This window comes from Luteimonas sp. 9C (assembly GCF_902506295.1).
In the GTDB taxonomy this organism is placed as follows: Bacteria; Pseudomonadota; Gammaproteobacteria; order Xanthomonadales; family Xanthomonadaceae; genus Luteimonas.
The window spans coordinates 829,503-887,173 of record NZ_LR733312.1 but is presented as its reverse complement, the minus strand read 5'-3'; the positions used below and the strand labels follow the sequence as shown (position 1 = coordinate 887,173).

The 57,671-nt window shown below is 69.2% G+C and carries 42 protein-coding genes and 1 pseudogene (1 of these 43 only partly in view); 22 read left to right on the top strand and 21 right to left on the bottom strand.

Going from position 1 to position 57,671, the window contains the following annotated elements:
• Positions 1-115, bottom strand: the 5' portion of a protein-coding gene (gene ugpC / locus CURTO8I2_RS03850; protein WP_159678817.1) for a sn-glycerol-3-phosphate ABC transporter ATP-binding protein UgpC. It extends 983 nt beyond the left edge of the window; the window shows 115 of its 1,098 coding nt (coding positions 1-115); its start codon is at positions 113-115; the stop codon falls past the left edge of the window.
• Between the two features lie 311 nt (positions 116-426).
• Here ugpC and zwf point away from each other — a divergent pair, with 311 nt between their 5' ends.
• The 6 genes from zwf (at position 427) to CURTO8I2_RS03820 (ending at position 9,581) form a co-directional block, all read left to right on the top strand.
• Positions 427-1,848: a glucose-6-phosphate dehydrogenase gene (gene zwf / locus CURTO8I2_RS03845; protein ID WP_159678815.1), complete on the top strand. Its 1,422-nt coding sequence runs from the start codon at positions 427-429 to the stop codon at positions 1,846-1,848.
• Positions 1,845-2,843, top strand: coding sequence for a glucokinase (gene glk, locus CURTO8I2_RS03840; RefSeq protein ID WP_159678813.1), 999 nt, complete (start codon positions 1,845-1,847; stop codon positions 2,841-2,843). Before zwf ends, glk begins: the two co-directional genes overlap by 4 nt.
• Before the next feature lie 56 nt (positions 2,844-2,899).
• Positions 2,900-3,592 carry a 6-phosphogluconolactonase gene (pgl, locus tag CURTO8I2_RS03835; protein ID WP_159678810.1) on the top strand — a complete coding sequence of 231 codons (693 nt, stop codon included), beginning with the start codon at positions 2,900-2,902 and terminating at the stop codon, positions 3,590-3,592.
• Positions 3,593-3,680: 88 nt separating this feature from the next.
• The gene (edd, locus tag CURTO8I2_RS03830) at positions 3,681-5,597 is read left to right on the top strand and encodes a phosphogluconate dehydratase (RefSeq protein WP_159678808.1); all 1,917 of its coding nucleotides are present in this window, start codon (positions 3,681-3,683) and stop codon (positions 5,595-5,597) included.
• Positions 5,597-6,265, top strand: coding sequence for a bifunctional 4-hydroxy-2-oxoglutarate aldolase/2-dehydro-3-deoxy-phosphogluconate aldolase (locus tag CURTO8I2_RS03825; RefSeq protein ID WP_159678805.1), 669 nt, complete (start codon positions 5,597-5,599; stop codon positions 6,263-6,265). Before edd ends, CURTO8I2_RS03825 begins: the two co-directional genes overlap by 1 nt.
• Positions 6,266-6,401: 136 nt before the next feature.
• Positions 6,402-9,581, top strand: a complete 3,180-nt coding sequence (locus CURTO8I2_RS03820; RefSeq protein ID WP_159678802.1) for a discoidin domain-containing protein — start codon at positions 6,402-6,404, stop codon at positions 9,579-9,581.
• A gap of 21 nt (positions 9,582-9,602) precedes the next feature.
• Here the strand turns inward: CURTO8I2_RS03820 and CURTO8I2_RS03815 are convergent, their stop codons facing one another.
• The 9 genes from CURTO8I2_RS03815 to CURTO8I2_RS03775 form a co-directional block, all read right to left on the bottom strand.
• Positions 9,603-11,789, bottom strand: coding sequence for a glycoside hydrolase family 3 protein (locus CURTO8I2_RS03815; RefSeq protein ID WP_201295525.1), 2,187 nt, complete (start codon positions 11,787-11,789; stop codon positions 9,603-9,605).
• Positions 11,790-11,960: 171 nt separating this feature from the next.
• Positions 11,961-15,218, bottom strand: coding sequence for a discoidin domain-containing protein (locus tag CURTO8I2_RS03810; protein WP_236550994.1), 3,258 nt, complete (start codon positions 15,216-15,218; stop codon positions 11,961-11,963).
• A 222-nt stretch (positions 15,219-15,440) separates the two neighbouring features.
• A complete protein-coding gene (locus CURTO8I2_RS03805; RefSeq protein ID WP_159678798.1) occupies positions 15,441-16,292 on the bottom strand; it encodes a carbohydrate ABC transporter permease in 852 nt (283 codons plus the stop codon).
• Entirely contained in the window at positions 16,289-17,167 is an 879-nt protein-coding gene (locus tag CURTO8I2_RS03800; RefSeq protein WP_159678796.1) for a sugar ABC transporter permease, read from the bottom strand. Before CURTO8I2_RS03800 ends, CURTO8I2_RS03805 begins: the two co-directional genes overlap by 4 nt.
• The gene (locus CURTO8I2_RS03795; RefSeq protein WP_236551114.1) at positions 17,157-18,464 is read right to left on the bottom strand and encodes a sugar ABC transporter substrate-binding protein; all 1,308 of its coding nucleotides are present in this window, start codon (positions 18,462-18,464) and stop codon (positions 17,157-17,159) included. Before CURTO8I2_RS03795 ends, CURTO8I2_RS03800 begins: the two co-directional genes overlap by 11 nt.
• 67 nt (positions 18,465-18,531) lie before the next feature.
• The gene (locus CURTO8I2_RS03790) at positions 18,532-20,196 is read right to left on the bottom strand and encodes a glucoamylase family protein (RefSeq protein ID WP_159678794.1); all 1,665 of its coding nucleotides are present in this window, start codon (positions 20,194-20,196) and stop codon (positions 18,532-18,534) included.
• An 87-nt stretch (positions 20,197-20,283) separates the two neighbouring features.
• A complete protein-coding gene (locus tag CURTO8I2_RS03785) occupies positions 20,284-23,319 on the bottom strand; it encodes a TonB-dependent receptor (RefSeq protein WP_159678792.1) in 3,036 nt (1,011 codons plus the stop codon).
• Positions 23,320-23,535: 216 nt separating this feature from the next.
• Positions 23,536-24,573, bottom strand: coding sequence for a LacI family DNA-binding transcriptional regulator (locus CURTO8I2_RS03780; protein ID WP_159678790.1), 1,038 nt, complete (start codon positions 24,571-24,573; stop codon positions 23,536-23,538).
• A 141-nt stretch (positions 24,574-24,714) separates the two neighbouring features.
• Positions 24,715-25,014, bottom strand: coding sequence for a YciI family protein (locus CURTO8I2_RS03775; protein ID WP_159678788.1), 300 nt, complete (start codon positions 25,012-25,014; stop codon positions 24,715-24,717).
• Between the two features lie 390 nt (positions 25,015-25,404).
• On the opposite strand from CURTO8I2_RS03775, the gene CURTO8I2_RS03770 reads away from it, so the two are divergent.
• The 4 genes and pseudogenes from CURTO8I2_RS03770 to CURTO8I2_RS03755 all read left to right on the top strand — a co-directional run bounded on the left by CURTO8I2_RS03770 (position 25,405) and on the right by CURTO8I2_RS03755 (position 30,270).
• Positions 25,405-26,310 carry a ScpA family protein gene (locus CURTO8I2_RS03770; protein WP_159678786.1) on the top strand — a complete coding sequence of 302 codons (906 nt, stop codon included), beginning with the start codon at positions 25,405-25,407 and terminating at the stop codon, positions 26,308-26,310.
• 28 nt (positions 26,311-26,338) lie between these two features.
• Positions 26,339-26,884 (top strand): annotated as a pseudogene (gene scpB / locus CURTO8I2_RS03765) (SMC-Scp complex subunit ScpB); the annotation flags it as partial.
• Between the two features lie 341 nt (positions 26,885-27,225).
• Positions 27,226-28,833, top strand: a complete 1,608-nt coding sequence (locus CURTO8I2_RS03760) for a pseudouridine synthase (RefSeq protein ID WP_159678784.1) — start codon at positions 27,226-27,228, stop codon at positions 28,831-28,833.
• Positions 28,834-29,157: 324 nt separating this feature from the next.
• The gene (locus CURTO8I2_RS03755; protein WP_236550993.1) at positions 29,158-30,270 is read left to right on the top strand and encodes an NAD(P)/FAD-dependent oxidoreductase; all 1,113 of its coding nucleotides are present in this window, start codon (positions 29,158-29,160) and stop codon (positions 30,268-30,270) included.
• A gap of 89 nt (positions 30,271-30,359) precedes the next feature.
• On the opposite strand, the gene CURTO8I2_RS03750 is transcribed toward CURTO8I2_RS03755, so the two are convergent.
• Both CURTO8I2_RS03750 and CURTO8I2_RS03745 read right to left on the bottom strand, forming a co-directional pair.
• Positions 30,360-31,493, bottom strand: coding sequence for an acyl-CoA desaturase (locus CURTO8I2_RS03750; RefSeq protein ID WP_159678780.1), 1,134 nt, complete (start codon positions 31,491-31,493; stop codon positions 30,360-30,362).
• A 44-nt stretch (positions 31,494-31,537) separates the two neighbouring features.
• On the bottom strand, positions 31,538-32,644 hold the full coding sequence (locus tag CURTO8I2_RS03745) for a ferredoxin reductase (protein WP_159678778.1): 1,107 nt from the start codon (positions 32,642-32,644) through the stop codon (positions 31,538-31,540).
• 175 nt (positions 32,645-32,819) lie between these two features.
• Between CURTO8I2_RS03745 and fabR the strand changes: the two genes are divergently transcribed.
• Positions 32,820-33,416 (top strand): HTH-type transcriptional repressor FabR, encoded by a 597-nt coding sequence (gene fabR / locus CURTO8I2_RS03740; RefSeq protein ID WP_236551113.1) that lies wholly within the window; start codon positions 32,820-32,822, stop codon positions 33,414-33,416.
• Positions 33,417-33,473: 57 nt separating this feature from the next.
• On the opposite strand, the gene CURTO8I2_RS03735 is transcribed toward fabR, so the two are convergent.
• Positions 33,474-34,271 carry an amidohydrolase gene (locus CURTO8I2_RS03735; protein ID WP_159678774.1) on the bottom strand — a complete coding sequence of 266 codons (798 nt, stop codon included), beginning with the start codon at positions 34,269-34,271 and terminating at the stop codon, positions 33,474-33,476.
• A 157-nt stretch (positions 34,272-34,428) separates the two neighbouring features.
• Between CURTO8I2_RS03735 and CURTO8I2_RS03730 the strand changes: the two genes are divergently transcribed.
• Positions 34,429-34,887, top strand: coding sequence for a hemerythrin domain-containing protein (locus tag CURTO8I2_RS03730; protein WP_159678772.1), 459 nt, complete (start codon positions 34,429-34,431; stop codon positions 34,885-34,887).
• A 96-nt stretch (positions 34,888-34,983) separates the two neighbouring features.
• On the opposite strand, the gene CURTO8I2_RS03725 is transcribed toward CURTO8I2_RS03730, so the two are convergent.
• Positions 34,984-36,756 (bottom strand): DUF885 family protein, encoded by a 1,773-nt coding sequence (locus tag CURTO8I2_RS03725; RefSeq protein ID WP_159681537.1) that lies wholly within the window; start codon positions 36,754-36,756, stop codon positions 34,984-34,986.
• 343 nt (positions 36,757-37,099) lie between these two features.
• On the opposite strand from CURTO8I2_RS03725, the gene CURTO8I2_RS03720 reads away from it, so the two are divergent.
• From CURTO8I2_RS03720 to paoC, 4 genes are all read left to right on the top strand, one after another.
• Positions 37,100-38,131, top strand: a complete 1,032-nt coding sequence (locus CURTO8I2_RS03720) for an XdhC/CoxI family protein (RefSeq protein WP_159678770.1) — start codon at positions 37,100-37,102, stop codon at positions 38,129-38,131.
• 108 nt (positions 38,132-38,239) lie between these two features.
• Positions 38,240-38,884 (top strand): aldehyde dehydrogenase iron-sulfur subunit PaoA, encoded by a 645-nt coding sequence (gene paoA / locus CURTO8I2_RS03715; RefSeq protein ID WP_236550992.1) that lies wholly within the window; start codon positions 38,240-38,242, stop codon positions 38,882-38,884.
• A complete protein-coding gene (locus CURTO8I2_RS03710; RefSeq protein WP_159678766.1) occupies positions 38,881-39,840 on the top strand; it encodes a xanthine dehydrogenase family protein subunit M in 960 nt (319 codons plus the stop codon). Before paoA ends, CURTO8I2_RS03710 begins: the two co-directional genes overlap by 4 nt.
• On the top strand, positions 39,837-42,038 hold the full coding sequence (gene paoC, locus CURTO8I2_RS03705; protein WP_159678764.1) for an aldehyde oxidoreductase molybdenum-binding subunit PaoC: 2,202 nt from the start codon (positions 39,837-39,839) through the stop codon (positions 42,036-42,038). Before CURTO8I2_RS03710 ends, paoC begins: the two co-directional genes overlap by 4 nt.
• Positions 42,039-42,113: 75 nt before the next feature.
• Here paoC and CURTO8I2_RS03700 read toward each other — a convergent pair whose 3' ends face one another.
• A complete protein-coding gene (locus tag CURTO8I2_RS03700) occupies positions 42,114-43,061 on the bottom strand; it encodes a LysR family transcriptional regulator (RefSeq protein ID WP_159678762.1) in 948 nt (315 codons plus the stop codon).
• Positions 43,062-43,194: 133 nt separating this feature from the next.
• Here CURTO8I2_RS03700 and CURTO8I2_RS03695 point away from each other — a divergent pair, with 133 nt between their 5' ends.
• On the top strand, positions 43,195-43,599 hold the full coding sequence (locus CURTO8I2_RS03695) for a RidA family protein (protein ID WP_159678760.1): 405 nt from the start codon (positions 43,195-43,197) through the stop codon (positions 43,597-43,599).
• A 151-nt stretch (positions 43,600-43,750) separates the two neighbouring features.
• On the opposite strand, the gene CURTO8I2_RS03690 is transcribed toward CURTO8I2_RS03695, so the two are convergent.
• Complete coding sequence (locus tag CURTO8I2_RS03690; RefSeq protein WP_159681536.1) at positions 43,751-45,115, bottom strand: sorbosone dehydrogenase family protein; 1,365 nt, start codon at positions 45,113-45,115, stop codon at positions 43,751-43,753.
• A 35-nt stretch (positions 45,116-45,150) separates the two neighbouring features.
• On the bottom strand, positions 45,151-45,591 hold the full coding sequence (locus tag CURTO8I2_RS03685; RefSeq protein ID WP_159678758.1) for a DUF2231 domain-containing protein: 441 nt from the start codon (positions 45,589-45,591) through the stop codon (positions 45,151-45,153).
• A gap of 279 nt (positions 45,592-45,870) precedes the next feature.
• Here CURTO8I2_RS03685 and CURTO8I2_RS03680 point away from each other — a divergent pair, with 279 nt between their 5' ends.
• From CURTO8I2_RS03680 to CURTO8I2_RS03670, 3 genes are read left to right on the top strand one after another with little or no spacing between them, the layout of a single operon-like run.
• Complete coding sequence (locus CURTO8I2_RS03680; protein ID WP_159678756.1) at positions 45,871-46,500, top strand: hypothetical protein; 630 nt, start codon at positions 45,871-45,873, stop codon at positions 46,498-46,500.
• An 8-nt stretch (positions 46,501-46,508) separates the two neighbouring features.
• Positions 46,509-47,117: a hypothetical protein gene (locus CURTO8I2_RS03675; protein ID WP_159678754.1), complete on the top strand. Its 609-nt coding sequence runs from the start codon at positions 46,509-46,511 to the stop codon at positions 47,115-47,117.
• Complete coding sequence (locus tag CURTO8I2_RS03670; protein ID WP_159678752.1) at positions 47,114-47,749, top strand: hypothetical protein; 636 nt, start codon at positions 47,114-47,116, stop codon at positions 47,747-47,749. The genes CURTO8I2_RS03675 and CURTO8I2_RS03670 overlap by 4 nt, the downstream gene beginning before the upstream one ends.
• Positions 47,750-47,755: 6 nt before the next feature.
• Here the strand turns inward: CURTO8I2_RS03670 and CURTO8I2_RS03665 are convergent, their stop codons facing one another.
• Positions 47,756-48,991 carry a hypothetical protein gene (locus CURTO8I2_RS03665; RefSeq protein ID WP_159678750.1) on the bottom strand — a complete coding sequence of 412 codons (1,236 nt, stop codon included), beginning with the start codon at positions 48,989-48,991 and terminating at the stop codon, positions 47,756-47,758.
• 322 nt (positions 48,992-49,313) lie between these two features.
• Between CURTO8I2_RS03665 and CURTO8I2_RS03660 the strand changes: the two genes are divergently transcribed.
• Positions 49,314-49,721 (top strand): DUF2946 family protein, encoded by a 408-nt coding sequence (locus CURTO8I2_RS03660; RefSeq protein WP_159678748.1) that lies wholly within the window; start codon positions 49,314-49,316, stop codon positions 49,719-49,721.
• 247 nt (positions 49,722-49,968) lie between these two features.
• Entirely contained in the window at positions 49,969-52,146 is a 2,178-nt protein-coding gene (locus CURTO8I2_RS03655; RefSeq protein WP_159678746.1) for a TonB-dependent receptor, read from the top strand.
• Positions 52,147-52,444: 298 nt separating this feature from the next.
• Here the strand turns inward: CURTO8I2_RS03655 and CURTO8I2_RS03650 are convergent, their stop codons facing one another.
• The 3 genes from CURTO8I2_RS03650 to CURTO8I2_RS03640 all read right to left on the bottom strand — a co-directional run bounded on the left by CURTO8I2_RS03650 (position 52,445) and on the right by CURTO8I2_RS03640 (position 57,455).
• The gene (locus tag CURTO8I2_RS03650; RefSeq protein ID WP_159678745.1) at positions 52,445-53,692 is read right to left on the bottom strand and encodes a cation:proton antiporter; all 1,248 of its coding nucleotides are present in this window, start codon (positions 53,690-53,692) and stop codon (positions 52,445-52,447) included.
• 192 nt (positions 53,693-53,884) lie between these two features.
• On the bottom strand, positions 53,885-55,948 hold the full coding sequence (locus CURTO8I2_RS03645) for a bifunctional diguanylate cyclase/phosphodiesterase (protein ID WP_236550991.1): 2,064 nt from the start codon (positions 55,946-55,948) through the stop codon (positions 53,885-53,887).
• 214 nt (positions 55,949-56,162) lie between these two features.
• Positions 56,163-57,455 carry an adenylosuccinate synthase gene (locus CURTO8I2_RS03640; protein WP_159678743.1) on the bottom strand — a complete coding sequence of 431 codons (1,293 nt, stop codon included), beginning with the start codon at positions 57,453-57,455 and terminating at the stop codon, positions 56,163-56,165.
• Positions 57,456-57,671: the final 216 nt, after the last annotated feature.

Sequence of the window (57,671 nt, the reverse complement as noted above, 5' to 3'; positions counted from 1 at the left end):
ACGGGCCCACCAGCACCAGCAGCTCGCCATCGGCCACCTCGAACGTCGCGCCGGCCACGCCGACGAATCCGTTGGGGTAGACCTTCCGTACCGCGTCGAACCGCACCTGTGCCATGCACGCTCCCGTGTGTGTCGCAAACCGTCGTGGACCGCATCGTGCCGTCGCCCGCGTGAACCGCGCGCTGTGATGCGATTGCGCTATTCTGGCATGTAATCGTTTCCATTCCAGCCGGCGGATGTGTGGGAGGCACAGCGTGGCGCAACGAACGACCGCATCCATCCAAGCGCGCATCGCGCGCCGCACGTCGACTGACAGCGCTGGACATGTTCCACTCGACGCATCGGTCTCCGGGCGTTGCGATCCGCACGTCTCCGGCGACACACTCCGTGATTCCCTTTCCTGAACCCGAGACGGTCCCGGCGCCCATGCACGACTCCCTGCTGTTGTTCGGCGCCACAGGCGACCTGGCGCAACGCTATCTATTCCCGTCCCTGCTGCACCTGCAGCGCGACCGCTTGCTGCCGGACACCTTCCGCGTGATCGCGATCGCGCGCAGCGAGCACGACGACGCCAGCTTCCGCGACTGGCTGCGCGAGCGCCTGGGCGACGAGTACGACAGTGCGCTGGTCGACGAGTTGCTGCGCCGCATCCAGTACGTGGCGGTGGACCTCGGCGATGCCGATGGGATGGCGGCGGCCCTGTCGCGCTTCGCGGACCGGCCGGCGGTGAGCTACCTGTCGACGCCGCCGAACCTGTTCGCATCCGCCTGCCGCGGGCTCAAGGCCGCGGGACTGCTGGAAGCGCCGTCGCGGCTGGTGCTCGAGAAGCCGATCGGCCACGACCTGGCCAGTGCGCAGGAAATCGACGCCACGTTGAAGTCGGCGCTCGACGAATCGCGGATCTTCCGCATCGACCACTACCTGGGCAAGGCGCCGGTGCAGAACCTGCTCGCGCTGCGCCTGGGCAACACGCTGTTCGAGGCGACGTGGGAACGGCGCTGGATCGAGTCGGTCGACATCATCGTCGCCGAGACCGCCGGCGTGGACGGCCGCGAAGGCTATTACGCCGACTACGGCGCGCTGCGCGACATGGTGCAGAACCACATGCTGCAGCTGCTGGCGCTGATAGCGATGGAGCCGCCGGCGGCGATGGATACCGACAGCATCCGCGAAGAGAAGAAGAAGGTGCTGCGCGCACTGCGGCCGATGTCGCCCGCCGATGCCGCGGCCGACAGCGTGCGCGGCCGCTATGCGCCCGGCGTCGTCGACGGCCAGGCCGTGCAGGGCTTCAAGCACGGCGGTCATGACGACGTGGAAACCTTCGTCGGCCTGCGCGCATGGATCGACAACTGGCGCTGGGCCGGCGTGCCGTTCCGGCTGGTCACCGGCAAGCGCATGCCCTCGCGCACGACCGAGGTCGTGGTGACGTTCAAGCCGGTCACGCATTGGCTCTTCGGGCCGGGCGAGCGCAAGCGCGCGCGTGCCAACCAACTGCGCGTGCGCCTGCAGCCGGAAGAGACGATCGAACTCGGCCTGATGGGCAGCTTGGCCGCGTCCGAATGGGCGGCCAACGAACTGCAGCCGATGTCGCTGGATCTGGCGATGCTGCCACCCAAGCGCCGCATCGCCTACGAACGCCTGATGATCGACGCGCTCAAGGGTGACCAGACGCTGTTCGTGCGCGATGACGAGGTCGAGGCCGCCTGGCGCTGGATCGACAGCGTCAGCGCCGCGTGGCGCGAAGCCGGCACGCCGGTGCGCGACTACCCGGCCGGCAGCTGGGGGCCGGTCGAAGCGCAGCCGTTCCTGCCGCGCACGCTGACCACCCACAACGGACGCAAATCGTGACGGCTGCGCTCGCCCTGCTCGCCGACATCGGCGGGACCAACGCGCGTTTCGCACTCGCCGATACCGCCAGCCCGACGCCGCTGCAGCTCGACACGATCCAGGTCTTCCCGGTCGCCGACTTTCCGTCACTGGCAGACGCGGCCCTGCACTATCTCCAGCAGACCGGTCACGACGGCAAGGCCGCGCTGCCGCGCGCCGTACTCGCGGTCGCCGGTCGCGTCGAGGGCGACAACGCACGCATCACCAATCATCCCTGGGTGATCTCGCGCACGCGCACCCAGCAGCGGCTCGGCATCGAGGACGTCGTGCTGACCAACGATTTCGCCGCCCAGGCGATGGCGATTCCCCTGCTGCAGCCCGGCGATTACAGCGCCATCGGCGGCGTGCCGTGGTCGGTGCCGAAGGATCCGGCCGGCCCGTGCACGTATGCGGTCATCGGGCCCGGCACCGGTCTGGGCGTCGGTGGCCTCGTGATCCGCGACGGCAGGCACTACCCGCTGGAGACCGAAGGCGGCCACGTCAGCTTTCCGCCCGGCACGCCGGAAGAAACCGCCATCCTCGAACGCCTGTCGGCGCAGTTCGGACGCGTGTCCAACGAACGCCTGATCTGCGGTCCCGGTCTGGTCAACATCCACCGCGCGCTGAGCGAAATCGCTGGGGTCGACCCGGGCCCGATGCAGCCTGCCGACATCACCGCGCGGGCAAGGGACGGCGACGCCCGCTGCGCACGTGCGGTGGACGTGTTCTGCGCGGTGTTCGGCGCGATCGCGGGCGATCTGGTGCTGACGCTCGGCGCCTGGGACGGCGTGTTCCTGACCGGTGGCCTGGTGCCCAAGATGCTCGACTCGATCCGCCATTCGGGCTTCCGCCAGCGCTTCGAGCACAAGGGCCGCTTCTCGCCGAACATGGGCCGCGTGCCTTCCGTCGCGGTGCTGCATCCGCATGCCGGCCTGCTCGGCGCGGCTGCGATCGCCACGCGCAGGGCAGCGGCATGACGCCGACCGGCGCCCCGGCCTTTGGCATCGCAGGCGGAATCGGCGACGATGGACGCATGCAGCTGCACGCCTACGAATCGGCGACCCAGTGGACCTGGGGCGCCGCGATCGCGATTTCCTCCGCCATCGCGCGCGACCTGGAGCTCAAGCCGCGCGCGCGCGTGCTGCTCTCGGGTGGCAAGACGCCGGGACCGGTGTATGCGGCGCTGTCGAAATCGCCGCTCGCCTGGGACCGCGTCGATGTCGCGCTGGTCGACGAGCGCTGGCTGCTGCCCGACGATCCCGACAGCAATGCGCGCCTGCTGCGCGAGACGCTGATCCAGAACAAGGCGCAGAAGGCGCGGCTGGAAACCCTCACCCGCGCCGGCCGCCCGTTCGACGAAGCGGTCTCCACCGCCAATCTGCACGCGCGCCAGCCCGCGGGTGTCGTCGTGCTGGGCATGGGCGACGATGGCCATACCGCCTCGCTGTTCCCCGGCATGGTCGATCTCGACGCCGCGCTCGCCGCCACCTCGCCCTATGTCGGCGTCGATGCCGGCGGCAGCCCCGGCGCCGGCACCTGGCAGCGTCGCATCAGTCTGACGCCCGCCGGCCTGACACCTGCGCACACCCGCATCCTGCTGATCCGCGGCGAGAAGAAGCGCGCCCTGCTCGATCGCCTGCTGCAGAGCGACGACGCGACCGAGTTTCCGGCGCGCATCGCCTTCACCACGCCGGGCGCCGCGCTGCACGTCCACTGGTGTCCGTGAGACGCACCCCGTTCGACCGTTGCGCGCAGTGCGATCCGCGCGTCCCCGCCCCGTCCCGGGGCGCCCGTTTCTCACATCGCCGCCGCCCATGAGCCTGCATCCCGCCGTCCAGTCCATCACCGAACGCATCCGCAAGCGCAGCGCGCCCTCGCGCCAGGCGTATCTCGCAGGCATCGCGCGCATGCGCGACGAAGGTCCGCTGCGCGGTCACCTGAGCTGCGCCAACCTCGCGCACGGCTTCGCCGCCTGCGGGCCGGTCGACAAGTCCCGGCTGCGCAACGGGCCGACGGCCAACCTCGGCATCGTCACCGCGTACAACGACATGCTGTCGGCGCATCAGCCCTACGAGCCGTACCCGGAATTCATCCGCGAGACCGCGCGCAGCCTCGGCCACACCGCGCAGGTCGCGGGCGGTGTCCCGGCCATGTGCGACGGCGTGACCCAAGGCCGCGCGGGCATGGAGCTGTCGCTGTTCTCGCGCGACGTCATCGCCCAGGCCACCGCGATCGCGCTGTCGCACGACATGTTCGACAGCAGCGTGTATCTGGGCATCTGCGACAAGATCGTGCCCGGCCTGCTGATCGGCGCACTGGCCTACGGCCATCTGCCGGCGATCTTCATTCCCGGCGGGCCGATGACGCCCGGCGTGCCGAACAAGACCAAGGCCGAGGTGCGCGAGCGCTACGCCGCCGGCGAGGCCACGCGCGAGGAGCTGCTGGAGGTCGAATCGGCGTCCTATCACGGCCCCGGCACCTGCACCTTCTACGGCACCGCGAACTCCAACCAGACCCTGCTCGAGGCAATGGGCGTGCAGTTGCCGAGTGCGGCCTTCATCAATCCCGGCACGCCGCTGCGCGAAGCCTTCACCCGCGAAGCGGTGGAGCGTGCGCTGTCGATCACCGCGCTCGGCGACGACTACCGCCCCCTGGGCCAGTTGATCGACGAACGCGCGATCGTCAACGCGGTCGCGATGCTCATGGCCACCGGCGGTTCCACCAACCACACGATCCACTGGATCGCGGTCGCGCGCGCGGCCGGCATCGTGCTGACCTGGGACGACATGGACGCGCTGTCGCAGGTCGTGCCGCTGCTGGCGCGCGTGTATCCGAACGGCGAAGCCGACGTGAACCGCTATCACGCCGCCGGCGGCAACGCCTATGTGTTCCGTGAACTGCTCGACGCCGGCCTGATGCACGGCGACCTGCCGACGATCGTCGAGGGCGGCATGGCCCGCTACGGCGAGGAGCCCAAGCTCGAGGGCGACCGGATCCGCTACGAGCCGGGCCCGACGGTCAGCGGCGATGCCGGCGTGCTGCGCCCGGTGTCGGCGCCGTTCGAAGCCCAGGGCGGCCTGCGCCTGCTGCGCGGCAACCTCGGCCGCTCGCTGATCAAGCTGTCGGCGGTGAAGCCCGAATTCCGCAGCATCGAGGCGCCGGCCGTCGTCGTCGATGCGCCGCAGGTGCTCAACCGGCTGCACGCCGCCGGCGCCCTGCCGCAGGACTTCGTCGCCGTGGTGCGCTACCAGGGACCGAAGGCCAACGGCATGCCGGAACTGCATTCGCTGGCGCCGCTGCTGGGCATGCTGCAGAACCAGGGCCGTCGCGTCGCGCTGGTCACCGACGGTCGCCTGTCGGGCGCGTCGGGCAAGATTCCGGCCGCGATCCACATGACCCCGGAAGCCGCACGCGGCGGCGCGCTGGCCTACGTGCGCGAAGGCGACATGATCCGCCTCGACGGCGAGGCCGGCACGCTCGAAGTGCTGGTCGATCCGGCCGAGTGGCAGGCGCGCACTGCGGCGGCGGACACCGCGCCCGCGCCCACCGACCACGGCCGCAACCTGTTCGGCTTCAACCGCGCGAACGTGTCGCCCGCCGACCAGGGCGCGCTCTCGATCGCCTGCGGCCCGGCCACCATAGACGGCAGTGCGTGGGAGTACGACGCCGAGTACGACCTCGGCGCGGACCCCGCCGCGCTGCACGCACCACACGACTCCAAGGACGCCTGATGGCCACTGCTTCCACCATGTCCGAGCGCCAGCAGCGCGCAGCCGAGCTCCTGCGTGCTGCCGGCGTGCTGCCGGTGATCACCGTGCACGCGCTCGACGAAGCCCGCGCGATCGCCGATGCGCTGCTCGAAGGCGGTCTGCACACGCTCGAGCTCACGCTGCGCACGCCGGTCGCGATCGACGCGCTGGCGATGCTCAAGCGCGAGCGCCCGGACATCGTGATCGGCGCCGGCACCGTGCTCGATGCCGACCACATCCGCGCGTCGATCGACGCCGGTGCGGATTTCCTGGTCACGCCCGGCACGCCGCCGGCACTGGCCGACGCCCTGGCCGAGGCCGACATCCCCGTCGTGCCGGGCGCTGCGACGCCGACCGAATTCATGGCCCTGCGCGCGCGTGGCTTCCGCAACTGCAAGCTGTTTCCGGCCAGTGCGGTCGGTGGCCTGGCGATGCTCAAGGGTCTCGCCGGACCGCTGCACGACATGCGCTTCTGCCCCACCGGCGGCATCTCGGAATCCAACGCCGCCGAATTCCTGGCCCAGCCCAACGTGCTGTGCATCGGCGGCTCGTGGATGCTCGACAAGGGCTGGCTGGACGCCGGCGACTATGGCCGGGTGCGCGAGACCGCAGCGCGTGCGGCGCAGATCGTGCGCGACGCGCGCGGCTGAGACGGCGCTCCGCCCGGCACAGGGCAGACGCGCGGTGCACGACCGTCGGCCAGGTGGGTGCGTTACACCGCAACGCAGCATGTAACCGGTTCCAGCCGGTGGTAGCGTCCGCTCTCCCTTCGCCTACCCTGCCTGCATGACCCTCCGATCCGGGTGCCACGACTCGCTCGTCCCGACCGCTCGCACCGGCCGCCACACACTGGGCCGGCTGCTGCTCGCCCTGCTCGGCGGCGCAAGCGCTGCCACTGCGGCGGCGTCCCTGCCGCCACGCGCCGACTGGACCGCCTCGGCATCCTCCACCCAGGTCGATGCACTCGCCCCGCAGCACGCCATCGACGGCGACCGCACGACGCGCTGGGGTGGTTCCTTCCTGCCCGGACACTGGTTCCAGGTGGATCTGGGGCAACCGGCCGACGTCGGCGGCGTCGCGATCCTCTGGGACAGCGGCTTTCCGGTGCGCTGGACGCTCGAGACCTCGCTCGACGGCACGCAGTGGGACGTGGCGTACACCAGCACCGATTCGCGCGGCGACACCGACACCCTCGTGTTTCCCGCGCGCGAGGCCCGCTACGTCCGCATCGCCAGCCCGTCGAAATCCTCCGACTGGGCGACGTCGATCTTCGAGTTCGAGCCGCTCGCCGCGGACGCGGCGCCGCGCCTGTCCGGGCTCGCACCCGGCGTGGACGGCGCGACGCTGTTCGCCGTCGACGCGGCGCCGGCCACCGTCGAGGCCGCGGGCGCTGCGCCCGGCACCCGCCAGCTCGAGGTCGCGCTGCCGCGCGCCGACTCTATCGCCGGGCTCGAAGTCTGGTGGGACGGTCCCCGCAACGGCGCGACGCTCGAAGTGCGCGATGCCGACGGTCGCTGGACCGTGCTGGCCGAGGACCCGGGCGGCGACGGCACGCGGTCGTGGCTCGCGGGCGAAGCGCCGCTGGCGCCGACCGCCTTGCGCCTGGTCGTCGGCGAGGTCGAAGGACGTGCGCCGGGCATCGCGCGGCTGCGCCTGCTCGGCCCGAAACAGCTGCTGACACCGACCCGGCGCTACGAGATCGTCGCCTCGCGCACGCACGGCGCGCTGTTCCCCTCGTCGCTGCACCAGCAACAGGTCTACTGGACCGCGCTCGGCATTCCCGCCGGGCGGCAGAAATCGCTGCTCGACGCATCCGGCAACCTCGAGCCCTTCAAGGGCGGCCCGATGCTGCAGGCGGTCTGGCGCGGCAGCGACGGCCGGGCGCGCGTCGCCGACAACGATCCGCAGCGTCGCCATGCCCTGCGCGACCGATGGATGCCGATGCCCTCGGTCGAGTGGCAGGGCCAGCGCGATCTGACGATCCGCAACGAGGCCTTCGCGCTGGAACAGAACGGGCAGCCGGTGACGCTGATGCGCTACCGCCTGCACAACACCGGCCGGCGGCCCGTCGAGGGCACGCTGTCGCTGCTGGTGCGTCCGCTGCAGGTCAATCCGCCGTGGCAGCACGGCGGCTGGTCGCCGATCCGGCAGATCGCGATCGATGAGACCGCCGACCACACCCGCGTGCGTGTCGACGGCCGCACCCTGCTGACCTCGATGACGCCGGTCGGCGCCGCCGGCACCGCGCCGTTCGGTGCGCACGGCGAGACCGAGATCACCGCCGATGCGGCGCGCGGCACACCGCCCGCCGCGCGCGAAGCATCGGACGCCGCCGGGCTCGCTGCCGGCATGCTCGCGTATCCGGTGCGGGTGGCGCCGGGCGCCACGCAGGACATCGTGATCGCATTGCCGCTGGGGAACACGGCGCTCGACCCGTCCAAGGGCGAACTGACGGAACCGCCGGCGCTCGATCTCGCCGCGCTCACCGGCGATGCCGCGACGCCCTCGGAGGCTTTCGACACGCATGCCGCGCGGATCGCCGCCGGCTGGGCGGATCGCTTCAACAGCTTCGACATCCGCCTGCCCGACCAGGACCTCGTCGACATGCTGCGCGCGCAGGCGGCATACATGCTGGTCAACCAGACCGGCCCGGCGATGCAGCCCGGCCCGCGCAACTACAACCGCTCGTTCCTGCGCGACGGCGCGGCGACCGCCACGGCGCTGCTGCGCCTGGGCCAGCCGAAGATCGCGCGCGACTACCTGCGCTGGTACACCGACCACGCGCTCAACCCCAACGGCATGATCTCGCCGATCCTCAACGAGGACGGCAGCATCAACCGCGGCTTCGGCTCGGACATCGAACACGACAGCCAGGGCCAGTACATCCAGCTGGTCGCCGACGTGGCGCGTCTCGATGGCGGGCCGGACACCGTCCGCGAGTACCTGCCGGCGGTGACCGCAGCGATGCGGTTCCTACAGGAATTGCGCGAACGCACGCTGGTGGCGGGTTACATGGGCACGCATCCCTCGCCCGAACGCTTTCGCGGCATCCTCGCGCCGTCGATCAGCCACGAAGGCTATTCCACGCCGACGCACAGCTACTGGGACGATTTCTACGGCATCAAGGGCTGGCACGACGGGGCCTGGCTGGCCGACGCACTCGGCGACGCGGAGACGGCGGCCTGGGCGCGCGAACAGGGACGGTTGCTGTCGGACGCGGTCGCCGCGTCGCTGCGCGCGACCATCGCGTGGAAGGGCATCGACTTCATTCCGTCATCGGCCGATCTGGGTGACAGCGACCCCACCAGCGTGTCGATCGCGCTCGATCCCACCGGCGCGCGGCACGTCTTGCCCGAGCGCGAACTGCGCACCACCTTCGACCGCTACCTGGCCCGGCAGTTCGGCGACCGCACCGCGCCCGATGCGCTGTGGGCCTACACGCCCTACGAACTGCGCAACGTGCTGACCTTCGTGCATCTGGACCGGCCCGGCGACGCGCAGACCGTGCTCGACGGGCTGCTGGCCGACCGCCGCCCGCTGGCGTGGCAGATGTGGCCCGAGGTCGTGCATTCGCGTCCGCGCTATCCCGGTTACATCGGCGACATGCCGCATACGTGGATCGGTGCCGAGTACGTCCGCACGCTGGTCGGCCTGCTGCTGCACGAAGGCGACGACGATCTGCAGCTGTTGCCCGGCGCGCCGCAGGCCTGGCTCGACGGCGACGGCCTGTCGGTGCGGGCGCTGCCGACCGCTTACGGACCGCTGACGATGGCGGCGAAACAGTCCGGCACGCGGCTCGAGATCACGCTCGCGGACGGGCTGCAGGACGCGCTGCCGGTCCAGGTGATCTGGCCGAGCCGCACGCGGCCGAGCGTGGTCATGGTCGATGGCCGCGCGGTGGACGACTTCGACGCGCGTGGCGTGCGCCTGTCGAAGCCGTTCCGGCGCCTCGAAGCGCGCTGGTAGGCCAGCGCGCTTCGCGCGTCGTCAATCCAGACGCCGCGCCGGCAACGTCAGCGCGGCGCGTACGCCGGCATCGGTGGCGGACTGTCCGAGCACGACCGTGTAGTCACCGGCGGCGATCCGCCAGCTGCGGTCGTCCGGGTGGTAATCCGCGAACAGGCGCGGCGCCAGCGCGACGTCCACCTCACGCGTTTCGCCCGGCTGCAGTTCCACGCGCTCCCAGCCGGCCAGGCGCAGCGGCGTGGCGTGGCCCCGCGGCAGATGCACGTAGAGCTGCGGCACGACGGCGCCGGCACGGTCGCCAGTGTTGCGCACGCTGAAGCGCGCCGTGATGCGCGCCCCGTCCGCGCGGACCTGCAGGCCCGACATCGCGAACGTCGTGTACGACAGACCGTGGCCGAACGCATAGCGCGGCGTAAGACCTCTGGCCGCGAACCAGCGGTAGCCGACGTTGGCGCCCTCGATGTCGTAGTCGATGGTGTCTTCGGGCTTGTCCGCCGGATTGAAGCCGAGCCCGGGAATCGTGGGCCGCGGCAATTGCGAGACGTCGACCGGCCAGGTCACTGGCAGATGTCCGGACGGATTCGCCGTGCCGGTCAGCAGCCGCGCGATGGCTTCGCCACCACGGATGCCGGGATACCAGGCCTGCAGCACGCCGGGCACGGCATCGAGCCACGGCAGCTCGACCGGGCCATTGGTCTGCAGCACGACCACGCTGCGCGGGTTGGCCGCGGCGACGGCGGCGATCAACGCGTCCTGTCCGTCGGGCAGCCGCATGTCCGGCAGATCGACCGACTCGGCGGCCCACTGCGTCGCGAACACGATGGCGACATCGGCCTCGCGTGCGAGCCGCGCGGCAGCCGCGCGGTCGCGACCGTCGACGTAGTCGATGCGCGCATCCGGCAGCGCGTCGCGCAACGCGCGCAGCGGCGAGGACGGCTGGAACATCACCGGGCCCGGCCAGGTCGTCGGCTGCAGGCCGGTGACGGCACTGGTGCCGCGCGAGGTCCAGCCGACCATCGACGAACCGCCGCCGGCGATCACGCCCTTGTCGGCATGTCCGCCGATCACCGCGATGCGGCGCACACCGGGCGCGAGCGGCAGCACGCCGTTCTCGTTGCGCAACAGCACCGCGCCGGCTTCGGCCGTGCGCTGGGCGACATCGAAGCCGATTGCATCGAGCGCGGCATCCACCGGCTGGCGCTGCGGCGGATGTTCGAACGCGCCGACCGCGATGAAGCTGCGCAGGATGCGGTGGACCATGTCGTCGAGCCGCGCCTGCGGCACCACGCCAGCGCCGACCGCCATGCGCAGTGGCACGTCGAAATACACCGCCTTGTCGAACACCTCGCCGGCCGACTGCTGGTCGAGACCGGCGTTCGCCGCCTTCGAGGCGCTGTGCACGCCACCCCAGTCCGACATCACGTAGCCGGGGTAGCGCCAGTTGCGCTTGAGCACGTTGTTGAGCAGTTCGTCGTGCTCGCAGCCGTAGGTGCCGTTGATGCGGTTGTAGCTGCACATGACCGCGCCGGGCTGTCCCGTCTCGATCGCGACATGGAATGCGAGCAGGTCGGATTCGTGCATCGCACGGTCGCCGATCTGGGCGCTGTGGAAGTTGCGCGCGGTCTCCATGTCGTTGAGCGCGTAGTGCTTCATCGTCGACAGCACGTGCTGCGACTGCACGCCGCGGATCGATTCGCCGACCAGGGTGCCGGCGAGCAACGGGTCTTCGCCGGCGTATTCGAAATTGCGGCCGTTACGCGGATCGCGCTGCAGGTTGACGCTGCCGGCCAGCAGCACGTTGAAGCCCTGGCGCCAGGCCTCGCGCCCCATGGTCTCGCCGCCCTTGAAGGCGATGTCGCGGCTCCAGGTCGACGCGGTCATCGGGCCCGACGGCATCGCCGTCGCGTGGTCGCCTGCGCGCGCGCCGCCGGGATTGGTCACCCCGAGGCCGGCATCGACCAGGCCCTGCGCCGGAATGCCCAGACGCGGAATCGGCGCCACGTAACCGGCGGCGGTGAGCGCCTCGTCCGGCTTCTTCTCGCCGATCGCGAAGCGGCTGCGGATCAGCGCGAACTTCTCGTCCTGGGTCATCGCCGCGACCAGCAGCGCGGCGCGCGCATCCGGTGATTTGCCGGGGTCCATCCACGGCTGCGCAACCGCCGCGTCCTGCGCGAACGCGGGCGCGGCCACCAGCAACGCGCACACCAGCGTGCGCGTCGACGTCCGGGTCTTCATCGAACTCCCCTCCCCTCGAATGTGGTGCAGGCGCGGCCCATGCGCGCGACGGGTCCAGCGTGGACGAACCGTCGCAGCCATGCACCGCGCCTGCGGATCAATCCGTTGCGGGTGCGCTCGTGTGCACCCGCAGCGTGTCGTGCCTCAGCCCGCGCCCGCGATCCGCACCTTCGCGCCGGCGCGCGTGATGCGCAGTTCGTTGCCGTCCCACTTCGCGGCCTGGCCGTCGATCGTCGTCGCGCCCGGCACGCTCTCGTACGGCCACTGCAGCACCAGACCGCCCGCGGGCAAGCCGCTGCCGGCCGCGATGTCGAGCAGCAGCGCATCGCCGTCACGGCGCAGCGAGTAACCGACGGTGCCTTGCGGTGTCCGCATGCCGCGCAGCGCGACGCCCTCGTTCAACCAGTCGGCGGGCACGCCCGCCGCCAGCACCAGGCTGTCGTCGACTTCGCGTACGTAGGCGAACATGTCGAGCGCCGAGCGCACGAAGTCCGAGCCCACCCAGGCATGCGGCAGATCGCCGAGGAAGAACGGCGTGCGCGGCGTCGGCGTGACGACTTCGCCCCACTGGTTCCACGGCTGCGGCGCCCGGTGGCCGAAGAACCACTCGCGCACCTCGTTCGCACGTGCGCGCCAGCCCAGGCGCACGAACGCGGCGACATTGCGCCACTCGTAGGGCGTGTAGTCCTTCCACGGCTCGCGACCGTCGCGGCGATCGGTGAACTTGGTCCAGTAGCGCTCGAAGGTATTGGTCAGCAGCGGCTCGGGCAGACGGCCCTGTTCGCCGCCGGGGGCCAGCGCGATGGTCGTCGAGGTCGCATCGAAATCGCCGAGCTCGGCGGCGCCGGGCAGGAAGTCGATGCCGTGCTGCTCGGCGGCGTTGCGCAGCGAGGCATCGAGGTCGACGCGGAACTCGTCGCGCGCGGCCGCCATGCGCCTGGCGTCGTCCGGCTTGCCCAGCGCTTCGGCGATCTCCACCGCGTCCTTGTAGCCGCGCAGCGCCCAGAAGTTGTCCCAGTACGAATGCATCGGCTTGGCCGAATAGCCTTCGTGGCTGATCGAGGCCGGCATCATCCCGTAGAAGGCCGCGTTGAGTTTGCGGTTCTCCTCCGTGCGCTCGCTGGCGCGCAGCTCTTCCATGTAAGTGTACGCGCCGAGCACGTGCGGCCACATCGTCTGCAGGAAGGCGTCGTCGCCGGTGTAGCGCCAGTACTCGGCAATGTTGAAGATCAACTCGCCGTGGCTGTCGTTCTCCGGCACGGGGTCGCTACCGCGATCGTCGACGCAGCACGGCACCTTGCCGTTGTCGAACTGGTAAGGCGCATAGAACTCGACGTATTCCTTGACGACTTCCGGACGGCCCATGCGCAGCAGACCCTCGGAGATCATCGCGCCGTCGCGGATCCAGCTGCGCGCGTACGAGCGCGTGCCCGGCTGCAGACGCGGCCCGATGCGCGAGATCAGCATGTGCGCCAGCGACGTGCGCAGCGTGTCGGCCAGATCCTTGCCGGCGGCCGGCACGTCGAAACCCACTTCGTCGAGCTTGTCGCGCCACTCGCCCGCGATCGCGTCCTGCATCGACTGCGGGTTCCAGTCCGCCGGCGCGCGCGCCATGTCGCCGGTCATCGGGATCAGCAGATCGAACTCGCGCGACTCGCCCGGCGCCAGACGCACGGTGTAGACCATCGCGCCCGAGGCGAACGCCTGCGGATCCTCCACCTCGGTCGTCGCCGGCCAGATGCCGGTCGCCAGATGCTCGACGTCCATGCCGGCATCGAACGTGGTCGCAAAGGCGGCCTGCGCAGGCTGACGCGCGAACACGCGCGGCTTGCCGTCGACGCGCACGCCGTCAGTGGTCACGGCCAACTGGCGCAACGGGCTCACGCCGCCGGTGATGTTGAGGAACTGGGTCGGCGGATTGACCTGCATGGGCCGTACTGCGAGTGCGAGCTGGTAATCACGCGCCTCGCCGCCCGGATTGCTGAGCCGGTAGCGCGCGACCAGCTGCGAATCCTCCGGCGTGCCGCGGGCGAATCCGGTCACGCGCAAGCCCAGCGCATCGTGGGTCCAGTCAACGCTCGGGATCGGCAGGTAGTCGTCCTGCAGGGTCTGCGCGATCTTCGCGTCCGCCCAGGTCACCAGCGTGTCGCCCACGCGCACGAAGGGTTCGATCGAGAAGCCGGCGGCAGCGACTTCGATCGCGCCGTCCTCGCCGATCAGGCCCTGCTGCAGGCCGCCGTCGAGACCGAGGATCGTCCAGTAGGCCTGCTCGCCACTGAAGCCCCGCGGGAACTGTCCCCTGGGCCGGTCGGCCGCGACGGCTTCGAGCACGTCGTTCGGATGTTCGGACATGCCCAGCGGCTGCACCGCGACTTCGGACAGCGCGAAACCGTCGGCCGGGCCATCGCGCAGATCGAGGCCGATGTAGCGCGCCTCCGCTTCCGGCAGCGCCAGCCAGTCGACGCCGCCATTGCCCTGCGTCACCTCGCGGACCTGCGTCCACGCCTCGCCGTCTTCGGACAGCGACACCGCATAACTGGACGCATGACGGCCCGGCTGCCACTGCAGGCGCAGGCCACCGAATTCGCGCAGCGTGCCCAGATCGAGCACCACGTTCTGCGGCGCCGTGGCCGTGGTCCACGCGCTTTCCGCGTTGCCGTCGACGACGTTGTCGACGCCGTCGGGCGTGGTGGTCGACGCGGCGCTGGCGGTCAGTGGCGAGGTGTCGTCGGGCGGCAGTGCCTCGAACGTGAGCTGGTCGAAACAGACCGTGCCCTTGCCGCCGGCGTTGTTGTAGATCGTGAACTCGAGCTTCTCGCTCGCGCGCAGCGTCTTGTCCGGATCCGGTCCCCAGGCCTTGTCGATGTGCCGCTTGCGGTAGCGGATGTCGGTCCAATCGGTCGGGAAATCGTACTTCGGCCGGTTGACCCACCACACGTTGTCGCCGCTGGCGTCGACGACCTTGAATTGCAGGTCGTTGGCCGGCGACTCGCCGCGCATCCGGAACGCGAACCGGTAGTTCTCCGGATACGTCATCTTCAGATCGCGCTGGAGCCCGACATGACCGGACACGCCGTTGTAGTCGTAGTCCAGGCACAGCGCCTTGCCGCCGTCGACATCGACCTGGCGCAGGGTGCCGGTGACCTGGTTCGAGGTCACGACGGTCCACGTCGACGGATCGTCGAAATCGTCGAGGATGCGGATGCCCTCACCTGCGTCAGGCGCGGCGCCGTCGTCGCTGGGACTCGGCGAGACGTTGCAGGCCGCGAGCGCGGTGCTCAGCGCGGCGAGGCCGGCGACGCGCGCGATTCGGGCACGGCCGGAAACTGCGATGGCGACGTCAGTCCGCGTCATGTCGGTGTCGGCAGGCGCGCGAACGGCGCGGGTGTCGAGGATCTTCATGCGGTGCGGTGGCTCCGTGGTTCGATTCGGGTGGTGCGGTTGGACTGTTGCTGCGCATTCGCGCGATGGGGTGGTGCTCGAAATCGTTTCTGAAAGCGATTCACACACGACGATTCCGCTGCCGTCCATGGCGGAACTGCACAGGCGCCGGATGGTCCGGCCATGCCATCCGTGGCCTGGCGTTCGCAAGCCCGCGGACCCGTGGTCCGCAAGCGGGCTTGCTCACCCCTTCACGCTGCCGAGCAGCAAGCCCTGGATGTAGTAGCGCTGCAGCGCGAGGAACAGCAGCAGCACCGGGATGACCGTGACGACGGCGCCGGCCATCATCATCTCGACGTCCTGGATGTGCTCGCGCGACAAAGCGGCCAGCGCGACCGGCAGCGTGTAATTGGTCTGGTCGGTCAGCACGATCAGCGGCCACATGAAGTCGTTCCACGCGGCCATGAAGGTGAAGATGGTCAGCGTCACCAGCACCGGCTTGAGCATCGGCAGCACGATCTGGAAGAAGATCCGCATCTCGCCTGCGCCGTCGATGCGCGCGGCTTCGAGCAGTTCGTCAGGGATAGAACGCGCGTACTGGCGCACCAGGAAGATCCCGAACACGGTCGCCAGACCCGGAATGACGACCGCGCCGAAACTGTTGACCAGGCCCATGCCCTTCATCATCAGGAACAGCGGCAACATCGCGACCTGCGCGGGAATCACCAGCGCGGCGAGCAGGATCTGGAAGATCCGCTCGCGTCCCTTGAAGCGCAGCTTGGCGAAGGCGTAGCCGGCCATGGTGTTGATCAGCAACGCGCCGACGGTGATCGCGGCCGAGATCATCAGACTGTTGGCGAAGTAGCGCCCCATGCCCGCACGCGCGAACAGCTCGTGGTAGTTGTCGAACGACAATGCCGACGGCAGCAGCGGCGGCGGGAACCCGCTCGCCTCGCCGGTCGGCATGAACGAGACCGACAGCATCCACAGCAGCGGCGCGAGCGCGACGACCGCCAGCGCGACCAGCGCGCCATTGACCGCCCAGGCCGACCAGCGCGTCGCGCCGACTTCGTGATACGCCGCGATCCGGCTCATACCAGCTCCCGCTTGCGCCCGAAGCGCAGCAGCAATGTGGTGACGCCGAGGATGATCAGGAACAGCAGGAACGCCACCGCCGACGCGCGGCCCAGGTTCCACCACATGAAGCCTTCCTCGTACATGAAGTACAGCACGCTGACGGTGCTCTGCAGCGGGTCGCCCCGCGTCATCACATAGGGCTCGGCGAACAGCTGGAAATAACCGGACACGGTGATCACCGCGACCACCAGCAGCACCGGTCCGAGCATCGGCAGCGTGACGTGCACGAACTGTTTCCAGCGCGAGGCGCCGTCGATCCGCGCGGCCTCGTAGAGATCTTCGGGAATCGCGGCCAAGCCGGCGATGAAGATCACCATGTTGTAGCCGAAGTTCTTCCACACGGCGAACAGGATGATCGTCGGCATCGCCCACGTCGGATCGCCCAGCCAGTCGACCGGCGCGATGCCGATGTGGCCGAGTGCCCAGTTCACCAGGCCGTAGCTGGTGTGGAACAGATAGCGCCAGATCACCGCAACCGCGACCAGCGTGGTCACCACCGGCGCGAACAGCGCCGTGCGGAACAGGCCTTTGAACCGCGCAACCTTCGCGTTGAGCAGCAGCGCGGCGCCGAGCGACACACCGATCGACAGCGGCACGCCGATGACGACGAAATACGCGGTGTTGCCGAGCGACTTCCAGAACAGCGGCGTCTGCAGCAGATCGACGTAATTCCCCAGCGCGACGAAGCGCAGGTTCGACATGTCCGACAGGGCGTAGAGATCGAAGTCGGTCAGGCTCAGCAGCAGCGCCGACGCGACCGGGATGCCGAAGAAGATGCCGAGCACGATCAGCGCCGGCCCGGCGAAGATCCAGCCGGCGGTACTAGCGCGCATGGGCAGCTCCCTGGTCCGCGGCGTGCGGCGCACTGGCCGCACCGATGCCCTCGCCTTCTTCCATCTCGCGCGCACGCACCCAGCGGCGCTTCTCGAGCAGCGTGTCCACGCGTGCGTCGAGCGCCTGCAGCGCTTCGTCCTGCGCCATGCCACCGCGCACCACGCGTTCGCTCATCAGGCGCATCTCCTGCACGATGCGCTCCCACTCCAGCACCTTCGGCGTCGGCTCGACGCGCTCGAGCTGGTCGCGGAACGCCTGCGCGTACGGGTCTTCGCGCAGCTGCGGGAATTCCCAGGTGCTGCGACGCGGCGGCAGGTTGCCGATCATCGCGTGAAAACGCTGCTGGATCTCGGGGCGCGACAGGAACTCCATCAGCTGCCAACTCGCGTCCTTGTTGGGCGAATCGCGGAACATCACCAGCGACGTGCCACCGGCGATGCCCGCACCCGGACCGTCCGGTCCCGGCAGCGGCGCGGTGCCCCACTGGTCCTGCAATTCGGCCGGCAGGCGATTGCGGAACTCGCGGATGTTCCACGGGCCCGACACGTAGAAGGAAAAGAAGCCGCGGCCGAATTCGTCCCAGACGTTGGAGATCTGGGTCTCCGACATCCGCGGCGCCCAGCCCTGCTCGAACATGTTGGTGTAGAAGCCCAGCGCGCGGGTAAACCCCGGGCTGGTGAAGTTGCCGCGACTGTCGTCGTCGCGCAGCAGTGGATCGCGCTGCTGCAGTCCGAACGACAGCAGCTGCTCGAACTCGTTGAGCGGCAGCATCACCGCGAAGCGATCCGGGCCGACGTGCGTCTTGACCGCCGCCATCGCGGTTTCCCATTCCTGCCACGTGCGCGGCAGTGCCGCGACGCCGGCCGCGGCGAGGATGTCCTTGCGATAGAAGATCAGGCGCGTGTCGACATACCAGGGCACACCGAGCAGGGTGTCGTCGACGACGTTGGTGCGCCAGATGCCGGGAAAGTAGTCGGCTTCCTCGATGACAGCCGAGGCATCCACCCGCGACTGCAACGGCTCCAGCGCACCGAGCACCGCGAACTCGGGCACCCAGGTGTTGCCGAGCTGGCAGATGTCGGGCAGCGCATCGGCCGCGAACGCGGTCAGCAGTTTCTCGTGCGCCGACGTCCAGGGAATCTGCTGGATCTCGACCCGGATGTCCGGGTGCTCGCGTTCGAAATCGCGCACCAGTTCCGAGACCACCTCGGCCTCGCGGCCCATCGCCCAGAAGCGGACGACGGTCTGCTCGTCGCGCTTCGCGCAGGCCGCGAGCAACGCGAGCGCGAACAGCAGGCAGACGCCACGCGCCGCCGCAATGAAGCGGCGGGCGCCGGGCACGCGTCGGAATGCGCGCAAGGTCCTACTCCGCCGGAACCGGATCGGACGCGCGTGCCGGCGCCGGTGCGGGTGCACGACCGTCGCGCTCGGCCGGCTGGTTGGCGGCGCGCGATTCGGCGATGCCCATCGAGCGCGCCATGGCGGCGTCGGCGTCCGGCGGGCCGGAATCCTTGGGCTCGTCCTCGCCGGCGAGCCAGCCGCCGGTGAAGCCCGCGCGCTCGAGACCGGCGCGGATGTAGGGGTTCTTCTTCATCACGTTCCAGACGAAGTCGTTCCGGTAGTTCGCGATCATCGCCAGGATCGGGCCCTGGTCGATCGCGATGTAGTCGCTGGCCACCCAGCCCTTGCCCGGCACGATGCGACCCGTCTTCAACGGCACGTCTTCGTAGGTGAAGCTGGGGTTGAACGAGTCGAGGAAGCCGTAGCTCGAGTACAGGTAATCGCCGTAGCGGCGGTGCATCTCCTCGGTCGCCGGGATCACGATTTCGGGCGCGAAGGCGATCGACGCGACGGCTGCAGTGGGTGCGAGCGTCCCGTCGTCGAATGCGACGTCGAGACCGGCGCCACGTGCGCTGTAGTGACGGAACTCGCGCTGCTCGCCGTTGAAATCCTGGTCGGTGCGCTGCGGACCGTCGCTGGCGGTCAGACCCCAGACGTTCTCGCCGTACTCCTTCCAGCCCATGGGGTTGTCGATCGCGTACTGGCGCTGCGCATACGTCGCGCGTCGGCTGTTCTCGAAGTAGTCGATGCCGCGGCGGCGCATGTAGTCGTCACGGATGCCGCGGAAATCCACCCAGACGTGCGTGTACTGGTGGCCGAAGTGCGGCGCGAAACTGAGATATTCCTGGCCGCGGAAGACGCCCCAAGACTTGTCGTAGGTGCGCGTCCAGACTTCCCACGCTTCCGGGCCGACCGGATGCGTCGGCGAACCCAGGGCGAGGATGTAGACCAGCATCGCCTCGTCGTAGCCGGTCCAGTCGTGCTCGATGAAGCCGCTTTCCGGATACCAGCCCATCGAGATCAGCGGTGCGCGCTGCTGCAGAAACGGCCAGCGCACGTTGCGGTAGAGCTGGTCGGCGAGCTTGCGGATCTCGGCCTCGCGCGGATCGTCACGGTCGTAGTACGACTGCGCGAACAGCACGCCCATCATCATCAGGCCCGTATCGACGCTCGACAGCTCCACCCACGGCTCGAACCGGTGGCCGTCCTGCATGTCGATGAAGTGATAGAAGAAGCCCTGATGACCACCGGTGCCGGTCGCCTGCGGGCCCATCTTGACGTTGCTGAAGAACTTCAGCGTCGTGAGCGTGCGGTCCACCGCCTGCGTCCGGCTCACCCAGCCACGTTCGATGCCGATTGGATAGGCCGTCAGCGCGTATCCCACCGCGGCAACGCTGGAGAACGGACGCGACGGGAAGCGATCCGGCGTCAGACCGTTGACCTCGTTGGTCGTATCCCAGAAGTACTGGAACGTGCGGCGCTCGATGTCGGCGAACAGCGGCGGCAGCTCCGGTGGTCCCTTCGCTTCTTCCACGGGCGCCACCACCTCCGGCACCTGCTCGATGGGGCCGGGTTTCGGCGGCGGCACATCCGGCTCGGCGGGCGCCTGATTGCCGCAGCCGGCCAGGAACAACGCGGCGAGCGCGACGGAGATCAGGAGTTGGAACGCACGGTGACGGGATTGCATCGTGAAGGAAACCTCGCGCTGAAATCGTTTACAGGGGCCAGTATAAAACTGCCGGTACCCCGAAGGGGACCGGCAGTAGGGGTTACCTTAAAAGTCGATACCGAAGGAGAGCTTGAACGTCCGCGTCGGCAGCAGGATCTCGTTGCCGCTACGCGAACCGAAGTTCTCGTTGACGGTGAGTTGCGCGTCGTCGATGCCCCATCCACCGCGGTTCAGGTCGTACTGGTTCCAGTTCCGCCAATTGAACGCATTGAGCACGTCGGCGCGCACCTTGAACGACAGATCCGTGCCGGTGTCCCAGCGGCGCTCGAGCGAGAAATCGAACTGCTTGAAACCGAATGTGCCGTCGGGCGTATAGGGATCGTAGAAGCAGTACGGATTGCCCGGCGCCGGATCGGCGATGCAATTGGTCGCGTTGCGCGGCCTCGGGCTCGAGACGATCAGCTTGGCACTGAAGGTCGTCTCCCAGGGCAGCTCGTAGATGCCGGAAAGCACGAGACGATGTCGGGCCAGACCGGTCGAGCGGTAGAAGCGCTGGTCGACGCGCGACCCGTCGAAATAGAACGACTCGCCGTTCGATGCGTCCGAACGGTTCTCTTCGGCATCGCTGAACGTGTAGGCCACATTGAAACCCCAGCCCGAATCTTCGGTGTAGGGCTTGTCGAACGACAGCAGCAGGGAGTTGAGGTTGTACTCGATGCCGTTGTCACCCAGGATCAGATTGCCGTAACCGGGGATGGGCTGGTTGAACGGCACGCCGCCCCACGTCGCGTCCGGAGCACCCGGAATCCGATGGAAGCTGCCGTCCTCGTAGCGGTTGCCGAGACGGAAGTAGATGCCGTCGCGACTGCGGATATGCGCGACGGTCGCCGACGTGCTCCAGTTGTGGCCCATCACCTCCCACTGGCTGCGGATACCGAGGCTGAACTGGTCGGAGTACGGCGTTTTCAGATCGTTGTTGAGCGCATACACCTCACCGCCGGAGCGGGGGTTGGCGGCGGTGTAGGCATCGATGCCTTCCTGCGTCAGCAATGCCGGATCGAAAGGCACGCAGTTCGACGCCACTGCCGAGTCGCAGGGATGCAGCGGCGTGTCGAAGCGGATCTCGTAGCCCGTGAACGCGCCGCCGTAGTACTCGCGTGCCATCTGGTCGAAAATGTTGCGGTCGTAGGCACGACCCGCGCCGCCGAACAGCACGTGGGTCTCGTCACCACTCAGGTCGTAGGAGAAGCCGAGGCGAGGCTGCCATGCGTTCTTCTGGTTCTTGCGGTTCCGGCCGTTGCTGATGAAGTCTTCGCGGTTGTAATCGGCGTTGTCCAGATTGCTCCAGCCGCGTATCGCCGCCGCAATGCCGGGATCCATCACGTTGTCGGTGTAGCTGGGATTGTCCTCGTAGTCCCAGCGCAGGCCGAGGTTGAGCGTCAGGCGATCCGTGACGTCCCAGTCGTCCTGGATGTAGATGCCGAACTGCTTGTTGCTCGACTCCACGTTCGGATTGCGGCCTTCGAGCGGCGCGGAGAACGTGATGCGATAGGGCTGCGTCAGGCTTTCGTTGACATCGAAGAAGTACTGCGGAAATGGCGGATTCTGCTGGAACGCGTTGAGGTCCACCTGCTTGTACTTCACGCCCATCTTGACGGTGTGTCCCTCCCATCCGAAGAACGTCAGGTCATTCTGGAAACCGACGCCACGCTGCCCCTTGTCCTGGAACGTCGGACCACCACCGATGTTGAGCACGCCCAGATCCAGAACCGCGGGATTGTTGGGATCGACGATCGTGTAGCGACGCCCGGGCGCCGCAGTCACCGGCACCGGGTTGTAGGCAGCTTCTTCGAATGTGATGTGGGCATCGTTCAACCAGTTCGTGCTGCTGAACTGGTAGCGCAGGTCCGCGCGCGTTTCGTCGTTGGTGAAGTTGGTCGCGAACGACGGCGTGCTGATGTCGTTGCCGGGACTGATGGAATCCTCTTCCCGATAGCGCAGCGACAGTTCGATCAGATGGGCTTCCGCGAGCTGCAGGCTGAGCTTGCCGAAATAGAGATCCTGATTGAACGGCACGCTGTAGCCGCCGTAGAGGCCCGCAAGGTCGGCCGGGAGCAACGACGGGTCGAATACCGTCGGCGGACGCGTGTCCTTCGGCACCACGAAGTCCTTGGCATCGTAGGCAAAGAAGAAATGCAGGCGATCCTGGATGATCGGCCCGCCGAAGGTCACGCCGTACTGCTCGGTCACCTGCTTCTGCTGCACACCATCCTGGATCTCGCGCGGTGTCCTGGCGCTCCATTCGTCCGCGGTACGGTCCCAGAAGAAGCTGCCGCTGAAGTCGTTGGTGCCGGACTTGGTCACTGCCGTCACCGCCGCGCTGCTGATCTGGTCGTACTCGGCCTTGTAGTTCGAGGTGATGACCTTGTACTCGCCGATCGCCGACTGCGGGAACGGGTTGCCGCGGCTGTCGTCCTGCCCGGTGATGCCGCCCGGCGTCACGTAGTTCTTCTGGCCGACACCATCGATGAAGACATTGATGTTGCTCGATCCCTGCGCACCGCTGCGCAGCTGCGACTCGGTGCCGTTGGGCGAGTTGACGAACTGCATGCCCGGTACGGTGTCGGCGAAGGCGAGAAAGTTGCGCGAGTTCTGCGGCAGCGACTCGATCTGCTTCTGCGAGACGTAGGTCGCGATTTCCGATGTCTTGGTTTCCACCAGCACGTCGGCGGTGACGGTCACCGCGTCCAGGTCGGTCGCCTCGCCCGCGGGCGCCGCTTCGGCGACGCCACCCACCCCCAGGTTGAGGGTGGCGGTCTGGCCGATCGCGACGGTCACCGTCTGCGACGTGCTCTGCCCGTTCGCTTCGACCTGCAGCCGGTACGTGCCCGGCGGCAGACCCGCCAGGTTGTAGTTGCCGTTCGCGGTCACGCCCACGCTGCGGCTCAGACCGGTGGCGGTATTCACGGCCGTGATGCGCGCGTCGGTCGCCGGCGACGAGTCCACCATCACCTGGCCACGGATGGTGGCGGACGTCGACTGCGCCATCAGCGCGGGCGCCGCCATCGCCAGGCAACCGCCCAGCGCGAGACTGAGGAGAGAGCGCGAGAAGGCGCGCGGCCGGGTGTCGGGGTGTGTCATGTCGTCGGTCTCTATCTTCAGGGGATGTCGGGACGGAAGGCGGTGCCCTCGTCCTGTGTGCTGCCGGGCAGCGGTGTCACCTCGAACGTCCGTCGGACAGGCCCACGACACACACGCCCACGTGCGACGCCACCCATGTGCCCCTGCACACACGGTGATCCATCGGTATCGGACTTGATGTCATGCGTCCCCTCCCAAGGCGCTGACGTCGACCGGTCAAGACCGGTTCGACGGCTCTCCACTGGACGATGGGTCGGTGGCCGTGCCACTCGAATCGCGGATCACGAGACCGGGTTCGAGCAGGGCGATAGCCGCCCCCCTGCCTGCCTCCGGTTCCTCGATCTCCAGCAACGCTTTCAACGCGCGCGCACCCAGTTCAGCGATGTCGACGCGCATCGTCGTTAGCGATGGGTGAACGTAGCGTGCAAGCGGAATATCGTCGAAGCCCACGACCGCGATGTCTGCCGGCGTGCGCACGCCGCCGCGACCGAGCGCATACAGACACCCGATCGCCATCATGTCGTTGGCCGCGAAGACCGCATCGGGCCGCGCCTCGAGTGCGAGCAGGGCCTGCCCCGCACGATGTCCCGAATCCTCGTCGAACTGCCCGGGCAGTTCCCACGGCGTGTAGCCGGCGCCCGCGGCGGCCAGGGCGTCGCGATATCCGCGCTTGCGCTCGCGGGCATCGTCGTTGTCTTCGGGACCATCGATGAAGGCGATGCGCCGGTATCCGGCGTCGAGCAGGTGCGCGACCATGGTCCGCGCGCCGCCGTAGTTGTCGATGCCGACCGAGCGCTGCGCGCGACCCTGCGCCGCGTTGATCAGCACCATCGGCAGACTGGCATCGACGTTGCGCTCGAGGAAATCCACGTCGTGCGCATAGGGCGACATCAGCAGCAGACCATCGACCCGACCACGCATCGCACGCAGGGCGGCGCCCTGCTCTTCCGGGTTGCCGTGGTAACTCGACACCAGCAGATGCTGGCCGCGGGTCCGCGCCACCTGGTCGATGCCGCGCATCAGTTCGGAGAAGAACTCGCCATGCAGGTCGGGCAGTACGACGCCGACAGTCTGCGTGCGTCGGCTGCTGAGGCTGCGTGCGGCGTGGTGCGGGCTGTAGCGCAGGTCACCGGCAACGGCGAGCACCCGCTCGCGCACGGCGTCGGCCACGTTCTGATGACCGTTGAGCGCGCGCGACACCGTCGCCACGGAGACACCGGCCGCCTTGGCCACATCCTTGATCGTCACGCTCAAACCGCACTCCCGCTTCCGCGATGGGCCGGACTGTAAGCGTTTCCACAATGCCGTGTAAACCGGATGTAACGAACAATCGATGCTGCACTGCACTATATCTGCAGCGAACTACGGCCTATTCCGTCGATCGTGCATGCCCGTTCACGGCAGGACGCGACGGAAGGGACGCACATCGACACGCGTGTAGACACCCGCCTCCACATAGGGGTCGGCGTCGGCCCAGGCGCGCGCATCGGCCAGCGACTCGAATTCCGCGATCACGATGCTGCCGCTGAATCCGGCCGGGCCAGGATCTTCGGCGTCGATCGCCGGGCACGGACCCGCCAGCAGCAGACGCCCCGTATCGCGCAGTGCGGTCAGTCGCGCCAGGTGCGCCGGACGTGCCTCGATCCGGCGTGCGAGCACGTCCGCGCCGTCGTAGCCTTCGATCGCGTACCACATGGCGCATCCTGTCCGTTCGTGAGGCGCGCAGTGTAGCGAGCGCAGCCGCTGGACAGTGCCGGCAGGCACCGCGTACTCTGTGCACCAGCATCCGGCCAGTTCGCCGCCCGTCACGTCCAAGGACGCTGCCGCACGCGGTCGCCCCACCGGCCCGGTCCAACGCCCTTCCGATCGCCGCGCCTGCCCCGCATGCAGACGCGCTTCGCGCTTGGCGACGACCGACCCAGACGAAGATGTTCCGCAGCACCGTTGTCCCCGCGCTGGCCCGAGCCGCGCAACCGACCGGATCCGCGCATTGCGGCCCGCCGAGCCGACGCCCCGCCCTGCAAGCGATCCATTGCCCGTGATCCACATTCCGCGCCCGAGCGCCCTGCCGCTGTTGCCTATCGAATGACACAGCCCGCATCCGACGCCAGGGCGTCCGCCCAAGCCGCCCAGCCGCAGCAGCAGGAATTTCCGCTGGCGCTGGTGCACGGCCAGCCGGTGCTGCAGATCCCGCAGGACCTGTACATCCCGCCGGATGCGCTGGAAGTCATCCTCGACGCGTTCGAAGGCCCGCTCGACCTGTTGCTGTACCTGATCCGCCGCCAGAATCTCGACATCCTCGACATCCCGGTCGCCGACATCACCAAGCAGTACGTCGCCTACATCGGCGTGATGCAGGAGCTGCGTTTCGAACTGGCCGCCGAGTACCTGGTGATGGCCGCGATCCTCGCCGAGATCAAGTCGCGGATGCTGCTGCCGCGGCCGCCGGTGGAAGAAGGCGATGAGGGCGACCCGCGCGCGGAGCTGGTGCGCCGGTTGCAGGAGTACGAACGTTTCAAGCAGGCGGCCGAAGACATCGATCGCCTGCCGCGCCAGGACCGCGACACCGCGCCGGCGCATGCGGAACTGCCCGAGCGCACGATCAACCGTGATCCGCCGCCGGTCGATCTGCGCGAGATGCTGCTGGCGCTGCACGACGTGCTCAAGCGCGCCGAGCTGTTCACCGGCCATGCGATCCGTCGCGATGCGCTGAGCGTGCGCCAGCGCATGGGCGAAGTGCTGACCCGGCTCACCGGCGGGCATTTCCACCGCTTCGAGTCGCTGTTCGAACCCGAGGAGGGCCGGCTGGGCGTCGTGGTGACGTTCCTGTCCATCCTCGAGCTCACCAAGGAACGGCTGCTCGACATCGTGCAGGAGGCGCCGCTGGCGCCGATCTACATCAAGTCGCTCGCCGATGCCGACGGCGCCGCGCCGCCGACCGAATTCTCCAGCGAGTTCGATGACGATGTCCCCGAACCCGCCCAGTCCTGACCACCGACCGGATCTCCAGAACGTCCCGATGGACCAGACCTTCATCAACCGCATCGTCGAAGCGGCCCTGCTCGCGTCCTCGCAGCCGCTGACCGTGGCGCAGCTGGAAACGCTGTTCACGCTCGACGAACCCGCGCCCGAGGGCAGCCTCAGGCAGGCGCTCGCAGACCTGCAGGCCGCCTGCGCCGAGCGTGGCGTGGAACTCGTGGAGCTCGCCTCGGGCTGGCGCTACCAGGTGCGCGGCGACGTGCACGGCTGGGTGTCCCGGTTGTGGACCGAGCGCCAGACCAAGTACACGCGCGCCACGCTGGAGACCCTGGCGCTGATCGCCTATCGCCAGCCGATCACCCGCGGCGAGATCGAGCAGGTGCGTGGCGTGGCGACCAACAGCAACATCATCAAGGCGCTCGAGGAACGCGAGTGGATCCGCGTCGTCGGCCATCGCGACATGCCCGGCCGCCCGGAACTGCTCGGCACGACCAAGGGTTTTCTCGACTACTTCGGCCTGCGGCGTCTCGACGACCTGCCGCCGCTGTCCGAACTCAAGGATTTCGCCGAGCTCGATCCGCAGTTGCGCTTCGCCGGCACCGATTCCACGGACCGCACGGTCGGTGGTGTTGCCTCGGGGGACGACGACGCCGCGAACGATGGCGATGGCGAAGTCGATCCGGACGACGCCGACGACACCACACGCGACGCGGCACACGGCACTGCCGTCGCCGCGACTGATGACGACGCCCCGCACGACGTGCAGGACGCCGGAGCAGCACCCGGAGACGACGACGGCGACAGCGCCGGCGACGCATCCGATGACGACACCCAGACCCCGTCGGACATTCCGTCCGACGACGACACCGCAACACCCAACGCACAAGACGCCCTCGCCGCAGACGGCGACAGCGACCGGAGCCATTCATGACGCAACATCGCAACACCGACAAACCCGCCCGTTCCCCGCTGTCGCTCAAGCGCGGCGAAGCCCCGGCCGCGGATGCCGCGCCCAAGCTCGAAGAGCGCCTGCACAAGGTGCTGGCCCAGGCCGGCCTCGGCTCGCGCCGCGCGCTCGAGCAGCGCATCGCCGACGGCCTGGTCAAGGTCAACGGCGAAGTCGCCCAGACCGGCATGTCGATCAAGGGCAGCGACCGCATCGAGCTCGACGGCAAGGTGTTCGTCGCCAGCGCGCTGACCGAACCGGCGCGCGTGCTGATCTACAACAAGCCCGAAGGCGAAGTCACCACGCGCGAGGATCCCGAAGGTCGTCCGACGATCTTCGAGGCCCTGCCCGCGCTCAAGGGTGCGCGCTGGATCGCGATCGGTCGCCTCGACATCAACACCACCGGCCTGCTGCTGCTGACCACCGACGGCGAACTCGCGAACGCGATGATGCATCCGTCGTACGAAGTCGAACGCGAGTACGTGTGCCGCGTGCGCGCGCCGGAAGGCGAAGAGACCGTGTCCGACAAGCTCGTCGATCGCCTCAAGCGCGGCGTCGCGCTGGAAGACGGTCCGGCCAAGTTCGACGAGATCGAGCGCATCGGCGGCACCGATTCGCACGACTGGTTCCAGGTGCTGCTCAAGGAAGGCCGCAACCGCGAAGTGCGCCGCCTGTGGGAATCGCAGGGCTGCCAGGTCAGTCGGCTCAAGCGCGTGCGCTACGGCCAGGTCACGCTGCCGCAGCCGCTGCTGCGCGGCCAGTCGCAGGAACTGCCGGACGTGCAGGTCGAAGCCCTGCGCAAGGAACTCAAGCTCGAGGAAGGGCCGCCGCCGGCGTTGACGCTGCAGCCGGTCATCGGCCAGCGCAAGGCCACCAAGTCGACCGTGCACCTGGGCAAGGGCGGCGCCGGCAAGGCCTATGTCAACGGCCACAACAGTGGCGCGGACGAAGGCCGCGAGCTGCGCCGCTTCGACAACGTGCGCGAAGACCGCGGTCGTGGCCGCGGCGGCCCGCGCAAGCCGCACGGGGGCCTGACGGTCAGCGGCGACGCCGCGGCCAAGCAGTCGCAGAAGCCGTTCAAGCAGCGCGCCGACAAGGGCTCGCGCGCCCTGCCCGAGGGCAATCCCGCCGCATTCCGCAGCTGGTACGTGCCCGACGGCGTGGAAACCGGTCCGACCGGTCACCGCAATGCCGACGGCCGGGGGCCGAAGAAGCCCTACGGCGGCGCCGGCGGCCCGAAGAAGCGTGGTCCTGGCGGGCCGGGCGGCGGCGCACAGGGTCCGCGCGGTGCGAGTGGCGGTGGACAGGGCCCGTGGGCATCGCGTCCTGCCGGTGGCGGTGGCGGCCCCGGACGCCCACGCGCGCCCTATGGTCATCCCGACAGCGCGCCGAGTTTTCCGTCCGATCACGCCAATCCGGGCAGCTTCAATCCCAATGCCGGTCCGCGCGGGCCGCGCCCGGGCGGCAACCGTGGGCCGAAGGGCCCGGGAGGTCGGGGTCCCGGTGGTCCCGGCGGCGGCAACCGCGGTCCGGGCGGACGTCCGCCGGGCGGCGGCAATCGCGGCCCACGCGGTGGTGGCGGTCGCTGATCGCAGACACATCGTGATGTGTTGACGCACGGGGCCTTCGGGCCCCGTGTTGCTGTGTGGCTGCGCAGACGCCGGGAGACGGCGCCTGCGACGTGCCGGCAGACGGGCGCTCCGACGCGAACGCCGCCTCCCGGGCGTACCGACGCTGCCGTCGACGGACGACTCGGTGCGGTTGCAAGCGAACCGGGCTGTCGCGCCGTCGCACTGATGCACCACGCGCAGGCCCGCGCAGCGCCCGACTTCATTCCCGCTTCACCGCGCCGCCTCCGGCGCACCACGTGCGCGATCCACAGTCACGTCTCCCGCCTGGATGGAGACCGCAGCTTGGATGGATATGCGCAATTCGATTTCGACGTCGTCGTCGTGGGCGCGAGCTTCGCCGGCGCCGCATGCGCCCTCGCCGCGCGCGAGGCGGGCCTGCGGGTCTGCGTGCTCGAGCGCAAGCACGATCCCGGCATCCGGCTACACACGACCGGCATCATCGTCGCCGAAGCGTTCTCGCAGACGCGGCTCGGTCGCATGCCACCGTCGCTCTACCGCGAGGTGCCGCGCGTCCGGCTGTATGCCCCGAGTCTGGACAGTCTGCAGCTGCAGGCCGACGACTATGCGTTCCTGACCACCGACACGCCGAACGTGCTGCGCTGGCTGGCCGAGGAAATGCGCAACGCCGGTGTCGATCTGCGATTGATGCAGTCGTTCACCGATGCGCAGCGGGACGGCGCGGGGTGGCGGATTACCGGACTCGGCAGCACACGCTGGCTGATCGGCGCCGACGGGGCGAAATCACGCGTCGCGCAACGCGCCGGCCTCGGTCTGGTCGACGCGTTCCTGTACGGCGTCGAGCACGAATTCCATGGCGCCGCGCTTGCGGAACCTGATGCGCTGCATTGCTTCATCAGCCGCACGCTCGCACCCGGTTACATCGGCTGGGCGGCACAATCGCCGACGGGGGTGCAGCTCGGGCTCGCGTTCCGGCATCGCCCGGACCGCCACGGCGTGCCGGACATCGACGGCTTCCGGGCGCGCATCGGCGCGGCGCTGGGGGTGCCGTCGACACTGCAGCCGGACGCCACGCGTGCCGGCCTGATTCCCTGCGGCGGACCGGTCGAGCGCCTCGCCGCGCCGGGCGTGATCCTCACCGGCGATGCGGCGGGCATCGTGTCGCCGCTGACCGCGGGCGGCATCCACTCGGCCTGGGCGCATGGCGACGCGATCGGCCGCGCGATCGCCCAGCACCGGCTCGGCGCCGATGTCACGCCCGAACGGATCGCGGAGCGCGCTGCCCCCCGGTTCCGCGTCAAACGCGGCCTGCGCTGGGCGTTCGACCACCTGCAGCTGGATTGGCCGGTGAACCTGCTGCTGCATTCGCCCCTGCTGCGTCGCGCGGCCGAGCAGGTCTATTTCCATCGCCGCGGCCGACACCGCGCAGATGCCTGATCCGACAGGAACACATACAAAAACGCGCCCGCCGGAGCGGACGCGTCTCGAAGCCTGCAAGGGCGCCGGGGCGGCGCCGCGGCAACGGCTCAGGCGGTCTGCAGTTCGCCCGACGGTGCCCGGCGGCGCGGACGGCTCGGGAAGGCGTGGCGCAGGATGCGCCAGCTGACTTCGGCGAACTGCCGCGGCAGCGAACCCGTGTTGTACGGCTGGCCATAGCGCTTGCAGATCTCGCGCACCTCGACCGACAGCGCGGCATAGCGATGCGCCGGCACGTCGGGGAAGAAGTGATGCTCGATCTGGTGACTCAGGTTGCCGGTCAACAGGTTCATCACCTTGCCGCCGCCGATGTTCGACGACCCGCGCAGCTGCCGCATGTACCAGTGACCACGCGATTCGTTGCGGATGCTCTCCTTCGGGAAGGTCTCGACATCGGCGGTGAAATGGCCGCAAAAGATCACGACGTACGTCCACACGTTGCGGATGCCGTTGGCGGCCAGATTGCCCAGCAGCACCGGCAGGAAGAACGGGCCGGCCAGCAGCGGGAAGATCAGGTAGTCCTTCAGCAGCTGGCGCCCCATCTTGCGTCCTACCGGCGCGAAATCGCGCGCCAGCTTGCCCTTGGGCATCTTGCCGGCGAAGAAGCGGCCCAGCTTGAGCTCCTGGATCGCCACGCCCCACTGGAAGTACAGCGCGAACACGACCGCGATCACCGGCTGCATCAGATAGAACGGGCGCCACCGCTGCTCGGGGAAGATGCGCAGCAGGCCGTAGCCGATGTCATCGTCCATGCCGCGGACATTGGTATAGGTGTGATGGCGGAAATTGTGCGAATGCCGCCAGTTGTCGCCGGTCGCCATGATGTCCCACTCGTACTTCTTGCTGTCGAGTTCGGGGTCGTGCATCCAGTCGTACTGGCCGTGCATGACGTTGTGGCCGACTTCCATGTTCTCGAGGATCTTGGCCAGCGCCAGGAACACCACGCCCGCGATGCACGCCGGCCACAGCAGCCACGGCACGAACGCGCCACCGATCGCGCCCACGAACAGCAGGCCGCGGCCGAGTACGGCGCAGTAACGCACCCAGCGCACGACGCGGCGGATGTAGGTGGCGTCGACTTTGCCGACCTGGGCCATCGTGCGCGTGTGCAGCGCATCGAGCTCGCTGCCGAAGGCATCGAGTTCCTGCGTGGAGAGACGGCGCGAGGCAGTGAGCTTGGACATGACGGCTCCGGTAGCTGAAGCGGGATGTTGCGAAACGATGGGGTTCAGAGATCGAGCACGAGGTCGGACACGGCGCTGCTGACGCACAGCTTCAGCGCGGCCGTCGCCTCGGTATTGGCGGCGCCGGTCCGCAGATCACGCGTGGCGCCCGCCGTCTTGCCACAGGCGCAGGTGTTGCAGATGCCCATGCGGCAGCCGGATTTCGGCTTGAGTCCTTCGGCTTCCAGCGCCTGCAGCAGCGGCACGCCGCGCGGCAGTTGCAGGGCGCGGCCGCTGCGCGCCAGGCGCACTTCGACCGTGCCGCTGTCGTCGGCCTGCGGGCGCGGCGGTGGCGTGAAGGCTTCGGTGCGCAGCAGCGGCACGCGGTCTTCGAGAAGCCCGGTCGCGGTGACGACGAAACCGCCCGGGCCGCAGGCGAACACCTGCCGGGTGGCGAGATCGGGCACCAGCGCATCGAGCAGCGCTGCGTCGATCCGACCGGCCGCCTCGTCGTCCGCGAGCGCGGCGTCGCGCGTCAGCACGAAGCGCACATCGAAACCGGCGTGGCGCGCGGCGAGTGCACGCAGTTCGTCGACGAAGCACAGCTCGGCGCGCGTGCGTGCCCAATAGACCAGCGTGACCGGCACCGGCATGCCCTGCCCGGCCAGCTGACGCACCAGTGCCATCAGCGGCGTCACACCGCTGCCGGCGGCGAGGAACAGCCACGCGCCATCAACCTGGGCCGGCAACACCAGCTCACCGAACGCAGGCCCGATATCGAACACGTCACCGCGGCGCGCGGCGGCCAGCAGGTGCCGGCTCATGCGGCCTTCGTCGACGCCCTTCACCGTGACTGTGATGCGGCCATCGGCCGCGACCGGCGCGTCCAGGCTGTAGCTGCGCGTGATCCGCACGCCGTCGATATCGGCGGTCAGGTTCACGTGCTGACCCGCCTGCGCCCCCGCCCAATGACGGTTGGGCTTGAGCGTCAGGGTGACCGCGTTCGACGCAGCGGGCGCATGCCCGACCACGCGCACCAACGGACGCTCCCAGCTCCAGGTCGGATGCAGGCGCTGCGCCCAGAAATCGAACACGGGCGGCACGACGAAGGGCGTGGCGAGCCTGCGCAGGCGGCTGCGGCGGGACGGCTTCAAGGGCTGGACGGTCGACATGGACGCCAATGTACACCCATCCGCACAGCCGTGTATACACTTGTACATTAATGGACACTGGTATGCTGCCCGCCCAGTCTTCCGACGGCCGACCGTGACCGCCCGCACCTTCGCACCCGACAGCGGCGACCCCGGCCCGGGCGCTGCCGACAGCCAGGCCGGACGCAAACCGACGATCGTCCGCGAGGATCTGATCGCCGCCGCCCTGCGGCTGACCGGCGCCCATCGCAGCGTCTCGACCTTGAGCCTGCGCGAGGTCGCCCGCGAGGCCGGGATTGCGCCGAACAGCTTCTACCGGCAGTTCCACGACATGGACGAGCTGGCGGTCGCGCTGATCGATCTGGCCGGCGAATCGCTGCGCACGATCGTCGGCGATGCCCGCAAGCGCGCCGTGGCGGGTCGCAGCATTGTCCGCGGTTCGCTGGAAGCGTTCATGGAACGACTGCGCGCCGACGACAAGCTGCTGCACGTGCTGCTGCGCGAAGGCACCGTGGGCTCGGACGCCTTCAAGCGTGCGGTCGACCGCCAGCTGCAGTTCTTCGAAGTGGAGCTCCGGGCCGATCTGGTCCGCATCGCCGGCGCCCAGGGCATGGTCTTCCACGAACCGGGCCTGGTGGCCCGCGCGATCACCCGACTGGTGTTCGCGATGGGCGGGACCGCCCTGGATTCGCCGCCCGAGCGTGACGAGGCCCTGGTCGACGAGCTGTCGCACATGATCCGCATGCTGCTGCGCGGCGCGCATGCGATGGGCAAGGTGAAGGGCGCGCGCTGATCGCTGTTCGCGGCGCCGTAGGTGCGTCGTGTGATCAGCGGCGAGAAGCGAGACGCCTCACCGGATTTCGAAGCGGTCCGCATCCAGCATGGCGGGAAAGTGCTCCCGGTGCGCCCGCAGCTGCTCGGCCGACAACATCGTCGTCGAGACGACTTCCTCGTCCATCGATTCGCTCAACGGGTGCCCCAGCATGTCGAGCACCGCACTGTCGCCCGAGTACGCCAGACCGTTGCCGTCCGTCCCCACGCGGTTGACGCCGACCACGTAACTGAGGTTTTCGATCGCCCGCGCGCGCAGCAGGGTCTTCCACGCATAGGCCCGCGCCGCCGGCCAGTTGGCGACGAACAGCTGCAGGTCGAAATCCAGACCGTCCGGGCGCTCGACGTCGAAGCGGTTGCGACAGAAGACGGGAAAACGCAGGTCGTAGCAGACCTGCGGATTGATCCGCCAGCCTTTCCACTCGACCGTCAGACGATCACGGCCGGCGGCGTAGCGCTTGTGTTCGTTCGCGTAGCGGAACAGATGGCGCTTGTCGTAGTGCTGCAACGCGCCGTCGGGCGTCGCCCACAGCATGCGGTTGTAGACGCCCTCGTCGTCGCGCAGCTGCACGCTGCCGGTGACCGCGGCATCGAGCGCGACCGCCTGTTCGCGGATCCATGCGACGGTCGGACCGTCCATGTCTTCTGCACGATCGATCGCGTCATTGCTGAAGCCGCTGGTGAAGGTCTCGGGCAGCACGACGAGATCGGTGCGGCCGTGCAGGGGCGCGATGAGGTCGCCGTAATAGGCGCGGTTGCCCGCCGGGTCGTGCCAACGGGTGGCGCCCTGGACGGTGGAGACGCGAAGGTTCTGCATGGCGGCATCCTGTGGGTCGCATCTGCGCGACCGATGCCGTGATTCTCGTCCCTGCCCCCTGCCCGCTCAAGCGCAGCGGTGGTGGGCGGCCGTGTGAACACGCACTCCACCGGCCACGCCCTAACGTGCGCATACGCCGTCCGCCCCGGAGTCCGCCATGCCCGAAACCATCTACGACGCCCTGCGCGAGAGCCACGAACGCCAGCGCTCGCTGTGCCGCAAGCTGTTGCGCGCGCCGCCGCACAGCGCGCGCCGGGTCGAGCTGTTCACCGAATTGCGCATCGAACTCGCCGCGCACGCCGCGGCCGAGGAGCGGTTCCTGTACGCGCCGATCCTGATGCACGACGCCGGGCTCGACGCGTCGCGCCACGCACTGCACGAGCACCACGAGATGGACGAGCTCGTCGAGGATCTGCAGACCCGCGACCACGCGGGCGCGGGTTGGATGGCGAAGGCGAAGCAGCTGTCGGAAAAGGTGCATCACCACCTGCGCGAAGAAGAGCGCAAATTCTTCCAGGTGTCGGGAAAACTGCTGACCGACGCGCAGAAGACCCGCGCAGCGCAGCGTTACCGCCGCGACCACGCGCGCATGGAAAAGACCCTGCGCAAGGGCTGATCGTCGCGCGGGGGTTCGATCCATCGAACTCGCGGGCGCGTCATGTGACGAGGGCTGGCGCCATCGCCCGGCGCCGGCGCTTCCGACTGCGGCGCGTCAGCCCTTCGCGGCGCCCGCCGCCTTCTGCTCGGCGATGAAGCGACGCACTTCTTCCTCGAGCACCGGCAGCGGCACCGAGCCCAGGTTGAGGATGGTGTCGTGGAACGGGCGCTGGTCGAACGCCGGGCCGAGCTCGCATTCGGCCTCGGCGCGCAGGTCCAGGATGGTCTTGTAGCCGATGTAGTACGACAGCGCCTGCCCCGGCCAGGAGATGTAGCGGTCCACCTCGGTCACGACATCGTGCTTCGCGAGCGCGGTGTGGCTGGCCAGATAGTCGATCGCCTGATCCCGGCTCCAGCCGTACTCGTGCAGGCCGGTGTCGATGACCAGACGGGCGGCGCGCCACATCTCGAACGTCAGGCGCCCGAATTCCTCGTACGGCGTCTCGTAGATGCCCATGCGCGTGCCGAGCCACTCGGTATACAGGCCCCAGCCCTCGCCGTAGCCGGAGAAGTAGGTCTGCTGGCGGAAGTCCGGACGCGCGGGTGCCTCGAGCGCCAGCGCCGCCTGGAAGCTGTGGCCGGGCGCGCATTCGTGCAGCACCAGCGCCGGCAGGTTGTAGAGCGGGCGCGACGGCAGGTCGTAGGTATTGAAGAAACAGGCGTCCAGGCCGCCGCGGCCCGAGGTGTAGATCGGCGCGATGTCGTCGGCCACCGGCAGGATCGTGAACCGGTAGCGCGGCAGCGTGCCGACCACGTACTGCAGCTGGCCGTCGATCTTCTTGGCGATCAGCGAGGCCTCGCCCAGCAGCTCGCGCGGGGTCTTGGCGTAGAACTTCGGATCGGTGCGCAGGTAGTCGATGAAGGCCGGCAGGTCGCCCTCGAAATCGGCGCGCCCCATCACTTCGCGCATCTGCGCGGTGATGCGCTCGACCTCGGCGAGACCGAAGTCGTGGATCTCGCGCGCGGTCATCTCGCGGGTGACGTATTCGCGGATCTGGGTCTGGTAGAACGCGCGGCCGTCGGGCAGATCGCTGGCGGCGATGGTCGTCCGCGTGCGCGGCAGATACTCGCCGCGGATGAAGGTCAGCAGCCTGGCGTATGCCGGAATCGTCTGCTCCAGCACCACGCGCCGCCCTGCGTCGCGCAGCTGTGTGCGCACGGGCTCGGGAATCGTGGTGGGAATCCGGTCGAAGGTCACCAGCAGCGGGTTCGTCTCGCCGGGCTCCACGTAGGACTCGAGCGTCTTGTCGCGCCCTTCGAGCGTCGCGCGCGGCACGCTCCAGCCACGTGCCAGGCCGGTTTCCATGTTCGCGATCTGTTCGTCGAAATAGCGCGGCACGTCGGACAGTCGGCCGATGAAACGACGCCAGTCGGCCTCGGTCTGGAACGGCTGGCGCGGCGTGATGCCGCCCCAGAAGAAGCTGTCGCTGTTGAACGGGGCTTCGTACGTGCGCCAGCGTGCGCTGGCCTCGTCGGCTTCGAGCGAGGTGCGGAACACCGCGGCATTGATGCGCTCCTCGCGGCCCAGCTGATCCAGCGGAATCGCGTCGAGCGCGTCCAGCGTGTCCTTCCAGTACGCCGCGCGGCGCGCCCAGGCCTCCGGCGTGACCGAGGGCATCCGGTCACTGCTCTGCCAGCGGCCATTGACCTTCTCGCGCACGAACTCCGCCTGCCGCCACTCCCATTCGCGCGTGTAGAGGTCGCGCAGCGCGGTCTCGGCCGCATTCGTCGGCGGCGCGAGCACCGGTGCAGGCATGTCCTGCGCGAGCACGGGTGTCGTCACGCCGAGCGCGAGCGACAGGGACAGGACGAGATGGGACAGCGTCATGTGGCGACGCGGGGCGACGGACATCGGCGACTCCTGGAAAGCGGTGGCAGGCGTGTCACGCCCGACGGTGGGACGCGGACGATTCCACAAGGATGCCGGGAATGGGTCTGGCGTGCATTGGGAAAACTGTGCCGGATGCGTCGAATGCCCCGGACGCGCCGAGCGCACTGGAGCGCGGCCCGCCGATCACGCGCGCCTGCCCCTCGTCCAGTCCACGCCACACTCACGACCCGGCGCACACTCTTGCGCCGAACCGTCCGGAATCTCCAATGGCCAGCCCCACGCCAACCACGCGCGTGCCGCGAGCACGCGCCGCCACCGCGCGACGCGCCGATTGATGGCGATGGCCACCTCTGCAACCGCACCCGCCGTCACGCCGCCGCGCGCGTCCGCGCCCGTCTTCGCCGCAGGCAATCCCGGTGGCGTGCTGCAAGCCGCGCTCGACGCCCTGTCCGACGGCGGTGCACCGGTGCTCGCACTCGTCGTCGAGACCGAAGGCTCGACCTACGCCTCCGCCGGCGCGCTCGCGCTGTTCGGCGACGGGCCTCAGGTCGGCTGGATCAGTGGCGGCTGTCTGGAGCCCGAGATCGCGCGCGTCGCGTCGATCGCCGGCGACGCAGGCCGCATCGAATGGCTGGAGATCGACACCACCGACGACAGTGCGCTGTTCTCGGCAAGCGCGGTCGGCTGCCGCGGCCGACAGGTACTGGCCCTGCTGCCGCTGGCGGCCCTGCGCGATGCCGCCGATGCGCTCCGCGCCTGGCTGGGAGGTGGTGAGTCACTGGACATCGCGCTGGAGCGCAGCGGCCATCTCGGGTGGCATGTGGGCACACGCGCGTGGGCGTGGACGCTGCCCGTCGGCGCCGTACCCGAGACACTGGCGCGGGACTGGCGGCTCGTCCTGCAGCGTGCACCCGAGGCCCTGATCCTCGGCGCGGGCCCCGAGGCGCCGACCCTGATCCCGCTGCTGCGGTCGCTGGGCTGGCGGGTCACCGTGGCCGAACGTCGCGCCCGATGGCGCGACGCGGCCGGTCCGCAGGCAGACCTGCGTGACCTGTCGCCCGCCGACGCGGTAGCCGCACATCCGGATGCCGACGTCGCCCTGGTGATGCACCACGGCTTCGAGTCCGATCTCGACGCCCTCACCGCGCTCGCCGCTTCGCGTATTCCGTTCGTCGGCCTGCTCGGGCCCGGGCGCCGCCGCGACGACCTGTGCACGCTGCTGCGGCCCGAGGCGCGCGAAGCGTTGGCGGGCCGCCTGCACGCGCCCGTGGGTGCCCCCCGCTGCGGCCGTGGTCCGGAAGCCATCGCCCTGAGCATCGCCACCCAGCTGCAGCAATGGCGCGGTAGCCGGCGCCAGCCGTCGACGCCGTAGGCAGACGCCCGCGATGCATTGACCGCATCACAACACCCGGGCGCGCATGCTGCGTTCGCGCGCTTCCGCGTACCCAGCCAGCCCATCGAGCCAGCCAGAGGAATGTCCATGTCTCCCCTCAACCGCCGGGAACTGTTGAAGGCCGGCGCCGCGTCGGCCGGCGCAGTCGCCATGCCCGCCGTCGCCCAGGCCGCCAATGCCGCGACCACGCCGCCCCCGTCGCGACCGCCCGTCCGCCAGCGCGTCTCGATGGAGGTCAACGGCGAGCGAGTCGAACGCGACGTCGACACCCGTACCACGCTGCTCGATTTCCTGCGCGAGGAACTCCAGCTCACCGGTACCAAGAAAGGCTGCGACCACGGCCAGTGCGGTGCGTGCACCACGATCGTCGACGGCCGCCGCATCAACAGCTGCCTGTGCCTGGCGGTGATGAGCGAAGGCGCGAAAGTCACCACGATCGAAGGCCTCGGCACACCCGAGCGGTTGCATCCGATGCAGGCCGCGTTCGTCAAGCACGACGGCTTCCAGTGCGGTTACTGCACGCCGGGCCAGATCTGCTCGGCGGTTGCGGTGCTGGGCGAGATCCGCGACGGCATCCCGAGTCATGTCACCGCCGATCTCACCGCACGGCCCGCCGTCAGCGGCAACGAGATCCGCGAACGCATGAGCGGCAACCTCTGCCGCTGCGGCGCCTACGCCAACATTCTCGATGCGATCGAAGACGTGGCCGGCACCTCGGGAGCACGCGCATGAAGGCCTTCGAATTCGAACGCGCGGACTCGCCCGCGGCCGCAGCCGCAGCCGCCGCGCGCAATCCCGGTGCGAAGTTCATCGCCGGCGGCACCAATCTGCTCGATCTGATGAAGCTGCAGATCGAAACGCCGACCCATCTGGTCGACGTCAACGGACTGGCGCTCGATACGATCGACGCCAGCGACGCGGGTGGTCTGCGGATCGGCGCGCTCGTGCGCAATACCGATCTCGCCGCCGACAGTCGTGTGCGCAAGGACTATCCGCTGCTGTCGCGCGCCCTGCTCGCCGGCGCCTCGGGCCAGTTGCGCAACCGGGCGACCACGGCCGGCAACCTGCTGCAACGCACGCGCTGTCCCTATTTCTACGACACCGATCAGCCCTGCAACAAGCGCCTGCCGGGCAGCGGCTGCGGCGCGATCAAGGGCTACAGCCGGCAGCTTGCCGTCATCGGCGGCAGCGCCGATTGCATCGCCACCTACCCCGGTGACATGGCCGTCGCCCTGCGGGCGCTCGATGCCATGGTGGAGACCGTGCGACCCGACGGCCAGTCGCGCAGCATCGCGCTCGACGACTTCTATCTCGCGCCCGGCAGTACACCGCAGCGCGACACCGTGCTCGAGGCCGGCGAACTGATCACTGCCGTGCTGCTCCCGCCGCCCGTCGGCGGCCGCCAGATCTACCGCAAGGTCCGCGACCGCGCGTCGTACGCCTTCGCCCTCGTGTCGGTGGCCGCCATCGTGCAGCGTGACGGCAGCGGGCGCGTGGTCGTCGGCGGCGTGGCGCACAAGCCCTGGCAGCGCGATGCCGCCGACGCCGAATTGCCGCAGGGTGCCAAGGCCGTCGCCGCGCGCCTGTTCGAAGGCGCAACGCCCACCGAGGACAACCGCTTCAAGCTGGTGCTCGCCGAGCGGACCATCGCCGCCGCACTGGCCGAAGCACAGGAGGCCACGTCATGAAGTTCGACACGCCCGCAGGCCAGAACCCGATCGACGCGATGCGCGTCGTCGGCCAGCCGCTCGACCGCATCGACGGCCCCCGCAAGGTCACCGGCACCGCCCACTACGCCTACGAATGGCACGACGTCACCGAACGCGCGGCCTACGGTCACGTCATCGGCGCCGGGATCGCGAAGGGCCGGATCGCCTCGATCGATACCAGCGCCGCGGAACGAGCGCCGGGCGTGCTGGCGGTCGTCACCGCGCAGAACGCCGGCAAGCTCGGCCAGGGCCGCATGAACACCGCGAAGCTGCTCGGTGGCCCCGATATCCAGCACTACCACCAGGCGATCGCGCTGGTCGTCGCCGAGACTTTCGAACAAGCGCGCGCCGCCGCTTCGCTGGTGCGCGTGGCCTACACCCGCAGCCGCGGCCGCTTCTCGCTGGAAGCCGAAAAGGACAACGCGGTGAAGCCGCAGGGCGGCGACACGCCGGCCGACACCGCGGTCGGCGATTTCGACACCGCGTTCGCGTCGGCCGAGGTCACGCTCGACGAGACCTACACCACGCCCGACCAGTCGCACGCGATGATGGAGCCGATGGCCTCGCTCGCCGAATGGGATGGCGACAAGGTCACGATCTGGACCTCCAACCAGATGATCGCCTGGGGCAAGGGCGATGTCGCCCGCACCCTCGGCATCGCGCCGGACAAGGTCCGGCTGGTATCGCCCTACATCGGCGGCGGCTTCGGCGGCAAGCTGTTCGTGCGCGCCGACGCCGTACTCGCCGCGCTCGGCGCCAAGGCCGCGAAGCGCGCGGTCAAGGTCGCGCTGCAGCGCCCCCTGATCGCCAACAACACGACGCACCGGCCGGCAACCCTGCAGCGCATCCGTATCGGCGCGAACCGCGACGGCCGCATCACCGCGATGGGCCACGAGAGCTGGTCGGGCGATCTGGAAGGCGGCGGTCCCGAAGTCGCCGTGCAGCAGACGCGCCTGCTCTACGCCGGCGAACACCGCATGAGCAAGATGCGCCTGGCGACGCTCGACCTGCCGGAAGGCAATGCGATGCGCGCGCCGGGCGAGACGCCCGGCATGATGGCGCTGGAAATCGCCATGGACGAGATGGCCGAGAAGCTCGGCATGGATCCGGTCGAATTCCGCATCCGCAACGACACCCAGGTGGATCCGGAAAAGCCGGAGCGTCCGTTCTCGCAACGCCAGCTGGTCGAGTGTCTGCGCCAGGGCGCCGAGCGGTTCGGCTGGAACGCGCGCAAGCCCAACGCCAGCGTGCGTGATGGTCGCTGGCTCGTGGGCATGGGCATGGCGGCCGGCTTCCGCGCCGCACCGGTGATGAAGTCCGGGGCACGCGTGCGGCTCGACGACACGGGCCGCATCACGGTCGAGACCGACATGACCGACATCGGCACCGGCAGCTACACCATCATCGCGCAGACCGCCGCTGAGACGCTGGGCCTGCCGATCGACGCGATCGACGTGAAGCTGGGCGATTCCGACTTCCCCGCCTCCGCCGGTTCCGGCGGCCAGTGGGGCGCCAACAGCGCGACCGCGGGCGTCTACGCCGCGTGCATGAAATTGCGCGAGGTCATCGCCACGACCCTGGCGCTGGATCCGGCGACCGCCGAATTCGCCGACGGCAAGGTCAGCGCCGGCGGCCGGTCGGTGGCGCTTGCGGAGGCGGCAGGCGCCGGGCAGCTCGTCGTCGAGGATGCGATCGAATTCGGTGATCTCGACAAGCAGAAACAGCTCGGCACGTTCGCCGCGCATTTCGTCGAGGTCGGCGTGGACATGCACACGGGCGAGACCCGCGTGCGGCGCATGCTGTCGGTCGCCGCCGCCGGACGCATCCTCAATCCGAAACAGGCGCGCAGCCAGATGATCGGCGCGATGACGATGGGCGTCGGCGCTGCGCTGAGCGAAGAACTCGCCGTCGACACGACGATGGGGTTCTTCGTCAACCACGACCTCGCAGGTTACGAGGTCGCGGTGCACGCGGACATTCCGGTGCAGGAAGTCGTGTTCCTCGACGAAGCCGACGCGGACAGTTCGCCGATGAAGGCCAAGGGCGTCGGCGAACTCGGGCTGTGCGGCGTGCCCGCCGCGATCGCGAACGCGATCCACAACGCCACCGGCGTGCGCGTGCGCGAATACCCGGTCACGCTGGAGAAGATCATCGACGGACTGCCGGCCATCGCCTGACCGGTTGCGGATCCACCGCCCCTCTCCAGCATGGGAGAGGGGTTCGGTGGCAGACGGCCCGCCGCCGGGATCCCGTTATGGACGCGGTGCGGGCGTCCCATGCGACGCAGGCCGCACGACCGGTGCATGCATGTCCATCAGCTCGATGATCCAGTCGATGAACACCCGCAGCTTCGCGCTGACATGCCGGTTCGGTGGAAACGCGACGTGCATCGGCATCGGATCGAGTGTCCAGTCCTCGAACAGCGTCTGCAGCTCGCCGCACGCGACATGGGCGCGGGCCATATAAGCCGGCAGCCACAGCACCCCCAAACCGGCGAGTCCGGCCGCGAGATAGGCATTGCCGTCGTCCAGCGCCACCACGTAGCGCCCCTGGACCTGCACGCGCTCTGCCCCGCGGTGCATCGCATACGGCAGCGGCCTGCCCGTGCGCGCCCACAGGAAACCCACGATGCGGTGATGCGTGTCTTCCAGATCCCGCGGATGGCGCGGCATGCCCATGCGCTGCAGATACGCCGGCGACGCATGCACGCCCAGCGGCAGATCGCCGACGTGACGCGCGACAAGGGACTGGTCGGTGATCGTGCCGCCCCGCACGACGCAGTCCACGTGTTCGCCGATCAGATCCACGCGCCGGTCACTGACCCCCAGATCCAGCTGGATGTCCGGATAGCGTGCGTGGAACGCCGGCAGCGCCGACACCAGGATCATCCGTGCGAACGGACTGGGCACGTCCACCCGCAGCCGCCCACGTGGCGCTGCCGATGCGCTCGACAGGCTGGTCTCGGCATCATCCATGTCCGCCAGCAGACGCACCACGCGCTCGTAGTAGGCCGCGCCGTCCGCGGTCACCTCGACCCGCCGGGTGGTGCGGTTGAGCAACCGCACCCGCAGCCGCGACTCCAGTTGCTGGATCAGCTGGGTCACCGTGGTCCGGCTCATGTGCAGCGTCTCCGCCGCTTTGGTGAAGCTGCCAGCGTCCACCACGCGGACGAACGCCTGCATCGCATCGAAACGGTCCATCGGGGATCCCGCGATCGGAATTGTTTGGATTCTACGAACAGTGCTGGACAGTCCTGCGTGTTTATCGCGCACGGCGGCGTCCGCAGACTGGCGCCATCGCAATCACCGGGGCCCTTCCCCGCAGGAGATGTCCATGGCAACCCGTGACGCCGTTTTCCCTGCCGGCCGCCATGCGCTGTACGACAAGCACCGCTATTCGCCGGCAATCCGGGTCGATGGCCTGTTGTTCGTGTCCGGACAGGTCGGCAGCCGCGCCGACGGCTCGCCCGAACCCGACTTCGAGCAACAGGTGCGCCGCGCCTTCGACAACCTCAATGCCGTGCTCGACGCGGCGGGCGCCACGTTCGACGACGTGGTCGACGTGACGTTCTTCATCGTCGATCCGGCCAGCCGCTTCGAGCAGGCGTGGCGGATCGTGCCGGAGTACTGGGGCGAGGCCCCGTTTCCGACCGCCACCGTGGTCGGCGTGACCTGGCTGGCCGGTTTCGATTTCGAGATCAAGGTGGTGGCGAGACTGCCGACGGGCGCGCCGGCCTGAGACCTGGCGGGCGCGGCTGCGCAGAGCGCTTCTCGCCGGATCGCGTACAGGCATGCCCGGCGCTTTGCGCGGCACGCGCGGACATTGCGCGCGACCACATACGACGAAGGGCCCGTTGGGGCCCTTCGTCCTGGTCAGCCGCGTCGTGGACTCAGCCCGCGGGCGGTGTCGCACCCGTTGCGGGCGGCGTGGCGGCAGGCGCAGGCGCGGCCGGTGCCAACGGCATGCCCGCTGCACCACCGGTCGGCGTGATGCGCCAGATGGTGTTGGCCAGATCGTCGGCCACCAGCAACGCGCCCCGCGGATCGACGGTCACACCGACCGGACGGCCCCGCGCCTTGCCGTCCTCACCGAGGAAGCCGGTTGCGAAATCGATCATCTCGCCCGACGGCTTGCCGTCGCGGAACGGCACGAACGACACCTTGTAGCCCACCGGCGGATCGCGGTTCCAACTGCCGTGCTGTCCCACGAAGACGCCGTTCGCGAACTGCGCGCCCATCGTGGGCGTGGAGAACGCGACGCCCAGCGCGGCGACGTGCGATCCCAGCGCGAAGTCGGGGGCGATCGCCGATGCGACCTTTTCCGGCTTCTGCGGGCGCACGCGCTCGTCGACGTTCTGGCCCCAGTAGCTGTACGGCCAGCCGTAGAAGCCGCCGGGACGCACGCTGGTCAGATAATCGGGGACCAGCTCACCGCCGATCTCGTCGCGCTCGTTGACCACCGCCCACAGCTGGTCCATGCCCGGCTGCATCGCCAGCGCGGTCGGATTGCGCAGGCCGGTGGCGAACACGCGATGGAAGCCGGTGGCCGCTTCGACCTGCCAGACCATGGCACGGCTCTCCTCGACTGCCAGACCGCGCTCGGTGATGTTGCTGTCGGAGCCGATTCCGACGAACAGATAGCGGCCGTCCGCGCTGATCGTCAGCGCCTTGGTCCAGTGGTGGTTGATCGCCGCGGGCAGCTTGGTGATCTCCTGCGGCGCGGCGCCGGCGTTGACGGCGCCCTCGGTGTAGGCGAAGCGCAACAGCGCATCCTGGGTGGCGACGTAGATCGAATCGTTGCCGAAGGCGAGGCCGTAGGGAGCGTCGAGGTTGTCGGCGAAGATCGAGCGGTTCTCGTAGGTGCCGTCACCATCGGCGTCGCGCAACAGGGTCAGACGGTTGCCGCTCTCGACCTGGGTATTGCCGCGCGACTTGATGAAGCCGGCGATGATGTCCTTGGGCGTCAGCTTGGGCGCCCGGCCGCCGCGGCCTTCGGCCACGATGATGTCGCCGTTGGGGAGCACCAGCATCTGGCGCGGGATCTGCAGGTTGTCGGCGATCGGCGCGATCTCGTAACCCTCCGGCACCGTCGGCAGCTGGTCGCCCCATTCCGAGGGCAGTGAAATCTTCAGCGTCGGGAACAGGCCGCGCTGCGGCTTGGGCAGCTCCGGCGACGGGCCGGTGTAGGTCTCATCCGGCGTGCCGCCACATGCGACGAGTGCCAGTGCCAGCGCGGGCACCAGCGCGCGCGTCATCAGGACGGACTTCGGACGCTTCGAGTAAGAGCGGTTCATGGCAGCACCTCCCGGCGACGCAAGGTGCCGCCGAGCGCGAACCACAGGCTCGCGCCGATCGACGCCACGCACAGCACCGACCACACCAGCGCCTGCGGCATCTTCTGCCAGGCGTCCATGGCGTGGACCAGCGAATTGAGAAAACCGAGCACGCAGGTCAGGGCGAGCAGGCCTACGTAGAGAAACCGCGTGCGCGTGCGCGCCGTCGGCGTGATCAGCGACACCAGCGCCCAGACGAGCGCGATCACCGCGAACACCATGGCGCCGACCAGGAGCCAGGACGCGAAGTTGGTCCACTGGATCTCGTAGGACCGCGCGTAGGCGATGTCGGCGAGCAATGCGCCGAGAAACAGCGGGAACGCACTGCTGACGAGCAGCAGGTGCAGGGGGCTCAACGGCCGATAGGGCCGCGTCGCGAGGACAGGAGGTGTGTGCATGGGGATCTCGTCTGCGTTGGACAGTGCGTGCGGGGCACGCGTGGCGCTGTATACGGTGCCGCACGCGCGTGCACGGCATGGTGAAAGCGCCGCACGTTGCGCAGGCCCTGCCATCGGCTCGATCCGCTTCCACGTCCGCGTGCGCGCGCCCGTCACCGCATGTCGCGATGTCCCTTGGTCGCGTGCAAGGGCGCTTGCGCATGCGTCGATGGCATGCCGGCCCATGTCGCAGCGGACCGCCACGACGCACCGCCGATTGGGTAAGGTATCGCCACCCGCATGGAGCCCCCCCGCCTGTTCAAGGACCTGCCCCTGTTCTGGCGACACCGGACCTGGCGACTGGCGCTGCTGTCGACCGTGGTCGTGGCCGCGATCGTCGCGGTCTCGGGCGGCTTCCGGCGTGCCGGTTCCACGGATCGTCCGCTGCCGGTGTCGGGCGCGGACGTGCCGATCGCATCGGATGCGTTCGTCGTCACCCCGCTCTGCGCGTGGCACAGCGACACGCGACCCGGGCAGCGCGCGCCGCAGGACGACGCGCAGCGCTACCTGATCCTGCGTACGCGGGTGGTCAGCAAGGCACGCGACTGGGTCGCCATGCGCGCCTATCTGGACAAAGACGTGGTCTGGCTGCCCGAAGGCCATGGCGATCCCGTGGCCGCGGAGCGCTCGCAGCGCGCCGACGACGCCACGCTGGGGCAGGACCTCGGACCGGGACTCCCGGTGGTGATCGATTTCGTCTGGGAACTGCCGGCCGGCATGGCACCACCGGCGACCTCGACCTGGGGCCTGTTCAAGCGCCGCTTCATCGAGCGCACCCGTGCGAGCGGCGAATCGATGTGGGTGCAGGACGGCCCGGGCTGGAAGTTCGTGCTGCCCGTCGCGCAGGCGTGTCCGGGGCCCGCCGCGTGAGCCGGTCGATGCCGGTCCGATGGGGCCTGATCGCTGCCGCGCTCGTGTCGCTGATCCTGATCACGGGTCTTCGCAGGCAGGCGCCTTCGATGGACGACAGGACCGCGCCCATGCGACTCGACGGCGCCGCCGGTCACACGGTTGAGGCGCGCAATTTCTCGGTCAAGGTGGGCAAGCTGAAACTCGCGCAGGCCTATCTGCTGGACCCGCGCACCAGCGACGGCCCGCCGCGCACGCTGAAGGCGGACGGGATCTGGATGTCGGCACTGGTGGACGTCGAAGTGACGCAGGCCAGTGGATTCGTGGGTGCGCAGCTCCGCGCACGCGACGGACGCGTCTATCGCGCCGCCCCCGCCGGCCGCCCCGATCTCGGCGGCTTCAACCTCACCGACATGTATCTCGTGACGGGGCTGCCGGCCAGCGGCGCGTATTTCTTCGACGTGCCCGTCGCGGCGCTGGAAGGCGCGCATCTGCAGTTCTACAGCGGCAACGGTGCGCCGGCGCAGCTCGATCACCTGGTCGACATCGATCTCCGCCTCGATGCGGCGCAGGTCGCCGCGTTGCGCGATGCCGCCGCGCCCACACTCGACCTGCGCACGCCGGAGTCCGCGCCATGAGCGCGCCGGCGCACGACGACGCCGCGGCGCCCGGCTGGTGGCGGCGCAACCGTCACTGGCTGCCCACGGCGACAGTGCTCGGCGTGCTGGCCTTCTACCTGCCGTGGCGCATCAACGAGCGCGAACTGGACCGGATCCGGCCGCGTACCGCCGTCACCGCGCCTGCCGACGCGGCGGCGTGGCGCGAGTACGAAGGCGCGCGCTGGCGCATCACGGGCGTCCGCCGCGAACCCGCGCGCGCCGGGACCGCGGCCGAATACCTGCATGCCGACGCGACGCGGCTGCTCGTCGAGTTCGAGGTCCTTGCCGGCGCACAGGTCGACGCGGCACGGCTCGACCAGTGCAAGGGGCGACTCGTCGATGCCGATGGCCGCGCGTGGGAGGCGAACTTCCCGGCGAAGCTCTCCACCTGGATGCTGCGTCAGGGCCTCGACGGACGTTGCGGGACGCGCGTGCGGGGCACGCCCGCCGCCGCGGTCGCGGGCCAGCCGTTCGCGTTCACGCATGCCTACCTGATTCCGTCGGACGTGCCCGTGGAAGGCATGCAGGTCGATCTGTTCTTCCCGCCGTCCACCACGACGCCGACGATGGGACGCTATCTGCGCTTTCCCCTGCCCGCGCCGCGCGACTGAGCGCTTTCAGCCGCGGGCGGCGCGCAGTCCGGCGATCGCGCGGTCGAAGGTGGCCGCCAGCAGCACCACGCGCAGCAGCTGGGTGAACAGCGCGGGCCGCAACGACATCGGTCCGTTGAACAGCAGCGACAGCGGCTGCCCCAGGACGCGCCAGTCGTCCCAGGGCTGCGGACCGATCGCGGCCGTCGCCAAACCCCATGCGTGCGCATCGATGTAGTCCAGCAGCGCCCAGCCCACGCACAGCACCAGCAGCGCCGGCAATCCTGCACGCAGCACCAGCCGGATCGCATTGAGGATCGGAATGCCCTTGCCGTTCCAGCCGCCGCTCGCCTTGTCGACGGCCTTCTTCCAGACCGGATGCAGGTTGCGGTAGCGACGGCTCACCAGCCGCGCGTGCGCGTCGTGCCGGTCCAGGCGCGCGCGACGTCGCAGGTCCATGCCGTAGACGATCGCCGCGATGGCCAGCCATACCAGCGGCATCACCACCGCGCCCCCCGCGGTCGAGACGGCGCTCCACGCCGGATCGAAGACACGCTTGAGCGGTGCGAGCGACACCAGCCCGACGAACGGGTTGTCCCACCAGGTCGTCAGCGCGACGTAGACGACGCGCGACTCCCACCATGCCGTCGCCCAGGCCCAACCGCGCGCGATGACCGCGGCGCCGACGAACAGCCAGTACGCCTCGCAGGCCGCAACGATCAGCGACCACACGCCATGCTGGGTGGCGGCGAGCCTGCGCTTGGACACCTCGCGCAAACCCCACGACACCACCAGCGCGATCCACAGACCACGCAGCGCGAGGATGTCCTGCAGCGGCTCGCGCCGCTCGAACGACACCCAGCTCTGGTAGGTCAGCACGAAGTCGCGCTTGACGCCCTCCAGCAGGCCCCAGGCCGCGTAGTAGGCGAAGAACGGCAGCAGCGCCACCGCGAGCACGCGCAACCAGGAGCGCTGCCCGAGCGTGGACGGCAGGCCGACGGCGGACTGCATGGACGGCATCGACGGCCGCAGCACGAGGAACATCGTGATGGCGCCGACCAGCTGGCTCACGATCAGCACCGCGATGGCGGCATACGACAGCAGCACGCCCGCTTCGGCCAACTGGATGGCGCCGAACAGCAGGACGTCGTACGCGACGCGCTGAGCGAAGAAGCACGCCAGCAGCGCAGGCCAGTGACGCCACAGCAGACGACCGGCGAGTCGCGGAATGGCCATCCACGCGTGCGCGTCTTCGCCCGACATGCGGCCATCCTGCCCCGGCAACACGTCCTGCACTGCCCCTGCTGCGGGGTTCGACGAGGAAGCTGGCACGGCACGCCCCGGTGGGATCGACGGCGGCCATCATGGCGGACGGGGCGCGTGCGCGGCAATGTTCCGCCGCGGGCGCGGCACGACACGCACTGGCGCCGCGAGCCGTCGCCGAGAGCGCCATGCACGCGCGCGGCAGGGGCGGTGCGTCCCGACGTCGTTCGACGTGACGTCGCGGACCGCTGCGACGATCCGTCGCAGCCTGCGGGCAGACGTCGGGCCTCCACTTCGCGGCATCGCCCCCTAGACTGTGCGCATGATCCTCGGCCGCCGCTTCCAGCATGCATTCGCCTGGCTGTCGCTGGCTGCCGTGCTGCTGCTCGCATTGCTGCCCTCGGCCGGCCGGCTCGCGCATGCGCAGGACGCATCGCCGCGGATGATCCTGATGGAGATGTGCACGATGGGCAGCGACGCGCTGATCCGCATCGTCGATCCCCGCAGCCTGCTCGACGATGCCGCGCCACGCCCGGTGCCGTCCGAGCATCTCGACATGCAGGACTGCGGTTACTGCCCGCTGCTCGCCACCGCGCTGCTCGCGGTGGTGTGGTGTGCGATCGCACGCCTGCTGCACGTCGCGCACCGGGCGCCGGTCGCGCGCATCGTCCGCCTCGCGGAACGCCATCCCTGCGGACTCGGTTCCCGCGGTCCACCGCGGATGGCCTGACGCCCCTGCCCGGCCCGCCGGGCCACGGCGCCCGGCCGATCCTCCGGATCGGCCTTCTCCACACATGTAATGCACGCGCATGCGCGTTGCCCGCCCGCGCGCGGCATCGCCATGGCGCAGCTGCGCCATGGCGTCCGGCGTGTCCTTTGCGATGCCAGCACCCCGTCGTGACGCCTGCGGCCGCCCGAAGCGCGTGTCGCCGTCCGTTCGCTTTCCCTTTCTTACATCCGGAACAGGTCTTTCTTCCATGCAGAATTCTCCTCGACGCCTGGCGGCGGCCATCAGCTGCCTGCTGCTTCCCGGCGCGGTGTGCACCGCGCACGCGCAGACGCCCACGGGCGACACCGCGACCACACTCGACGGCATCCAGGTGCGCGGCATGCGCTCCACGCTCGACCGCGACGCCAGCGGCGCGTCCCGGCTGGAGGTCACGGACCGGGAGACACCCGCGTCGGTGTTCCGGATCGACCGCGCAGCGCTCGAAGCGCGGGGCGTGCGCTCCACCCAGGAAGCCCTGTTCGCGATTCCCGGCTTGGTCGTCGCCTCGCTGCCAGGCAACGGCAATGCGGTGACCTGGCGCGGCTTCTCCGGTGCGCAGATCACCCAGCTGTTCAACGGCATCGACGTCAAGTACGCGTCGATTGCCGCACGACCCGTCGATGCGTGGATCTACGAGCGCGTCGAGGCGATCGGCGGGCCCTCGAGCTTCCTCTATGGCGCCGGCGCGGTGGGCGGCTCCATCAACTACGTCACCCGCACCGCCGATTTCGACGCCGATGCCATCGGCGGGCTTTCCAGCGTGGGCAGTCACGACAGTCGCGTGCTGGCGGCCGGCGTGAACCATCGATTCGCCACCGGCGAGACGGCGCATGCGCTCCGCCTCGATGCCGCCTACAGCACCCGCGACGGCTGGGTCGACGCCGAGCGTCGCGAGGGCTGGACGCTCGCCACCTCGCTGGCGTCGCGGCTGACGCCGACGCTCACCCACACGCTCGCGCTCGAATACCAGAACGAGGACAACCGCCGCGTCTACTGGGGCACGCCCGCGGTGATCGGCCCCACCGGGCGTCTCGATGCACTGCCCGGCAGTGTCGGCCGCAACTACAACGTCGGCGACGGTTTCTACGCGCAGGAAGTGGCCTGGGGCCGCTCGAAACTGGAATGGGACGGTGGCGCATTCGGCCGGATCGTCAACACGCTCTACCACTACGATGCGCTGCGCGATTACCGCAATGTCGAGACCTATCGATGGGATCCCGTCCGCGGCGGCATCGCCCGGTCCGGTGTCCTGCAGCAGCGGCACGACCAGCAGGTGACCGGCAACCGGACCGACTGGCACCGCAGCGGCACCCTGGCGGGCAGACCATCGCAGTGGACCGCCGGCTTCGAACTGAGTCACAACCGTCAGACGCGGTTTCCGCAGTCGATCGGCGGCGAGATCGATCTGGTGTCGGTCGATGCGCGCACGCCCGGCTTCTTCTTCGACATTCCCGGCACGACGCCCGATTACGTGCCGGGCGCGACGAACCGCGTCCGCACCGCGTCGCTGTCGGTGGAAAACCTGACCCGGCTGGGGGGACGCGTCTCGCTGATGACGGGCGTGCGCCACGAGCGCATCGACCTCGATGTCGTCAACCGGCGGGCGGCGACCGCGACCAATCCCGCACGCTTCGCCCGGGACTATGCGTCCACGACCGGGCGCGTCGGTCTGACGGCCGAACTGACGCCGGCCAGCAACGTCTACGTGCAGCTCAGCACGGCCGCGGATCCACCGGCGGGCATCCTGTCCACCGCGGGATTCTCGGCCCTGCGCGATTTCGACCTCAGCCGCGGCCGCCAGATCGAAGCCGGCGCCAAGACCGACTTCGCCCAGGGGCGCGGCACCGCGACGCTGGCGGCGTACCGCATCGTGCGCGAGAACCTCGCCATCACCGATCCCGACAATCCGGGACAGACGCTGCCGGTCGGCCAGCAGTCGGCACGCGGTGTGGAAGCCACGCTCGCATTCCGGCCGTGGCAGGCACTGCACGTGCAGGCGAACGCGGGCTGGGTGGATGCACGGCTCGATGATTTCTTCGAGACCGCCAACGGCGTGCCGGTGTCGCGCGCGGGCAACCGGCCTGCGAACACGCCCGCCCGCGTGGGCAATCTCTGGGTCGACTACGCGTTGTCACCCCGCTGGTCGGTCGGCACCGATCTGCGCGCGGTCGCCGCCCGCTACGCCGACAGCGCCAACACCCTGGAGACGGCCGGCTACACGCTGTGGGGCGCGCATCTGCGCTGGCGCCCGACGCCGCAGCTCGCGGTCACCCTGCGAGGCCGCAACCTCGGCGACCGGACCTACGTGATGCACGCGATCGGCGCGCAGATGGTCTACCTCGGCGAGCCGCGGACGCTCGATCTCGAACTGCGGGCGGCGTTCTGACGGCGTCCGCACGGACGCGCCGCCCCGCAGACCACTGACGACCGAAGGAGATCTTCGATGCACGTATTCCCGGCTGTGATCGCAGGCTGGCTCATGGCCTGGGCCGTGGGGCTGTCCTGGGTGCGCACGCGCGGCCGCCTCCGTGGCGCGGCGGCGCTGAGTCTGTTCGACTGATCCACGACGCCGCGCGCACCGGGGCGCGTGGCGCGGTGCGCCGGGCGCGCGGCATCGGGGGCTGCGACCGTCGCCCGCGCGGCAGGCGCTCCGCCGGGCGCGCGATGCGCCGCAGCCCGACTGGTCACCGGTGAGGCGCGGGCGCCACGTCCGTCGCGCTGTCGGATGCGCCGCCGCTCGGGCGTTCCGCCATCCTGCGCAATCGCGGCGTCGCCATCGGGATCGTCAGCATCGTGCTCATCACCGCCATCAACAGCAGCGCGGTGAACGTGGCGCTGGAGATGATGGCCTTGTCGAGGAGGATGTTGGCGAAGATGATCATGATCAGCGCCTTGGTCTGCAGCAGCCAGCCGATCAGCGAGGCTTCGCCGGGTTCCCATTTCAGGATACGGCCGGCCATGTGCACGCCGGCGAGCTTGCCGGCCACCGAGGCCACCAGCAGCACGATGGCCGCGATGAAAACGGTCGCGCCGCCGACGTTCCATTCGGTGCGCAGGCCGGTGCTGAGGAAGAACACCGGCATGATCACCAGCAGCACGTTGTGGCGCAGGCGATCCATGTCGGCCTGGTCGAACCAGTCCGCGTCGATCACCACACCGGCCAGGAACGCGCCCACCATGTAGTGCAGGCCGGACCAGTCCGCGCCGAACGCGCAGACCGCCAGCCAGATCAGCATCACGTACCAGCGGTCGCGCTCGGGAATGGCGCGCATCAGCCGCCGGAACAGCACGCAGGCCACCGCGAAGGCGAGCAGGAAACCCACCTGGCGGCCGATGCGTTCCCAGTCCACCAGCACCAGCGCCAGCACGCCCCAGATGGCGATGTCGTCGAGGCTGGCGTAGCGCAGGATGCGCTGGCCGATCGGCTGGCGCAGGATGTCGAGCTTCTCCATCAGCAGGATCAGGATCGGCAACGCGGTGACCGCGCAGGCCATGCCCACGCCGACGATGAACTGCCAGTTCGCCCCCTCTGCGCCGATCCAGCCGGGAAAGCGCAGCATGCCGATTGCCGCCAGCGCGCCGAACACCAGCGGCACGCCGAGCGCCAGGCCCGCAGTGATCCCGCTCTCGCGGCGGTTGGTCCACGCCTTGCTCAGGTCCAGCTCGATGCCCGCGATCAGCACGAACAGCATCACCGCCCACGCGCCCAGTCCGTTGAGGATCTGCACCACGTCGGGCGTGAACACGAACGCGTAGTAGCCGGGGAACGCCGCGCCGAGGATGCCCGGCCCCAGCAGGATGCCGGTGATGATCTGCACCACCACCAGCGGCGCGAAATAGTCGGTACGGCCCAGCCGCCAGATCAGGAACGGGACGCAGAAGATGATCGCCATCGCGATCAGGAACACTTCCATGGTGGTGACGGCATGCATCGGTGGATCGTCCTGGGCCTGCGCGCGATCTGCGGAGCGCGAAGTATGGGGAGCCGCGCCGATCGCCGCCACGTCGGCGTCTTCGGACCAGGTCCTGCGCCGCGCGGTATGCGGCGCGTCAGCGTGCCGCAAGCGCCTGCGCGGGACACCGACGCAGGTACCCGGACCTGCGTGCGATCGCCCGCCAGACGATCACCCGGGATGTGCGCCCGCTTCCGCGGCGGCGGACCACGCCGGCTCGCCAGCGCATGCCGGGCCCGGGCGGGCGATCAGGAAGCCCTGCAGACGCCTGCACCCCATGCGGATCAGCGCGTCCGCCTGCGCGCGTGTCTCCACGCCTTCCGCCACGACATCCATGCCGAGCTGCTGGGCCAGCATGATCACCGACTGCACGATCACCGCATCCCGCGTGGAGCTGTCGATGCGGCCGACGAAGCGCCGGTCGATCTTGAGCTCGTGCGCGGGCAGCTGGGCCAGATACGCGAGGCTGGAGTAGCCGGTTCCGAAATCGTCGATGGAGATCCGGGCGCCGGCCTGCACCAGCCGCTCGAGCAGTTCGATGGCCCGGTCGGGCTCCTGCATGGCCATCGACTCGGTGATCTCCAGCGTCAACGCGTGCGCGGGCATGTCGAAGCGGCGCATCACGCTTTCGACCTGGTGCACCAGCTGTCCACTGCGGAACTGCACGGGCGAGATGTTCACGGCGATGGTCGGCAGCTCGACGCCCGCAGCCCGCCAGTCGGCGTACTGGCGACAGGCGGCCTCCAGCGCCCACTGCCCCAGCTCCACGATCAGCCCCATGCGCTCGGCCACCGCCACGAACCGCATCGGCGGCACCATGCCCAGCCGCGGATGGTCCCAGCGCAGCAGCGCCTCGACGCCCACGCAGCGCCCGTCGATGCCGTCGACCTGCGGCTGGTAATGCAGCGCGAGCGCATCGGATTCCAGCGCACGCCGCAGCTCGTGCGCCAGCTGTCCCTGGACCTGCGCGTCTTCCGACATGCCCGGCAGGTACAGGCTGACGAGATTCCGCCCGGACTGCTTGCTGTGGTACATCGCGGCGTCGGCGTTCGCCAGCAGCAGGTCGGCGCTCGTGCCGTCGTCCGGATACAGCGCCACGCCGAGGCTCGCCGTCACCCGCACGCCGTCGTAGCCGTCGAGCGTCAACGCGCCGCCGAGCTGACGCAGGACCTCTTCCGCGACCTCGGCCGCGCCCGTGGGCGACGGCACCGGCGCCACCACCACGAACTCGTCGCCGCCCAGTCGCGCGGTCATGCCGTCGGGATGCGACAGGGCCCGCAGCATGCGGGCGACACGCGCCAGCAGAATGTCGCCGACCGCGTGTCCGAAGGCGTCGTTGACGCCCTTGAATCCATCGAGGTCGATGTAGATCACCGCGAACGCGCCGCCGTCCGACAGCGCACGCCCGATCAGGTCCTGCAGGCGCGAAAGCAGCAGACGGCGGTTGGGCAGCCCGGTCAGGGTGTCGTGCTGGGCGAGGTGGCTGAGCTGCGCATTGGCATCGCGCAACGACGCCGACAGCCGTCCGGTACGCTCCTGCAGCACCCGGTCCAGCGTGGACACGAGGATGGCAGTGCCCAGCACGGCGGTCGTGCACACCACGACCAGGGTGGCCAGCGCGTCGGGATCGAGCCCGTTGCGCAGCGCGGCGCCGCAGACCGCTCCATCGGCGAACCGCGCGGCGGCCATGCCGGTGTAGTGCATGCCGACGATGGCCGCGCCCATGGCCACCGCGGCCATGGCCTGGTGCAGATGCGCGCGGCGGCCCAGCTGGGGCAGACGGTCGGCGATGGCCAGCGACGCACCGCTGGCGAGCACCGCCACGCCGACCGAGGCCGCCAGCCAGCCCGGGTGGTACTCGATCGCCGGATACATGCGCATCGAGGCCATGCCCATGTAATGCATCGCCGCGATGCCGATGCCGATCGCCAGCGCGCCCCGCAGCAGCCGCGCGCCTTTCGACGGACCGCTCGCCATCAGCCGGAACGCGTAGACGGAGGCCGCGACCGACAGACCGCACGATGCGACGGTGATCCACGGGTCGTACCCGACGGGAATGGGCAGGCGGAAGGCCAGCATCCCGATGAAGTGCATGGACCAGATGCCGACGCCCAGTGCGGATGCGCCCCCGGCCAGCCACCAGCGCCGCGCGGTGTCGTCCTGCGCCGCACGGATGCGGCCCAGCGTGGAGAGCGCGGCATACGACGCCGTCGCCGCCACGACGAACGACGTCATCACCAGCGACCAATCGTATGCGCCGACCAATCCTGTCTGCATGCCGCCCCCCGACGACGTCCCTGTCCCGCAGGCATCGCGTATGCCGGCGCGTGCGGGTCCGGTCGAGGGTATACCGATTCACGCCACGGCGTGCGCCGCGCCCCGAACGACGAAGCCCCGCTTGCGCGGGGCTTCGTCTGTCACAGGCTGCGATGTCCAGTGCGGCAGCGGATCAGGCGAACGGATCCTGCAGCACCATCGTGTGCGCACGGTCCGGCCCGGTGCTGACGATGCTGATCGGACAACCGGCCAGTTCTTCCAGTGCGCGCAGATACGCACGTGCCGCGGCGGGCAGCTTGTCCCACTCGGTGATGCCGTGGGTGGTCTCTTCCCAACCCGGGAACTCCAGGTAGACCGGCGTGCACTCGTCCCAGCCGGCGGCGTCGAGCGGCGCGTATTCGGTGCGCTTGCCGCGGTATTCGTAGGCGATGCAGATCTTCAGCGTCTTCATGCCGTCGAGCACGTCGAGCTTGGTGATGCACAGGCCCGAGATGCCGTTGATGGCGACGGCGCGCTTGAGCGCGACGATGTCCATCCAGCCGCAGCGACGCGGACGACCGGTCGAGGCGCCGTATTCCTGGCCGCGGTCACGGATGCCCTGCCCGATCTCGTCGTCGAGTTCGGTCGGGAACGGACCCCCGCCGACGCGCGTCGCATAGGCCTTGGCGATGCCGAGCACGTAGTCGATCGCATCCGCGCCCACGCCCGCACCGGCCAGCGCGCCACCGACGGTGGTGTTGGAGCTGGTGACGTAGGGATAGGTGCCGTGGTCGATGTCGAGCAGTGCGCCCTGCGCGCCTTCGAACAGCACGCGCTTGCCCTGCTTGCGCAGGTCGTGAAGGATGCCGGCCACGTCGGACTTCATCGGCTCGACATAGTCGCCGAACGCGAGGGCTTCGTCGTAGGTCTTCTGGAAATCGATCGCCTCGCCGCCGAGGTACTTGGTCAGCACGAAGTTGTGGTAGTCGAGCGCGGTGCGCAGCAGTTCTTCGAGCTGCTTGGGGTAATGCAGGTCGGCGACGCGGATGCCGCGACGCGCCACCTTGTCCTCGTACGCCGGACCGATGCCGCGGCCGGTGGTGCCGATGGCCTTCCCGCCGGCGGCCTTCTCGCGGGCCTGATCGAGCGCGATGTGGTACGGCATGATCAGCGGCGTGGCCGGGCTGATCTTCAGGCGCGAACGCACTTCCACGCCGGCAGCTTCGAGCTCGCCGATTTCCTTGATCAGCGCAGCCGGGCTCAGCACGACGCCGTTGCCGATCAGGCACAGCGCATCGTCGCGCAGGATGCCGGACGGAATGAGGTGGAGGACGGTCTTCTTGCCGCCGATCACCAGCGTATGGCCGGCATTGTGGCCGCCCTGGAAGCGCACGACGGCGCCGATGTCCTGCGTGAGCAGATCGACGATCTTGCCCTTGCCCTCGTCGCCCCACTGGGCGCCGATCACCACCACTGACTGACCCATCTTGATGACTCCTGTATCGCGTTGCGGCCATCGGGGCCGCAGGAAGGGACCGGCCGGCCGTGCGCGGGGATTGGTCGCTCCATCGGGGAGACGACCGCCTCGCAGGGCCGGACACGGAAAAAGCCGGCAGTCCACTCATGCGAGATGGCCCGTCCGGCTTTTCCGCATTATCCGGATAAGGGGGGACGGGGGCCACCGCTTTATGCGGGGCATTCA

What these genes read in the sequence shown, in the direction of transcription:
- CURTO8I2_RS03675 (WP_159678754.1), top strand. Translation starts at nt 46,509, where the DNA reads ATGCCGGTCCGATGGGGCCTGATCGCTGCCGCGCTCGTGTCGCTGATC.
- CURTO8I2_RS03735 (WP_159678774.1), bottom strand. Translation starts at nt 34,271, where the DNA reads ATGCAGAACCTTCGCGTCTCCACCGTCCAGGGCGCCACCCGTTGGCAC.
- CURTO8I2_RS03770 (WP_159678786.1), top strand. Translation starts at nt 25,405, where the DNA reads ATGACACAGCCCGCATCCGACGCCAGGGCGTCCGCCCAAGCCGCCCAG.
- CURTO8I2_RS03710 (WP_159678766.1), top strand. Translation starts at nt 38,881, where the DNA reads ATGAAGGCCTTCGAATTCGAACGCGCGGACTCGCCCGCGGCCGCAGCC.
- CURTO8I2_RS03760 (WP_159678784.1), top strand. Translation starts at nt 27,226, where the DNA reads ATGACGCAACATCGCAACACCGACAAACCCGCCCGTTCCCCGCTGTCG.
- CURTO8I2_RS03690 (WP_159681536.1), bottom strand. Translation starts at nt 45,115, where the DNA reads ATGACGCGCGCGCTGGTGCCCGCGCTGGCACTGGCACTCGTCGCATGT.
- CURTO8I2_RS03820 (WP_159678802.1), top strand. Translation starts at nt 6,402, where the DNA reads ATGACCCTCCGATCCGGGTGCCACGACTCGCTCGTCCCGACCGCTCGC.
- CURTO8I2_RS03695 (WP_159678760.1), top strand. Translation starts at nt 43,195, where the DNA reads ATGGCAACCCGTGACGCCGTTTTCCCTGCCGGCCGCCATGCGCTGTAC.
- CURTO8I2_RS03660 (WP_159678748.1), top strand. Translation starts at nt 49,314, where the DNA reads ATGATCCTCGGCCGCCGCTTCCAGCATGCATTCGCCTGGCTGTCGCTG.
- CURTO8I2_RS03785 (WP_159678792.1), bottom strand. Translation starts at nt 23,319, where the DNA reads ATGACACACCCCGACACCCGGCCGCGCGCCTTCTCGCGCTCTCTCCTC.
- zwf (WP_159678815.1), top strand. Translation starts at nt 427, where the DNA reads ATGCACGACTCCCTGCTGTTGTTCGGCGCCACAGGCGACCTGGCGCAA.
- CURTO8I2_RS03825 (WP_159678805.1), top strand. Translation starts at nt 5,597, where the DNA reads ATGGCCACTGCTTCCACCATGTCCGAGCGCCAGCAGCGCGCAGCCGAG.
- CURTO8I2_RS03685 (WP_159678758.1), bottom strand. Translation starts at nt 45,591, where the DNA reads ATGCACACACCTCCTGTCCTCGCGACGCGGCCCTATCGGCCGTTGAGC.
- CURTO8I2_RS03670 (WP_159678752.1), top strand. Translation starts at nt 47,114, where the DNA reads ATGAGCGCGCCGGCGCACGACGACGCCGCGGCGCCCGGCTGGTGGCGG.
- CURTO8I2_RS03700 (WP_159678762.1), bottom strand. Translation starts at nt 43,061, where the DNA reads ATGGACCGTTTCGATGCGATGCAGGCGTTCGTCCGCGTGGTGGACGCT.
- CURTO8I2_RS03655 (WP_159678746.1), top strand. Translation starts at nt 49,969, where the DNA reads ATGCAGAATTCTCCTCGACGCCTGGCGGCGGCCATCAGCTGCCTGCTG.
- CURTO8I2_RS03720 (WP_159678770.1), top strand. Translation starts at nt 37,100, where the DNA reads ATGGCCACCTCTGCAACCGCACCCGCCGTCACGCCGCCGCGCGCGTCC.
- CURTO8I2_RS03805 (WP_159678798.1), bottom strand. Translation starts at nt 16,292, where the DNA reads ATGAGCCGGATCGCGGCGTATCACGAAGTCGGCGCGACGCGCTGGTCG.
- CURTO8I2_RS03730 (WP_159678772.1), top strand. Translation starts at nt 34,429, where the DNA reads ATGCCCGAAACCATCTACGACGCCCTGCGCGAGAGCCACGAACGCCAG.
- CURTO8I2_RS03650 (WP_159678745.1), bottom strand. Translation starts at nt 53,692, where the DNA reads ATGCATGCCGTCACCACCATGGAAGTGTTCCTGATCGCGATGGCGATC.
- paoA (WP_236550992.1), top strand. Translation starts at nt 38,240, where the DNA reads ATGTCTCCCCTCAACCGCCGGGAACTGTTGAAGGCCGGCGCCGCGTCG.
- CURTO8I2_RS03665 (WP_159678750.1), bottom strand. Translation starts at nt 48,991, where the DNA reads ATGTCGGGCGAAGACGCGCACGCGTGGATGGCCATTCCGCGACTCGCC.
- CURTO8I2_RS03725 (WP_159681537.1), bottom strand. Translation starts at nt 36,756, where the DNA reads ATGACGCTGTCCCATCTCGTCCTGTCCCTGTCGCTCGCGCTCGGCGTG.
- CURTO8I2_RS03775 (WP_159678788.1), bottom strand. Translation starts at nt 25,014, where the DNA reads ATGTGGTACGCGATCGAAGGCTACGACGGCGCGGACGTGCTCGCACGC.
- CURTO8I2_RS03645 (WP_236550991.1), bottom strand. Translation starts at nt 55,948, where the DNA reads ATGACGTCGTTCGTCGTGGCGGCGACGGCGTCGTATGCCGCGCTCTCC.
- edd (WP_159678808.1), top strand. Translation starts at nt 3,681, where the DNA reads ATGAGCCTGCATCCCGCCGTCCAGTCCATCACCGAACGCATCCGCAAG.
- CURTO8I2_RS03790 (WP_159678794.1), bottom strand. Translation starts at nt 20,196, where the DNA reads ATGCAATCCCGTCACCGTGCGTTCCAACTCCTGATCTCCGTCGCGCTC.
- paoC (WP_159678764.1), top strand. Translation starts at nt 39,837, where the DNA reads ATGAAGTTCGACACGCCCGCAGGCCAGAACCCGATCGACGCGATGCGC.
- CURTO8I2_RS03800 (WP_159678796.1), bottom strand. Translation starts at nt 17,167, where the DNA reads ATGCGCGCTAGTACCGCCGGCTGGATCTTCGCCGGGCCGGCGCTGATC.
- CURTO8I2_RS03680 (WP_159678756.1), top strand. Translation starts at nt 45,871, where the DNA reads ATGGAGCCCCCCCGCCTGTTCAAGGACCTGCCCCTGTTCTGGCGACAC.
- CURTO8I2_RS03640 (WP_159678743.1), bottom strand. Translation starts at nt 57,455, where the DNA reads ATGGGTCAGTCAGTGGTGGTGATCGGCGCCCAGTGGGGCGACGAGGGC.
- CURTO8I2_RS03750 (WP_159678780.1), bottom strand. Translation starts at nt 31,493, where the DNA reads ATGTCCAAGCTCACTGCCTCGCGCCGTCTCTCCACGCAGGAACTCGAT.
- CURTO8I2_RS03745 (WP_159678778.1), bottom strand. Translation starts at nt 32,644, where the DNA reads ATGTCGACCGTCCAGCCCTTGAAGCCGTCCCGCCGCAGCCGCCTGCGC.
- pgl (WP_159678810.1), top strand. Translation starts at nt 2,900, where the DNA reads ATGCAGCTGCACGCCTACGAATCGGCGACCCAGTGGACCTGGGGCGCC.
- CURTO8I2_RS03810 (WP_236550994.1), bottom strand. Translation starts at nt 15,218, where the DNA reads ATGAAGATCCTCGACACCCGCGCCGTTCGCGCGCCTGCCGACACCGAC.